Consider the following 57,671-nt stretch of genomic DNA (forward strand, 5'->3'; position numbering starts at 1 on the left):
TTTCAAATCACCAGATTTGAAAGTAATTCCCAGCCATTATATGCTTTGCTTGATGCGAATGGCGAGTTATTGGTTCCGACGAGTGGAGCTGTTTACGATATCGACAAATATGAAGCTTTCTTGCGCTCAGGATTAGAAAAATTTAAGTCAAAATAATCAAGTAATTAATATTAAATTAATAAAAAAAATAGCCTGATATTGATATATTTGTAACATATGGGTGAAATCAAAAATATAGCAGTTTTAACATCTGGTGGAGATGCCCCAGGAATGAATGCAGGTATACGTGCAGTAGTTCGTGCAGGTATATATCATGGATTAAATATGTTTGGTGTCAAAAGAGGTTACGATGGTCTTGTAAATGGAGACATTCTACCAATGGATGCTAAATCTGTTGCGAACATTATTCAACGTGGCGGAACAATCTTGAAAACAGCCCGTAGTGACGAATTTCGAACTTATGAAGGCCGCCAAAAAGCGTATGACAACATCAAAAAGCTGGGCATTGATGCTTTAGTTGTAATCGGTGGTGATGGAACTTTCACTGGAGCTTCTAAATTTATTGAAGAATTCGATATTCCAATTCTTGGAATGCCAGGAACTATTGATAATGATTTAGCTGGTACCGATTTTACTATCGGGTATGATACCGCCATTAATACGGTAGTGGATGCTGTAGATAAAATACGAGATACAGCTGAATCCCATGATAGATTATTTGTCATAGAAGTTATGGGACGTGACTCTGGTCTTATTGCGTTACGCTCGGGTATTAGCACTGGTGCAGAAGCTGTCTTAATTCCAGAACTTGAGGTAGACTATAATGCTATCATGAAGCGCTTGGACAGTACACGTAAAAACAAATCATCTCGCATCATTATTGTAGCAGAAGGTGATGATGAAGGCGGATTAGTTGTAGCCGATAAAATAAAAGAGAATTTCCCAAATTATGATGTTCGTGTCTCCATACTAGGTCACATTCAACGTGGAGGAAAACCATCTTGTATGGACCGCGTGCTAGCAAGTCGTTTAGGTGTAGCTGCTGTGGAAGGACTTATTGCTGGAAGACGAGGAGAAATGGCAGGATTGATTTGCGGAGAAATAACTTACACACCTTTCAGCAAAGCAATCAAACACATCGACAAAGTCAATACTAACTTAACACGAATAGTTGAAATACTTTCATTATAAAACAATAACGCCATTAAACTAATTTTAATGGCGTTTTTTAAATTAATTCACTTTACTTACGCTGTCACCAACTCAAATATAGTAATCTCCGGCACTATCCCTACACGTCCTGGGTAACCTAGAAATCCAAAACCAGTATTTACATATAATTGTTGATTTCCTTCTTGGTATAAGCCTGCCCATTCTTTGTATATAAACTTCGCTGGACTCCATTGGAAATGTTCACCACGCACACCAAATTGCATACCATGTGTATGACCTGCAAACATAGCATCAATATTGGTATCTAATACTTGTGCTCTCCAATGCGACGGGTCGTGAGAAAGTAGAAGTTTAGTTGATATTTCTTCGGTGCCTTGCAATGCTTTATTCAAATCTCCCTTTTTAGGAAAACGACCTGTACCCCAGTTCTGAACACCGACAATACTGATTTCCTCATTACCTACTTTGATAGAACGGTTTTCATCCATTAACAAATCCCAGCCCATCACTCGATGAACATCCAACATATCTTGATAATTCTTGCGTTTAGCAGGACTATCTTCTCGCCCATAATAGTAATCACCATAATCGTGATTACCCAAGACTGAATACACACCATAATCCGCTTGAAGCTTAGAAAAGATATTTTGGTAATTCGTCATTTCATTAGCTTGGTTATTCACCAAATCTCCGGTAAAAAAGACCGCATCAGGTTTTTCTCCCAATAACATTTCTACACCACCTAATACCGCTTTTTTATTATAAAATGAACCAGAATGCACATCCGATATTTGTGCTATTTTGAAACCGTGAAAAGCTTTCGGAAGATTCGGCAATACTAGTCTTTGTCTGCGGATTTGATAATCATAAGCGCCAGAAATAATTCCCCAAGACAACGGAAAAATAGGCAATGACGCCACCACAATACCCGACTTCAATAAAAACTCAGACCTTGAAATACCTTTAGTAGGAACTTCGGGCAAAGGCTGCTCTAATTCTTCAATACGCTTCTTAATATTTGGTACAGGCTTACGCCTAAACAACCGAGTCACCCAAATTCCACCACGTCTCAAATCATCTATCACCAAAATAAAAGCATAAATGAATTTACTGATAGCAGTCAAAAAGAAAGCCACCAAAATAATAGAACGATAAGCTAATGGGATATTATATTTGAAGGAAATAAATAAACCTATGAATAAGGCAATAGAATAACCCCACCACAAATAAGTAAACCACTTTTTTTTGGCAAAAGGTATCTTCGTAGACCTAAGCGCGAAAAAAATATAAAAATCTAATAAAAATAAAATTATTGCATTGATTATAAGCATCGGTATCTTGTTTAATTAGACAATACTAATCTCTTTAGAGATTGTATCCATTTGGGGTCATCATTTAAGCTTTCGACCATCACCACTTCATCCCCACCAAGCTCTTTAAATTCTTCAGCATATTCGACTTGAATTTCATCCAACGTTTCGATACAGTCGGCAACAAAAGCTGGGCTAAATACTAACAGTCTTTTAACTCCTTTGTTTGCCAAATCATGCAATGCATCCGAAGTATAAGGCTGAATCCATGGTGTTTTGCCCAATCGCGACTGAAAACATACCGTATATTTATCCTCCGTAATACCAAGCTTATTCGCAATCGCCCTTGACGTAGCGTAGCATTGAGATAAATAGCAGAATGAATTAGTTTCTTTCTTACAGGTATCACAACCCGTATCTGGGCACTTTAGTTCTCCTGTCGGGTCAACTTTACCTAACTGACGTACAGGAAGACCATGATAGCTAAACATAATATGGTCAAATGAATCAATATCATGACGTGTCCCATGTTCGGCGTACGTATCGATCATCAAATCATCTTCGCAATAGCTGCTCACAAAAGATACTTTTGGAATATATTGCCATGTACGCATGATTTCCATCACTTTGTCTATTACAGAACCAGATGTAGCAGATGCATATTGTGGGAACAATGGTATCACCTTAATGCTCTCCAGATACATCCCTTGCATTTTCTTCAATGTAGACTCTATGGAAGGATTCTGGTAGCGCATCGCTAACTCCACGTGGTATTCGTCACCTAATTCTTCTTGCAACATTTTTTGCTGAAGTACTGAATAATACATCAAGGGAGAACCATTAACCTCATCCCAAATCGTCGCATAAGTTTCAGCAGATTGCGCGGCACGCTTAGGAACAATCACTCCTTTCACTAGAAGATTTCTTCCTAGCAAAGGAATGTCCATTACGCGACCATCCATCAAAAACTCTGTTAAATACCTTCTCACTTCTGGAGTAGAAGGCGCATCAGGAGTACCTAATTGTACCAACAAAACACCTTTTTTACGCTGCTTATTCATTGATACAAAAATAACTAAAATTTATAGCTGACTTTCTTCAACTATCGAAAATGATAATAACATGACCAGCAATTAGAGTTGTTCTAACGCTTCTTTGACATCTTTCATCAGCCACATAGGCGTGGATGTCGCGCCACAGATACCGATAGTATCGCCGTCGTTGAAAATCGTAGAATCTAATTCTTCAATGCCTGATATAAAATAAGAATTTGGGTTGGCAGCTTTACACACATCGTATAATACTTTACCATTAGATGATTTTTTGCCAGAAACGAAGACTATTTTATCATATTGACGTGCAAAGTCATTCAAATCATCATAACGATTGGACACTTGACGACAAATAGTATCATTGGCTTTCACCTCGTAACCTCTTTTGATTAATTCTTCTTTTATCGCATAGAACTTGTCTACACTTTTAGTTGTCTGACTGTATAATGTAAACGAACTTGGCAGTTCTACATTATCCAATTCATCGATATCTTGAAAAACAAGGGCTTCATTATTCGTTTGTCCTTGCAAACCAATCACTTCTGCATGCCCATGTTTACCAAAAATCAGAATCTTCTCGTCCTCATCGTACGAAGTCTTGATTCTATTCTGCAGTTTCAAAACAACAGGACAAGACGCATCTATTAAAGTGATATTGTTTTCAAGTGCAAGCTTGTACGTTTCAGGCGCTTCTCCATGTGCACGGATTAACACTTTTTCATTCTGCAAAGTCGGTAACACATCGTGATTGATAATACGTAATCCTTTGGCTTTCAATCGTGCGACCTCTTCATCATTGTGCACAATATCACCCAAACAATACAAATAGCCATCTTGCTCTAATATTTCTTCTGCCATATCAATAGCATAGACTACTCCGAAGCAAAAGCCTGAATCTTTATCAATCGTAACTTGCAGATTTTTTGACATATCACAAAGTTAGCAATAAGATTTGGTACGTGAAATATGTATAAAAATTCATCTACAAAGAATGACTTTAATATTTCTTTATATTTTTTCCTTTTTCTGTACCTTTGCAAAAAATTTGATATAATAAGGTTATGGCAACTAACAGAACTTTCACGATGATTAAACCTGATGCAGTAGCAAATGGTCACATCGGAGCTATTTTAAACGACATTATTGCTGGCGGATTCAAAATCGTAGCAATGAAATATATCCAATTGACTGAAGAGTCTGCTGGAAACTTTTACGCAGTACACAAAGAAAGACCTTTCTACGGTGAATTAGTAAAATTCATGACTTCTGGTCCTATCGTAGCGGCTATCTTAGAAAAAGAAAATGCAGTAGAAGATTTCCGTACATTAATCGGTGCTACTAACCCTGCTGAAGCTGCTGAAGGTACTATCCGTAACAAATATGCTAAATCTATCGATGCAAATGCTGTTCACGGTTCAGATTCTGACGAGAATGCACAAATCGAAGGTAACTTCTTCTTCTCTCAATTCGAAAGATTTTAATCATAAAAAACTGAAAATAACAATAAAGGACAATCGAATTGATTGTCCTTTATTGTTATCTATTATTTTCAATTCATCTTATGATGCACAGAAAGCATCAGATGATTAGTTCCTGCATTTGACCCCACATGTTGACGCATATATCCCAATTGTAATCCTAGATTTTGCTGCAACTTATACCCCAATCCAGAATACGCTCGATTTCTGTCGAAAGCCTTAATGGATTCTTCATCAGAAATATTCAAGAAAATCTCATCATAAAGCGCCAAATAAAGGCCATTCTTATCAAATTGCTTTGCATTCAAAGGAATATCAGCAAATAAACAATACCTGAATCGCCCTCGAAAATCTTGATTTTCAATGAATCGCTCTTCCAATCTAATTCGGTGTCTAAGTTTTGAATTCAAGATACCATGTGAAAACATGCCTTCTTGGTAAATTCGATGTTCAGCAAATGGATTGTTTGGCGTCCCCTCAGCTTCTGTATGGATAAAACCATAACCTAAAGTTGCTTGAAAATAAGGTTTAAATTGATATTGACCGCCAATTCGAATTAATGTTTGATTGTGGTCGCCAATGATTTTATAATCACGAAGCTGCAATTCATGATGTAAACTAAATTTCGAGTCTTTGATTTGCGTATTGCCAAAATATATCAGCCAACCATTCAATGACTGCGCTTGTGAAGAAATACAAATAGATAAAGTAAATAATAGGAATAATGCTCTCATACTTCGAAAATAAGACCTAACTCCTATAATTTAAGTTCATTTGCTGTAACAATTTTGTATAAAAAAAGTGAACTAAATAGTTCACTTTAAATATCCCTTTAGAATGATCTTTTTTCTAAATGCTCGTTTTCTTTGGAAGTCATTAACTCTTTATCTTCCTTCTTTTTGTCATAATAACCGCACAAATGCAATACTCCATGAATAATCACACGGTGCAACTCATCTTTTTCAGTAACATTAAATTTCGCAGCATTCTCACGAATCCTTTCTATCGAAATGAAAATATCACCCGAAATCATATCTTCCTCTTCTGAAGAATCGAAAGTCACAATATCTGTATAAGTATCATGACTCAAATACTGTTTATTGATATCCAACAAATACTCGTCCGAACAGAACACAAAAGTTAATTCGCCAATACGCTTATAACCTTCTGCTTTGATAGTATCCCCTATCCAGTTTCTAACCTTTGCCTTATCCTTTAAGACAAAATCAATATCTTCCGAAAAAAATGAAATATCCTTTAATGCCATTTTATTAAAATCCTTTTGTATCCATATATGTTTGCAAAATTAGTGTTGCGGAAACTGTATCCACCAATCCTTTATTTTGCCTTTTATTCTTTTTCATTCCGGATTGTGCGATAGCCGAGGATGCCATCTTAGAGGTAAAACGTTCATCCACTTCTACTAAATTAATTGCGGGATATTCTTTCTTCAACTTACGCGTAAAACCCAGCACGTGTTGCGCAGACTCCGAATCCGTTCCATCCATTTGCAGAGGCTTACCTACGACAAATGTTTCCACTTGCTCCTGTTGCAAATAATCCTTTAAGAATGTCCATATTTCTTCAGGATGAACGGTAGTAAGGGACGTCGCAATAATCTGTAAGGGGTCAGTGACTGCGATTCCTATACGCTTAGTCCCATAATCAAATGCCATTATTCGCATACGCTCAAAAAATTTTAACAAAGGTACAATTCATTATTGAGGATAAAAATCTATAACTTTGGTAGTATATATTTACAATATGCGACTAATTTTATACATATTACTTTTGCTCGTTCCTTTTGGTATAAAAGCCCAGACATTTGAACAACAAATCGAAGCTTATAGATCAGAAATAAAGAATAAGTTCAGCAAGGATAAATTTGGTCCACTGAAAGAAGAAAACATTGCTTTTTTGTCTTATTACCGTGCGAACAAAGATTTTGTCATAAATGCGGATGTAGAGCCACTGTATGGGGAGAAATCATTTCGGATGCCTACTTATGACGGTACTAGCAATACATATAAGCGATATGCACTCGTACATTTTGAATTATATGGGCAACAACATACGCTTACGTTATATCAAAGTGAGGCTTTATTCCAAAATCCACAATTTAAGAATTATTTATTCTTACCTTATCTGGATAAAACGAATGGTGAAGAGACATATTCTGGTGGAAGGTATTTAGAACTAGACGCATCACATATTAAAAATGGAAAAATTGAATTAGATTTCAACAAATCTTACAATCCTTATTGCGCATACAGTTCGGGATATAGATGTCCACAACCACCCGCTGAAAATACACTAAATATAGCCATTACGGCAGGAGAAAAAAATTATAAAGGTCCCAAAAACGAAAGACAAGTCAATAAAGCTATGGCAAAGAATTTCACTGAAAAAGAAAAAGCCATTATCAACAGTGGTGATATAAACACAAAACTGCATGTATATCAGACTACAAATGACAATGAATTATCAGTTTTAAAAGCAACATCACAAGATATCAAACTTGATGACCCGCTATTACCTATTTTAGAAAAAAGAATGCTATTGACCGTTCAAGACCCTGAACATGCTGGTGTAGGAATTGCCGCTCCGCAGGTTGGCGTTAACAAAAATTTGATTTGGGTTCAACGCTTTGACAAAACGGGCGAGCCATTTGAATTTTTTATTAATCCAAAAATCATTTGGCGTTCAAAACTAACACGTCTTGGAACTGAGGGTTGCCTTTCGATACCCGATAGACGCGAAGAAGTACAACGAAACTATGCGATTCGATTGCAATATTGGGATAAGAACGGAAATATTATCGAAGAAAATATTGAAGGTTTTACTGCTGTTATTTTTCAGCATGAAGTGGACCATCTTTATGGCATACTCTATCCTGATCGTCTTGAGGAACAAACAAAAACCCAGAAAGTTGATTTGAAAGATAAGATCCAATTTTCTATCGAAGCAGGAAATGTGAGACCATAGCAAAGGCAGCTATTAGGCTGCCTTTTAATGTTATCTTTCTATAAGTTTAATCTCGTATAATTTAGGCCATAATTTACCTGTCACAAATAATCGTTTGCCCACAGAATCATATGCAATTCCATTCAATTCATTGTCATTTGCATTTCTTCCTTCAGAATACAACCCTATCAAATTGATTCTACCTTCTACTGCGCCAGTTTTAGGGTCAATAATAACTATAACATCTTTCCCGTAAATATTAGCATAGACTTTTCCATCTATATATTCAAGTTCATTCAATGAATCAACTTTGCCGTTCTCATCATAAACACTTATATATGACTCCTCCTGTCCAGTATCGGCATTAAGAAAATGTAATTTATTAGACCCATCGGATTTGATCAATTGTTTACCGTCATAAGTAACTCCCCACCCCTCTTGACTATTACCATAATTAAACTCGCCTATTTTCTTAAGTGTATTTTTATCTAAGAAAAATCCTTTTCTTTTTTCCCAAGTAAGAAAAACTATCCTATTTCCAACGATTGTCATACCTTCTCCGAAGAAACTTTCCTCAGGTTTCTCAATTTTCAAGATACTACCTGTTTTTAAATCAACCTTGCGTATTGAAGTCACAATTCCCTCTATGTCTGGCTGACCTGTAGTTTCGTACAATATTCCATCTGCAAATTGCAATCCTTGTGTATAAGCTTTCGTATCATGTGGAAATTCATTTACTACTTCAAAAGCGTAGTTTTTTGCATTCGGTGGAAGCACCAATATATTGCTGTAAGCGATATCTTCTTTACCTTGGGCGTATATCTTTGCAGATAAAGAACGATCACCGAAACCGTATTGTTTGGTATCAAAAACTACACTTCCTGTATCTGTTTTAGTAACAAAAGCTTGTCCGTCTATGGAATAAACTACTGAATCCAAGGATGTGTTCGGAAAATTGAGCTTCAATTTCACTTGCTCCCCAAAAGCGACACGTTGTCCCGATTCTGGTTGCACAAACTCAAACTTTCCTTGTTGAGATTTACAGCCTGCGATTGCTAATAAAATCGCTAATGATATACCTGAAAAAAACTTAATACGCATGTTATACTAGTTTAGTTGCTCCAAAAAGCATCTTTTATTAATTCCACTTTTTTTGTTTCTAAATATACTGAAACAATATCAAATCTTATTTCTCCCACGTACTTATTCAACTCGATGTAAGCTTCTGCAGCTTGTATTAGGTTTTGTTGTTTTTTGTTATCCACAAAATCACTCGGCACTCCATACAAGTCAGATTTTCGACTTTTGACCTCCACAAACACGAGGATATTTTCCTCCATGGCCACTATATCCACTTCCCAATATTTGAATCGCCAGTTTACAGCTAAAATATCGAAGCCTGCATTTTTTAAAAAATCAACAGCTAAATTTTCACCGTATTTTCCAGATTTCAAGTGATTAGCCATTGGTATAAATTTATTTTATAAGCTACTTTATAACAATATTCCCCAATAATTGCCCTAGCATCTTTTCTGCTTCCTTAAGCTTCTGATACTTATGCAATTCTATTTCCATATCCTCTGCAGAAAGATTCTTTTTCAATTCCTCTTGTACCTTATGCATTTCTCGAGAAAACTTACGTTTTTTTATCCGATAAATAGCCTGAATAACTAGCTCCTGCAAGTGTTCAATTTCTTGTGTGACATAAATCTTGCGCTTATCGTCATTCCAATTCGGACTGATCTCATATTTAGACGCAATACAATCCACTGCCAAAGCAGAAACATCCTTATCTTCCGAAGAAATAAAAAATTTCGCATCGGGCACCTCGAAATTCTCAGCTTGTTTTCTGAATTCAGCTATAATTTTAGCACAGATAGAGTCTTCAAATTCAATATCATCAAGACTTCCGAGAAGATAGGGTGCGACAGGAACATCCCCATCTCCTTCCCATGTAACCATCTCACGGCCGTAATTTAACAGAATACGTACAATCTCCCGTTCTTGAAGCAATTCTGATGTAATGATTTGTGCTGGACTCGAGGTAATCCCTGCTTCAGCTTTTTCTTGTTCTGTTAAGAAAAAATCCGCAGGTGGCATATCTGCAGGATAATCACTGCTAGGCGCTTGAGGACCAGATTGAGCTCTACTTTGCGAAGCTTTCCTATCTTGTGCTTTCGCTTTATTAAGCCTTATTTTATTAAGCTCTGTGAGCAATATTCGTTCTTCAATATCCAATAGAGAACTACATTGTCTAATGAAAACAGAAACTTTAATTTCATCTGGAATCAATGCAATACTTTCTACGACTTCACGAATAACTTCTGCTCTTTTGATAGGATCATCATTTGCATCCTTTAATAGGATATTGGTTTTATAGAAAATAAAATCTTCCTGATTTTTCTCAATATAATCCTTGAATGCTGTAGAACCAACTTGTTTGGCATAGGAGTCCGGATCGTTTCCATCTGGGAACAAAAGAACCTTAACATTGAGTCCTTCCTCGAGTAACATATCTGTACCGCGCAAAGAGGCTTTAATTCCCGCTGCATCGCCATCGTAAAGAATCACAACATTTCTTGTAAAACGAGATATGAGTTTGATTTGCCCTGAAGTCAGCGATGTTCCGGAAGATGAAACAACATTCTCTACCCCTGTTTGATGCATGGCGATTACATCTGCATAACCCTCTACTAAATAGCAGAGATCAGCATCCATAATTGCCTTTTTGGCGAAATTTAATCCATAAAGTACATCCGACTTATGGTAAATATCTGATTCAGGTGAATTAACATATTTTGGGACAGACTTTTCTGTTTTTAGTGTTCTTCCCCCAAAACCAATAACACGACCTGTGAGATTGTGAATTGGAAAAATAACTCTTCCTCTGAACCGATCATACAACGACTTGTCATCGCGTTCTATTGCTAAACCAATATCAGTTAGATAGCCTTCGTGAAATCCAGCCTTTTTTGCTTCATCAACTAACGCCGTCCATTGATCTGGCGAATATCCTAATTCAAACTTCTTTATAATATCTTCGCGATATCCACGTTCTTTGAAATAAGATAACCCAATTGATTTTCCAAAATCAGTTTCCCAAAGATTCTCTTTAAAAAACTTCCCTGCCCACTGGCTTAGTATATATAGACTCTCTCTTTTGTCTTGAGCTGCTAGTTGAGCTGGAGTACGCTCAATTTCTTCGATTTCGATACCATATTTATTACCCAAGTATCGGATAGCCTCTGGATAAGAAAATTTTTCCAACTCCATCACAAACTTGAGTGAATCCCCTCCAACTCCACACCCAAAGCATTTATAAATACCCTTAGCTACAGATACGTGAAAGGACGGTGTTTTCTCATTATGGAAAGGACAATTTCCTATCAGAGATGTTCCTCTCTTTTTTAAATCTACAAAATCCCCTACTACCTCCTCTATTCGAGCGGCATCTAAAACTTTCTGTATCGTTTCGTTTGCTATCAACTTTCCTTACCTTTCAACTTACATTCGATCTATTTCAAATTTAAAAATAATTAGTCAATCCCCCTATAAATAAAAAAAGGTGGAATAATAATTCCACCTTGCATTGTCCATATTTCAAAATATTATCCAGTTGCTATAGAAGCATCATCTTGACTTATATGATCTAATAATGTCGGGTTTAAAACATTGCAAGTTCTTAATAAATCACGAATAGGATATTTTGCTACCACATCTTGCAATGCTGCCAAATGCTTCTGATGATGCAAGTCGGTACCTACAAAATCATACATTCCTGATTTAAGCATTGTCAATGCAGCTACTTTTACTTCAGTACCATAATATCTACTGATAGAAAGTAAATTCAATTGCAATAAGCATCCAGCATCTTTAATCTGTTTGTACACATCAAAATTATAATGATAATAGTTATAACGCTCTGGATGTGCCAAAATAGGCTTATAACCTAAATTTTGAATATCTAATATTGTTTGAAATAATGCTTTGGATTCTGCCAAATAAGACATCTCAATCAATACATAGCCTCCAGGCATAACACATAGATTATCCTTAGCTATTAATCGATTTATTCCATCATCAATCATATGTTCAGCCGCAGCAAAAATTTTAGTTTTGCCACCTCTCTCATTTAGTGCTGAATTTAATAATTTGTAAGCATCGTTAATAGTCGTTTTATTATTCGGATGAACATCCTCCATGATATGTGGTGTACAGATATAACTTTGAAAGCCTAGACTGTTTAAACCTTTAATCAAATCTAAGGAATCTTCAACGGATGGGCTACCATCATCAATACCTGGAAGTAAATGATTATGCATATCCACTTCTAAGAAGGATAATTTACCCATGGATCTCACCTTATCACCTGAAACTTTCTTAGAACCGAATAAATTAGAAAAAAAACCCATAAATGCAATATAATACGTTAAAATTAGCTTAAAAATACCACCTTTTCAAACTAAATATTTTGTTGAATCACTATAAATAAGTAATTACAATTTCCATGCCATACAAATCTATATCAACGGTCATGTTGCACAAAAATAAGAATTGATTAATTATTTTATTTAATAATAAAACATTTAAAAAACTATCGTAGTTAATTGTCTACATACTTAAGAACCTATCTTTTCGTATATTTGCTCATATCTATAAATCTCTAAACAATTCTTATGGTTATAGCAGTTGACTTTGATGGAACAATAGTAGAACATAAATATCCGCAAATTGGTAAAATAATTCCATTTGCTTTTGACACGCTCAAACAGCTTCAAAACGAAAATCACACTTTAATCTTATGGACAGTAAGAGAGGGTGAACTACTACAAGAGGCTGTTAGATTTTGTGCGGATAATGGCCTTTATTTCTTTGCACACAATGCTAACTTTCCTGAAGAAGATCGGTCAACAGCACCACGTAAGCTTAAAGCAGACCTCTTTATAGATGATAGGAATTTCGGCGGACTTCCTAATTGGCATTTTATATATGAAGTAATTCAAGAAAAAAAAGCACTAAATTTGCAATTCGATTCAGAATTCACAGCACGCAGACAGAAGAAGAAAGGTTGGTTTATTTTTAAATAAAATAAGGTTAATGAAAGAAATAAGTTTTATATGCTTTGCAATTTGCATTCTATTATTTGGTTGTGGAAGAGACGTCAATAATTCTTCCTCTGAAAAACAAGTTGAAATAGACAAGGATTTTATTCCTCCATCTGCGCATATACAAACTATTGATGGAAGACTTTTACATTTTTGGGATGATTTTAATTTTCAAGATGAAAATAAAGCTACATCAGCAGAATATGGCGAACAACATTTAGTAGATTTCATAAGCCTATTTCCGCGAGCAAATTCGTCCACCATCGCGCAATCTACTTCTGAACTTATCCAAAAATCTAGCACAAACCCCACAATTAGACAATACTTTGAAGAGTTATTGCGTAGATATTTATACGATGTAAACTCACCTTTTTATAATGAAGATTATTATATAATTGTATTGCAAATACTTATAAATTCTGATGGAATCCCTTCTGCGAACAAAACAAAGTACCATACGTTATTAAAAATTGCAACCAAAAATCAAGTAGGTACCAAAGCCACTAGTTTTGAATTCCATACAAACGGAAAAACAATGAACTTGTATGACATCAAAAAAGAATATACGATTTTATTCTTTTATGAGCCCACATGCAATTCGTGTCGTGAAACAATTGAGCTTCTAAAGAGCAGCACACAGTTTAATTCCCTTTTGAAGGAAAAAGTCACAATGCTGGCTATGTATCCAGACGGGGACAAAGCTATTTGGGCTGAAAGCTTCCAGATTATTCCTTCTACATGGATTAACGGAATTGATTTAAGTAAAAAAGTCCTTCAAGAAGGACTATATGATCTTAAAGCCTCACCTACTATTTATTTACTTGATCAAGACAAAAAGGTCTTATTAAAAGACACTAGTACTGATCAATTACTCGATTACCTAAAGAATGTATAATAGTACTATCAAATGGCTATTATTAAGCGATATTTAATATCAACCACACCCTTAGTTGGTTAACAAAACACCCCTCAAGATGCATTTATTTAAATAATAGTATAATTAAAAATTATTGTTAAATTAGCTTAACAATTATTATTTGCCACTAGAGACAATATTAATCTATAAAAAACACATATTAAACTTCTACAAAAGTTTATGTATGGTATTAGAACGTAATCTCATCAAATAATAATTTAGATTAAAAAACTATCACTACCTTGAACTTAAATAAGTTGGCACAGTTTTTTCTTTGAGATTACTATTATTTAGTAAAAATTACTATTAAATAGAGTACCTAATAATGGCTATTTAATAAAAACTTAATGGTAATGAAATAAAATACTAATAAATTTGCAATTAACAAACTACTACCTGTTTAAAACAATATTATGAAACAATTTTTACTTTGTTTAACAATGCTTATTTGTTCTATCTTTATGTATGTGCTGATAACGGTATTGGAAGAAACAAACACATCTCATCCAGGAACAATAAAAGAGGAAGGCAATATTGCTGATTACGGCGTATATCAAAACTAAAGGAGCCAGAATTTGGCTCCTTTAGTTTATATTACTTCAATATTTTTATATTATCACTCGCTTCAATATCAGCTAGTCGTTGAGTAGGATCTATCGTAACTTTCGCAATTTCCTTTTCAGTTTGGAAAGTATATGTTGGTTTTGTCCAAAACCAATCTTCTAACACAGTACGTTTTACACCAGTATATATATCATAATTTTCAGCGGGCTTTTCACCACGCATTTCGCGCAGTGGGATATAGAATAATTCCTTTGCCCCATCAGTGTATTCTATCAAAATATCCAAAGGCATTGCTAAATCAGATTTGTTGCGAATGACAACACGCTTATTAGAAACATTTTCTATGGCATAATCAATCTTACGAGTAGTATTAATGAAGAGATTGAAATACCATTTCAAATTAATACCGGAAACTTCTTCCGATACACGTTTGAAATCATTTGGTGTAGGGTGCTTAAATTTCCATTGCTCATAGAATTGCAAAAATGTCTTTTCTAAGTTTTGTTGACCAATAATATACCCCAGTTGCTCTGCAAATACAGCCCCTTTATTATAAGCCTGATTCGAATATCCATAATTTGTATTATAGTAATCCGCCAACAAACTCATAGGTTCTTCTTTGCCTGATAAGGCTAAACGATAATATGCGCGGTAAGGCTCAATGACAGGATTAGAAGCTACAGCGCCTTTTTTCTCAAAAACATGTTGCATACCCAACTCTTCGATGTAGGAAGTAAAACCTTCATCAAACCACTCGTCAACAGTCTCGTTGATACCAAATAGATGTTGATACCAAGAGTGCGCTACTTCATGGAATATCACATTTACTAAGCTTTTCAAATTACGTCCTCCCGTTACTAACGTCATCGTTCCGTATTCCATACCGCCATCACCACCTTGTACGATAGTATACGATGACCATGGATATGCACCAAAGCGGGTCGATGTAAAGTCAAAAAACTCTTTAGCAAAACCTAATGCTTGTGTCCAGTTTTCAATTATTTCCTTATTCTTGGGAATAAAAACAGAGTATAACTTTACACCTCCTGCTGTAACAGTTGAATCAACCACAAACTTAGGATCGGCTCCCCAGGCGAAATCATGAATATTCTCTGCTTTGAAATGCCAAGAAGCTTTATTATTACCATTTGCTTTGACTTTAGCGTTTTTTACATAGCCTTTTACCTCTAAAGGATTTTGCAACATACCTGACGCACCAATTACATAATCTTTGTGCAAATGAATAGTCACATCAAAATCACCAAATGGTGCAATAAACTCGCGACCTACATATTCATCCAAATGCCAACCAAACTCATCAAAATGCGCCAACTTAGGGTACCATTGCGCCATAGAGAATGCTACGTCTTCTTTCGAATTACGTCCGCTGCGACGAATTTGCTCTGGAACTTGTGCCTGCCATTCCAATTCGAAAGTCGTCTTCGAACCATCTGCAATAGCTTGCGGAAGGATAACTTCTAAAATAGTACCATCTACTTTGAATGCTGCTTGAACACCGTTTACTTTGATAGAAGAAATCTTTTGGTAACCAATCTGCTCTGGCTTCAATTCGGAAATACGACTTTGGTACACCGGTTTTTCTTTTGTACCCAAATTTTTCACCATACGTGCATCCGGATCTGCTATTGACACTAGACGATTATCCATCATACTTCCTGGTTGAAATGCATTGAAGTATAAGTGAAAATAAACTTTCGACAAAGATTGTCCTGAATTGTTACCATATACCAATGTCATCTTCCCATCGTAACGAAAGTTTTTCTCATTGACATCAATATCCATTTTGTATTGAACATCTTGTTGCCAATACCCCTTTCGCTGTGCAAAAATGGATGTGGACAACAAAACACATAATAGAAGTGCAAAGTATTTCATAAATCGAAGTAATAGATAAAAAATAAAATTAGGGATTTATGTCCTGCGACGATAAATCCCTTCTACATTGTTACAAATAGCTGTCAAAAATAGTAATTAACCCTCTTTTTTGAGTAAAAAATATTTCTCTTGAAATTTAAATTGAGGTGTCATCCAATACATCAGTACTATCCTAGAATAACGGTAATTGAATGGCGCTAGCAAAATAGCTACAGCCACCGCAACAGAAAGATACAACCATGGAGACTCTAAATTGCCTGTCAATACATATGTAGCTACACATGCGGACACTAATTCTGCCACTACAAAAGCATAACTCACATACATCGCTACATAAAAATAGCCTGGTTCTTTCTCAAATTTCAAACCACAGTGCGGACAGTTCTCGTGCATCTTTTTAGATTTAAAGCTCAACAGTGGTGCCTTAAACATATTCCCCTTACGACATCTCGGACATTTGCCGTCCACCGCACTTTTTAATTCACTAGGTATTGTATATTCTGTAGACATAGTATTATGTATTTCTATTGTTATAAATGTTCTTTCTAAACTCTTCGGGCGTAAGTCCGACTACCTTTTTGAAAAACTTCGTAAAATAGGAATTATCGTTAAAATTCAGCTCATACGCAATTTCAGCAACGGAGTAGTCTTTTATTACCAATAGACGCTTTGCTTCCAAAATTACGCGGTCGCGAATTAACTCGCCAGCAGATTGCCCCAATAATTCTTTGCAAAGTGCATTCAAATGATTTGGCGTAATGTACAATAATGCTGCATATTCTTTGGGAAGACGCAAGGACGTAAAATTTGATTCTATCAGATTCAAAAAATTACGCAACAAAGTATGATTATACGCATTTGTATCTTGAGTCACAGATGGCACACGTCGGGCATTTAACAGATTGAAAAGATAATGCAGCGAGCTTGAGACAAAATTCTTTTGTGTAGTATCTTTTACAAGTCGTTCTAGAATTTCCAAAACTAAAGATCTGTCCTCATCATTCACGACAAACACTTCATCTCTGACCAATCCAGAGAAAAAAGATAATGTCGTCAAATAATCAGAACGTAACAGGACATTCTTAAATAAATCTTTATGAAAATTCACGACATAGCCCTGCATATCCCCTTCGAATTCCCAAGTGTGTATCTGTCCCGGCGACATAAAATAGATTTGCCAAGGTTCAATAGTGAACTTTTCAAAATCTATCGTATGAGATCCTTGTCCTGTTGTGAATAACACAAAATGGTAAAAATTATGGCGATGTGGGAATACAAGATTCGAATTTCGAACCAAATAATCCGATAGGCTCTCAATCATAATTTCTTGATTCAGCCCATCAGACACCACACATTGCGCTATAACAGGAACTTTTGCCATCGTATACAAAGATACTTTGAATACACCATTATATATGGTAATATTAATGCAATTAATGGTACTTTTTATATTTAAGTAAAAAGTACCACAGTTTATATGGCTCTTTCATTAAATACTCAGTATTAAAAAAGTTTATGCACATTCCACACAGGTACGAACAATGTCGCCTTAGTGGATTGGCAACAGCAAGAAGGGTGTGACATTGTGCCAATCCGGTAAAGCGACGAGGTTTTGGTTACTTTTTTCAATAAAAAAGTAATTGCCTTACCAGCAAGAGTGCTTATCAATAAACCTAAGAAATTCAACATTTCTTACTAACTTTAACCCAATGTCGTTACACAAAGATCCTGAACTCAAAGCAGCTGTTCTTAGCCTTCCTCCGAAGGAGAAGGACAAATTGTTGGTGCGCTTAATCAGCAAAGATAAAATGCTGATGAAACAACTGCACTTTCAGTTGCTGGAGGATGAAATTGATTTGGAAGAACGCATTAATACGTTGCGTGAACGACTTAATGAGTTGCTAGGGCCCAATCGTTCGGGAATAAAAAATGTTGCGATGTATTCCCATTACCGTGCATTGACTGTATTACTGCGACAAGCTAGCGGTATGATCAACGAACACGAAAAGGTGACGAAAGATAAATTTAGCGAAGCTGAATTTCGCTTGTTGATATTAGAACGTGCTTTCGAACATTATCCTGCCTTATTCCACAAAACTTATGTCTCTGCTGCTGACAAATTACAACGCTATGTAGCCGCACGCCTTAAGACAACTTTCAACAAATACGATAAACTTCACGAAGACCTTCAATTTGATCTTAAAGAGTCATACGAAAAGGTTCTTACTTTTGCTGAAGAGCAAGGGTTAATGATAAGCTAAAATCATTTTAGTCTAAAGCTCTCTCGCTGAGCACAGTTCTTATATAACATCTGTTCGGAATAAAAAAGTCAATAAAACTATTTCTTATAATCAAATTATTGCACTATTCTTTGTGGTGCATTAAATGTCGCCTTAGCGAGTTGCCATTTGTAAGGATGGTATAGCGATGTGGCAACTCGGTACAGCGACGAGCTTTGCCTACTTTTGCGATAAAAAGTAGGATGCCTGCCCGGCATAGAGGGCTATGAACACATAATCATTTAACAGCACCTCTTTCCCTCCTTCTAAATATTTTCACCGATTTCTATTCCATTTTCACCGAAAATCTGCCTCTACTGGTCGAAACAGCGTTTCGCACCCCACGTTACTGCTATACCTTTGTCCTAACAAAACACCAGAAATTAAAATATAAAAGTTATGAAAAGAAATATAAAAACAATCGCAGTAGCAGTTATCACATTAGTATCAACAGTTTTTTACGCTCACGCTGATAGCAAACCTTTCAAAGAATTGAACAGCAAGGAAGTTGTCATGAACTATGTAGGGGCAACTTTATTGGGAAGTACAGAATACACCAAAGAAATGTTTGCTAACAACTTCGAATACAGCAACACCGCTAACAACGACAAATTTGGCAAGAAAGAATACGTAAACTATTTGAAATCTGTCAAAGACTTAAAATATAACTCGACACAAACTATTGAAATCGTAGATCAGGTAGGTAGCACGACGATCAGCAAAGTGACTATGGACTTCGGTACGTTCAAAAGAGTAGACTACATTACATTGATCCAATCTGCTGAAGGCTGGAAAATTAATAAAGTGGTAACGACTTATCCATAGGTACTGGGTAATTTTTGTTTAGTATAAAAGTCTGCAGGAGTGCAGGCTTTTTTTTGTTTGTAGCATTCTTCCCAGATTTTGTTACAAAACATGTGCAAACCCAGTCCAAAAACACAAATGGACAACATTTGCATAAATTGTCTCAAAATGATACACATTTGGCAAGGTTTGGCACAGATTGTACTTTATTGACAATCCTAACTTTTCAGGTGTTTGTTCGGGTCTTGTTCGGATCTCCTTCGGGTCGGCTTCGGAAAATTAGCATTTTTTCCGAACAACTACCGAACAAAGCCCAAATAAAGCGCTAAGCAGATGTGAATTTGAGGAGACTTCCCTGCGATGCGCGATTTGGAAATTTCAGTATTATTTGTTTATTTTTAGGAGATTGAGGGTTGTGTATGTACTTTGCGGTTCATTTAAATCTATTTCTAAAATCACTAGTTAAATTCTATTTGTGTTGATAGCAATAGCCACCTCCAACAACACGTCTTTGGCATGATCCACCTTTTTTAGTTCTTGCACCACAAATAGAGGAAGTTGTTGATATAACGAAAGTGTTACTTCTAGTACCAGTAGTCGTAATTTTACTTGTTTTTGTTTTCGTAGTAGAAGATTCAACAGGTTTAGAATTTATAGAGACAGCTTTCTTACTGACAATTTTGTCAGAATTATCACTTTTAACAATATTATAAACATCATAAGTAGATTTTGTAGTTATATCCCAAGTACTATCAGAATAAAGGATATAATATTTTCCCGCATAATTTTTAATAACATCTACACAGACTTTATGTTGTGAGTAACTCGTACTATAGGAAAAGATCAATACTAATGTGAACAGTATTAGCTTCATAGGTGTCATTCGTTTGTTCACTAATATAAAAAAACTATAAATTATAATCGCATAAGATTGGACTAATGCCACTCCCATATTTTTACTAACTTTGGGGAAAACATTGGGAATTAAGTGAATATTCAGGAAATCTTAGCACAATACGGACAAACAACTCAAGTAACCTCACTTGTCAAAGCTATTCAAGGTAAAAATCCTAAAATCCAACTCAAAGGACTTATTGGGTCATCGGATGCGATGGTAGCGGCTTCGGCGTATCATCTGCACGAGCGACCTTATGTGTTTATCTTACCCACTCACGAAGATGCATCGTACTTTTTGAGTGATTTGGAAAGCATGTTTGACAAGCAGATATTGTTTTTCCCTGCTTCCTACCGCAAGGCTTTTGATTTCATGCAACTGGATAGTGCACACGTGTTGCAACGTGCCGAAACGCTGAGTTCGCTCAATCATACTTCCGAACTGCCGAAAATCGTGGTTACCTATCCCGAAGCCATCGCAGAGAAGGTTATCAATCGTCAAGATTTAGAGAAAAACACTTTACCAATAACACAAAACACCAAGTTGAGCATTGATTTTATCAATGAGTTCTTGTACGAATACGATTTTGAACGCGTAGATTTTGTGTATGAGCCAGGGCAATTTGCTATTCGAGGTGGTATTGTCGATATTTTCTCTTTTTCAAATGATTTGCCGTATCGTGTGGAGTTCTTTGGCGATGAAATTGAAAGCATTCGTACGTTTGATATCGAAAGTCAGCTTTCGGTGAGTAAGATTCACACTGTAACGATTGTTCCCAATGTACAAGCAAAGTTTTTAGCCAATAACCATATTTCCTTATTGGAATACATCGATAGGGATTCGGTGATTTGGATTAAAGACGTGCAGTTCACATTTGATATTATCCAAGAAGGCTATAAAAAAGCTTCCCAATTGTGGAAAGCCTTGTCCGAAGCCGATCTCAAAAATAATCCAGACTTAGTAGATCCGCGTTTCACGTTTACGGATGACAAGAACTTCGGTTCGATGTTATTTGATTTTCCAAATGTGGAGTTTGGCAAGCAGTTCTTCTTTAAGGCAGGTGAGGTTATCACTTTCGATACCCATCCGCAACCTTCGTTCAACAAGGATTTCAACTTGTTGATTCATAATTTCAAAGAAAACGAAAGCAAGAAGATAAAGAATCTTATATTTTCGGATTCCACAAAGCAAGTGGAGCGTATTTACGCTATTTTGGATGACATTGATAAGTCGGTGACTTTTACTCCAATTTATAAAGCTTTTCGCGAAGGCTTCCGTGATGATACGATTCAATTAGCTTGTTACACCGATCACCAAATCTTTGATAGATACTATAAATACAAGCGTATAAAGGCATACGAGCGTTCACAAGCGATTACCTTAAAAGATTTGCGTGACCTAAAACCTGGTGATTATATCACGCATATTGACCACGGTGTAGGTAAATATGCGGGTTTGGAAAAGGTCGATGTCAACGGCAAGACGCAAGAAATGATTCGTCTGATCTATGCTGACAATGACCTCTTGTACGTCAATATTAACTCGTTAAACCGTATTTCGAAGTATTCGGGCAAGGAAGGCACTATTCCCAAAATGAATAAGTTGGGTACGGATGCCTGGGACAAATTGAAGAAAACAACCAAGAAAAAGGTTAAAGATATCGCGCGTGACTTGATTAAACTGTATGCCCTGCGTAAAGCGCAAACGGGTAATGCCTTTAGTCCTGATACGTATTTGCAAAAAGAATTAGAAGCGTCCTTTATCTATGAGGACACGCCAGATCAAGAAAAAGCGACCAACGATGTGAAGCGTGACATGGAGTCACCACATCCGATGGATAGACTGGTCTGTGGGGACGTCGGTTTTGGTAAAACCGAAGTTGCTATACGTGCCGCTTTCAAAGCTGTTGCGGACAGCAAACAAGTGGCGGTTTTGGTACCGACGACTATTTTGGCATTGCAACATTACCGTACATTCTCTGAGCGATTAAAAGGTCTACCAGCTAACATTGATTACATCAATCGTTTCAAAACTTCAAAACAAATCAAAGAAACTCTTAAAAAACTCGAAGAGGGTAAAATAGATATTATCATCGGTACACATCGCCTAGTTAGCAAGGATGTGAAATTCAAAGACCTCGGTCTGATGATTATCGATGAGGAACAAAAGTTTGGAGTGTCGGTCAAAGAGAAGCTAAAAGTGATGCGAGCCAATGTAGATTCTTTGACATTAACCGCAACACCTATTCCTCGTACGCTACACTTCTCCTTGATGGGAGCGCGTGACTTGAGTATTATCTCAACACCACCGCCCAATAGACAGCCCGTACAAACCGAATTGCATGTATTTGGCGAGCAACTTATCCAAGAAGCCGTGTCATACGAGATTGATAGAGGTGGTCAGGTCTTCTTTATTCACAATCGTGTAGCAGACTTGAAACAGCTGGGCGCCATGATACAAAAACTAGTTCCTGGAGCGCGTGTCGGCGTAGCGCACGGACAGCTGGAAGGTGATGACCTAGAAGATGTGATGTTGAAATTTATCAACCATGACTTTGATGTACTCGTCGCAACAACGATTATCGAAGCTGGTCTCGATATCCCAAATGCCAACACCATTATCATTAACCATGCCCATATGTTTGGGTTGAGTGACTTGCACCAAATGCGTGGTCGCGTTGGACGATCTAACAAAAAAGCATTTTGTTATTTATTAAGTCCGCCATTATCAACATTAACTTCAGAAGCTTACAAACGTCTTTCAGCTATAGAGGAGTTCTCGGAGCTAGGTTCTGGATTCAATGTAGCGATGCGTGATTTGGATATCCGTGGTTCGGGTAACTTATTGGGTGCGGAGCAATCGGGCTTTATTGCGGAGATAGGTTTTGAGATGTACAACAAGATTTTGGATGAAGCCGTTCAAGAATTGAAAGATGATGAGTTTGGGGAATTATTTGCGGACGAACAAAACAGAAAATACGTTTCCTTTACGCAAATAGATACCGATTTGGAAGTGATGATTCCAGATGAGTATGTAACCAATATCGGCGAGCGATATAACTTATACAATGATATTGCGAAGCTCGAAAATGAACAACAGCTTCAAGCTTTTGAGAAAGAATTGGAAGACCGTTTTGGTCCTATTCCTTCACCTGTATTTGAGTTGTTCAACACCTTGCGTTTGCAATGGCTAGGCAAAGAAATTGGTTTTGAGAAGATTTCGTACAAAAAGCAAACATTGAAAGGTTTCTTTATCAACAATGCGAAATCTAGCTATTTCGAATCGGATCAGTTTGGAAAAGTGTTGGCTTTCGTAGGCTCGAACCCTTCAATAAGCAACTTAAAAGAAGTAAAAGGACAATTGCGTTTGGCGTTAAGCAATATTACAACAATAGATTATGCGTTGCATTTGCTGAAGCAGATGGTGTAAAAGTCCAGCTTCGCGCTGTCCTCTTGCCGGGCAGGCAGTTACTTTTTATCCGAAAAAAGTAACCAAAAACTCGTCGCTCAAATATTTTGGTTGTAAGTTATGTGCCTCCACCTGCTATTACCAAAACATTTAAAGGCGACATTTTAGAGAAACAACGTTTTCTGCGTTTTCTTTGAATATTATTTTTATTCTGACACAGTTGATAAGGTAAATCGAGAAATCTATACATCTAGCTTTTAGATATATAGATTTCTTTCTTTTGTCGCAATGACGTCTATAATATATTGGTTGTATGTTTTAATCAACTTGAAATACCGCATTTGCCATCACCAACTTACCAGCATCCCAAAAATTGCGGAATAACACATTATCAACTAGGTATACAATAGTTCCTGCTCCAACGGATTCTGTTCCAAAGACTAAACCATTCTTGATTTGCTTACTTAGATTTTGTCCTACAAAGCCACTTATTAAGGCATTTTCTTTGATATATCCCACATTCCACCCCGTGCCATCTTTGAAATATTGGTAAAGCGTACCGTTTTGGCGCAGGGTATAATATTCTTTATTGCCGAACATTAACGGATGTGTAGCATCGAAATCCACTTTATAAATCGCACCTGCTGTATATTCTTTTAAAGATTCGCGTTCACGATCTGCATACACTTTTAATGGATTCTCTTTGACCTTGATTGTTGTATCTTGTTTAATAGGTTTGAGTTTTACCCAAGATTGGGAAGACAATTGTGATACAGCACTTTCCAATGCTATAACTTTTCCTCCTCCACGCACCCAATTTACAAAATTTTCCGCTTGGGCTTTGTCTTGTAAAAATGGATAACTTCCGCCAGGCATAATAAACACGTCGATTTCGGACCATTTAACACGAGACAAATCCTTTGGATTCACTAATACAATTGGATATTTTAACTGTTGATCGAAATAATGCCATACCTCACCCACATTTAAAGCGCGCATGCCTTCTCCAGCCAACATCAAAACCTTTTGTGCCTTAATAGTTTTCACATCCGAACTACCAAAATCTTTAGCGCCTTCAATGATGCCCGAACTGATTGCATGTATTTTCACAGCGTGCTGGTCTCCTACTTCTTTCAAGGTCTGCTTGATATCCACCGCTTTATTGTTGCTGGACATTACCAACAACGAACCTCTGGGAAAATCTTCACCATTCAATTTAAAAGCATATTCCGAACGTTTAACTGTAATTTTCTTTTGTAAAAGTTCTGCTAGAACTCGTGCAGACGAAAATCCATTCCACTTAATCGCATAACCAAAGCTTTCCTCCAGACTATTACTTACTTTTTCTAAACTGTAAGGTTTTGTAGAAGTAATTTTATTTTGACTAGCTACCGCCGAAAGGCCATACACATAAGGCATCGACCAAGCTGTAATATCGTACGTCACGGAGTCCACCAGTTTAGCCTCCGGCTCAAACAACACACGTACCAAAGCCGCTTTTGGTTGATTACCAGGAATAACTAAATCTTTTTCTTTTGCTGTATAAGTAATATTCTTCTTTGTCGAGTAGTCAAAGCCTTTGAATGTCCCTTCGGCCGCATAATAGCGGATATTGTTTTTATCTAATAATTCCAGTAAAGAACGAATCGAAGATTCACGATTGGCGTCATATTTAAGCACATAACTTTGATAGCTTGCCAAATCCCCATTATTGGCTTGTTTAAAGAATTTTTGAAATTCATCGACCACTTTTTGAGCATTTTCTGATACAATTTCAACAAGATTCATTCCCGAGGCATGATGCTCAATGACTCTGCCCACCAAAGTCAAGGTATCTCTATTGTCCGTATACACCCCAATACCAGCAGAACTATTACCAGCCTTTTCATATGTCATCCCTATAGCTCCTGAATACATCGGATAAGTATCTCCATATGACGGATAGAATAAGTCAAAACGTTCTTTCGTGAAATACAACCAACCTTGTTTGTCAAAATACTTGGCATTGTGCTTACCAATGGTTGTTTGAAATTCGCGTTGCCAAGGTGTAATGACTTCGTGCAATGGTTCTGCAGCTGGCGGAAAATAATAAGGCGCATTAATTCCCATTTCATGGAAATCAATGTGAATATGTGGCAACCAAGCATTATAAATTTTCATACGTTGCTGACTTTCTAATTGTGTCTGCCAAGCCCAATCTCTATTTAAGTCAAAATAATAATGATTCACACGACCTCCTGGCCAAGGTTCATTATGCTCTCGAGCGTATAAATCAGGGTAATATGACGATCCTAAAATCCCATTTTGCCAATTATTATAGCGCTCAGTTCCATCAGGATTAAGGCAAGGATCAATAATCACCAAAGTATTTTCGAGCTGCTTTTTTGTAGCCTCATTCTTTGGATTCACCAGTTGGTAAAGTGTCATCATCGACGACTCCATAGATGAAGTTTCATTGCCATGCGCATTATTGCTCATCCAGATAATAGCTGGCATATCCTGCATTACCGTATTACCATATAATTCTCCTGCGATCTCCAGATTTTTCTTTCTGATATCTTCTAGACGTTGTATATTCTTCGGCGAAGAAATGAAAAACACATACATCGGTCTACCTTCAATCGACTCACCGTATTGTTGATATTTAACTTGTGTTGGCACCTGCTCAGCAATATATTTATAGTATTCTAGCACTTTCCAATGAGGAGTAATCTTTGAACCAATCTTTCTGCCAAAGTACTCTTCTGGAGATTTAAGTTGAGCTAATGCAATTGTACTTATGCTAAGAAGAAGAAAAAGCGTTAGTAATTTTTTCATAATGTAGTTTTATGAATGCAATATAAAAATATTTCCAAAACAAACGTTTTAATTTATCAATTGAAAAATACTCTATCAAATTTGTAGATATTTAGTTAGATTTGGATATTAACGAAATTAAAAAATCATGCAAACCGAAACTAATCTCATTCATATTGGCACTGAATTTAACAAAACTAAAGCAGTTGTCACACCCATATTTCAGACATCCACATACTTAGCCGACGAAGATCCTCAAGAATATATCACCGCAGCCACAGAGCCCAAACATCCTGAATTTTACCATAGGCACGGTAATCCAACTAACAGCCAAGTGGCAGCAATTGTGGCCAAACTAGAGAAAACAGAAGACGCTTTGGTATTAGCAACTGGCATGGCAGCAATTAGCACAGCCGTACTTGCTGTTGTCAATGCAGGTGATCATATTATCGCTCAAAATGCACATTACTCTGGTGCTACATTGTTCCTGAAAGAGTTTCTTTCAGACTATGGAGTTGAGGTTACTCATGTAGACCAAACGAATAATCAATCTTTCGTTGACGCTATTCAACCTAACACCAAATTAATTTATATAGAGACTCCATCTAACCCAAATCTAGATATAACCGATTTAGAATTTGTTGGTCAATTGGGTAAAGAAAGAGGAATATTGACCATAGTGGACAACACTTTTGCTTCACCAATCAATCAAGTTCCAGCGGATTTTGGTATAGATGTTATCTTACATAGTGCTACAAAGTATCTAGGTGGACATTCAGACCTCACGGCAGGAATCGTTTGTGGTAGTAAAGATTTTATTCAAAAAGTTTGGCGAAGAAGCATCATATTAGGCGCAAGTTTAAGCCCCTTCGACTCTTGGCTATTACTTCGAGGATTGAAAACCCTGTCATTAAGAGTTAATCAAATAAATTCCAATGCTTTGGCATTATCCGAATGGCTAGAAAAAAATCCAGCTATCAAGAAAGTGTCGTATACAGGTTTGAAATCACATCCTCAACATGGGTTAGCAAAAAAACAGCTAAAAGGTCATACAGGTATGTTGTGCATTGAAGTCGCTGGAAAAGACGAAACAGATGAATTTAAAAATGCGCAGACTATATTGAATAATCTTAAATTATTTGCGAATGCTGCAAGTTTGGGCGGTGTAGAATCATTAGTTGTTCATCCTGCGAGCATGTGGGGATCGCATCACTCCTCCTCTCAGAAGAAAGTATCAGGAATCACATTAGGAATGCTACGTATTTCGGTTGGCATTGAGCATATTGACGATATCATTGCAGATTGGGAGCAAGCTATCGAAAAGATATAAAACAGAAAGGTCTTGATTCGTGGATTCAAGACCTTCTTTTATTATTATGTGTAAAAATTAATTCAACACCTCAGCCAATTTAGCCTCAAGCGCCTCGCCTCTTAAATTCGATGCTACTATTTTACCATCTTTGTCTAATAAAAAGTTTTGAGGAATTCCTCTTACAGAATACAATTTAACAACATCAGATTTCCAACCTTTCAAGTCAGAAACATTTGTCCATTGACCCAATTGATCTTTTTCAATAGCCTCAACCCACGCATCCTTTTTACCAGGATTATCTAAAGAAACACCTAAGATTGTAAAACCTTTGTCTTTAAACTTATTATATGCCGCTACTACATGTGGATTCTCTTGACGGCAAGGACCACACCATGATGCCCAAAAATCAATTAATACATATTTACCTCTCAATGATGATAAAGCTACTTCTTGACCTTCAGGAGTTGGTAAAGTAAAGTCAGGAGCAACCGCACCGATAGCAACACTTCTTAGACTATTGATTTTCTCTGCTATAGCCTTTCCTTTAGCACTGTTTTGCAAGTCTAACGAGAAACCTTTAAGGTATCCCTCATACTCAACAACATTCGTTGCACTAAGATTCTGATCGAGGATATTTAACGCAATGATGCTTTTAGAAGTTGATAGATATTCTTGTTGTGACGATTCAAGCTTTTCATACAATGGCTCAATTTTTTCACGTAATCCATTCACAAAGTTTTCATCGTTTTTTTGATCCTCAGTCGAATTATAATATTCTTGATTTACAGTCTCAATCGCTTGTTCAGTCTCCTTAGTTAAATCTTTAAATTTCACATACTCCTCATTCACAGAATTTCCTGATAATTTAGCTGTTTTTAAGTTAGTGCCTTCGACATTAATTACACCTTTTGACAAATAAACTGTTCCAAAATCTGGATTATTTAATTCACGAATAGTTTTACCCTCAGCAGAAAGAATTAAATATGCTTCTACTGGAAAACCGACCGAGCCATGTAATGTAAATTGTCCATTTTTTACTTCTGCAGAATCTAATTTACGTGCTTCACCATCTACATATTGAAGATAAACTTTAGCGGGAGCATTGTGATTTCCTATTTTACCTTTTATCGTATAATCTTCTTGTGCAATAGAAAGTGCTGGAATGGCTACTAACATTGCAAATAGTCCTTTTTTCATTTCGTTTATATAAGTAATTGAGCAAATATATCTCTTCTAATCCAACAATATGGTTTGAAGTGTCAAGATTTAACACGTCTTAACAACTACCATCGGCCACTAGCGCCACCACCGCCGAAGCCGCCGCCGCCGAAGCCGCCGAAACCACCACCAGAGTCTCCGCCTCCAAATCCACCGCCACCACGAGAATTTCCTCCACCCATTCCATTCAAAAGCATCCACCAGAAAAGGTCATTTGAACCTTTTCCGTTTATCATTCTTCCACCTTTATTATTACCGCCGCCTTTTGATATCAACGCAAATATGATGACGATTACTATAATGACAAAGATACCACTAATGCCCCCCCCACCTTCTCCAGAACTTGAATTTCTGGCAGATGAATCCTTGTATTCACCTTTAGTGTAGGAGATTATAGAGTTTGTTGCATCATCTAATCCTCTATAGTAAGCTTGAGCACGAAAAGCGGGTTTAATATCATTCTCAATAATTCTATACGCTATGGCATCGGGCAATGCTCCTTCTACACCATATCCTGTCTGAATGGTAACTGCGCGGTCGCCTATAGCAGCTAGTAGCATAACTCCATTATTGTATTTAGCCTGCCCAACACCCCACTTTTGTGCTAAACGAACAGCATAATCCGCAACATCATAGCCATCAGTGGAATTGACCAATACAACAGCAATTTGCGTCGAAGTACTATCATTGAATGCTACAAGCTTACGTTCCAAAGCATCCTTTTCAGCAGGAGACAATGTATTCGTAAAATCCGTAACAATAGTACGAGAGACATCGGGCAAATTTTGTGCATTCGTATTCCCAATAAAGACACTAAACAAAAGTGTCAGTAAAAAGATTATTGAAAATTTATATTTAGAAATTGATAGCATATAGATGTAATTAATTACCAAAGTGAATCTCGTTTGGTAGTTCATTGATATCATCCTCTTTACGAGGAAAATAATGATGCAACTCTTCCCCAGCATCGTGGATTCCTGTCACCAAACCTGACACGAAATCTCCATTTCTGAAATGAGCAAGCATCTTTTCTTTTGTATTCTCCCAAAAATCATCTGGTACTTTGGCATTTATTCCTGCGTCTCCGATAATAGCAAACTGATGGTCTGCTACAGCCAAATACAATAAGACACCATTACGTAGTTGGGTTTTGTGCATATTTAATTGCTCAAAATATTTTCTTGCTTTATCAAAAGCAGTTAAGTTATCTCCCACCACATTTTCAACTACCACGCGGATTTCGCCAGAAGTCATATTTTCAGCCACACTCACTGCATGCACGACGCGCTCTTGTTCTTCTTCGTTTAAAATAGCCATCAGCTTACTTTAAAATTAAAAAAAGATGAACATAGTGACTTAATAGTTCCTATATCCATCTTTTTGCACTTAATTATCAAATTCTTAAAACGACACTTCTGGAGCTTTGTCCGAACCTGCCGCAGCTTGGAAAGTACCTTTAGCTTTGAATCCAAAAATACCAGCCATAATGTTGTTCGGGAAGCTACGAACTGTTGTATTGTAATCTTGTACAGCTTCATTATAAGCTCTACGCTCTACAGAAATACGATTTTCTGTTCCTTCTAACTGCGCTTGTAACTCTTGGAAATTAGAATTAGCTTTCAAATCTGGATAAGCTTCTACACTAACCAAAAGACGACCGATAGATTGCGATAAGGCATCCTGAGTTTGTTGGTACTGAGCAATAGCCTCTTCAGACAAATCATCAACATTAACATTTACTGATGTTGCTTTAGCACGCGCTTCTACTACCGCAGTCAATGTACCTTCTTCGTGTTGAGCAGCACCTTTGACAGTAGATACCAAATTAGGGATTAAGTCTGCACGTCTTTGGTATGCATTCTCTACTTGAGCCCATTTTCCTTTCACATTCTCATCTTTAGAAACCATGGTGTTATAACCACAAGAACTAAATGAAAGTGCTGTAAATAAACCTACTAAGGCAAACAATAATCTTTTCATGTGTAATAAATTCAAATCTGTTTTTTAAAAATACAAATAACTTTTTAAAAGTTAGCAAATCCTAGTCAAAGCAAGTGCCAATTTACAGTAAAAATAAAGTACAAATTTTAAATTTTGTAGCTTTGCATCTGATTTTGGGATAAATACCCAATAGAAATATTATGCAACAAGAGATTGAATTATCCATAAGTCCAGATTACATCTACAATGAGGACTATATTATCCAACAAGGGGTCAAAAAATTAAAAGTTTCTAGAGAAAAAATCAAAGGCATATATGTCCGCAAACGATCTATTGACGCGAGAAGCAGACAAGTTGTATATCGGATTCGTGTAGTTTTCTATATAAACGAAGAACCTATCATTGACTCCTTTACAAGTGAATTAAAATCAGTTCATGATGGTAAACCTGTTATCATAATAGGCGCAGGTCCTGCAGGTTTGTTTGCAGCTTACCGTTGTCTTGAAAGAGGATTAAAACCTATTGTTATTGAACGAGGCAAAGCTGTTCGAGATCGTCGTCGTGATTTGGCTAAAATTAATCGTGAAGGAATCGTCAATCCTGACTCAAACTATTGCCATGGTGAAGGGGGCGCAGGCACGTATTCGGACGGTAAATTATATACACGTTCGAACAAACGTGGTGATGTACACAAAGTGCTTTCCATATTTGTCGAACATGGTGCAGACCAAGATATTTTAATAGATGCTCGACCACATATTGGGACGAATAAATTGCCGCACATCATCGAAGATATGCGTAATCGCATTTTAGAAATGGGTGGTGAAGTTCATTTTGACACAAAAGTCATCGATATTCTCGAAAAATTTGGTCAAGTTACTGGCATAAAAACCGCAGATGGCAAATCATTTGACGCGGAACACATCATTGTGGCAACAGGTCACTCGGCACGCGATATTTACGAGTTATTCAGAGCAAAAAACTGGTTACTTGAGGCTAAGCCTTTTGCTTTGGGTGTTCGCATCGAACATCCGCAATCCATCATTGATCAAGCGCAATATCATTGCAGTACACGTCATGAAAACCTACCTCCTGCTTACTATAGTTTGGTCGAACAAGTAAATGACCGTGGCGTTTTTTCATTTTGTATGTGTCCTGGTGGAATTATAGCACCATGTGCAACAGAGCACAATGAAATAGTAGTAAATGGTTGGTCTCCATCTAAACGTAATAACCCACATGCAAACTCTGGAACAGTTATTCAAATCAATTTGGAGGACGTACCTGATGCGGCAACAAATTCTTTTGCCTTATTGGATTTTCAACGTCAGATTGAGCAACAAGCTTTTCAATTAGGCGGAGGCAATTTAGTTGCTCCTGCACAACGCATGGTAGACTTTGTGGAGAACAGAGTTTCACGTGACCTTCCTATTAATTCATACAAACCAGGCACGCGTTCTGTTGACTTGAATGAAGTTTTGCCAAATTTTGTAAATCAGGCATTGCGTGGAGCTTTACCAATTTTTGGAAAGAAAATGAAAGGCTATTATACCAATGAGGCTATTTTGGTGGGAGTTGAATCGCGCACCTCATCACCAATTCGTATTCCTCGCGACAAAGAAACCTTGCAACACCCTCAAGTCAAAGGCTTATATCCATGTGCTGAGGGCGCGGGATATGCAGGGGGGATTGTTTCTGCGGCTATTGACGGGATTAATTGTGTAGACGCTATAAAAATTTAAGTCATTAAAAATTAAGCTTCTTTATTGAAGAACTATATATTTTTCAAAATGGTCTTGACAGATGCTAAAAAAAGCTTTATTTTTGTATCACAAAACCAAGCGAAAGTAGCTCAGTTGGTAGAGCACAACCTTGCCAAGGTTGGGGTCGCGAGTTCGAATCTCGTCTTTCGCTCATAAGAAAAGCTTCTCAAATTGAGAAGCTTTTCTTATTTTTAAATATGCAAGTATTTCACCCTCAAAGAGATCTAAAACCAATTATATCTGCGTATAAGCTTGTATCACTATTACTAATCCCAATTTTTATCATCTTTTTTATTACCTACACAACATTATTGGAATGGAGTACATTCTTATTATTCACTTATTCGATAGTTGCGTTACTTTATTGGCTTGCGCAAAAACTTTATTTTCTTGCGCAAAAAACGACCAAATATTGGATTATGGAGGATGCACAATTTTATAAGGCTTTGTTTTTAAAAGGTAAAAATAAAATTAACTCTATTAGAAAGATAAGAAGTAAATGCTTCATATTGGCTTAATGGACAGCCCGCATCCAGTAATACTGGAGGAATTATAATTTATTCTGAAAAGTTTAATGAAACATTTGTAACTTCTGAAAAACAATGATGTATTAGTCAATGAATTATTAAATATAAACCCCTCCATTGAGGTTGTATACATTAAATAAGAAAATACACAATTTTCTGCGCTTCAAACACCCAAACTAATTGTTGAAATAAATTTATTTTAAAAGATAATTGCTATCTTGTGCAAAAATTTGTTATGAGAATAATATTGCTCTTAATGATTTGTATGAATAGTATGATTGGATATTCACAATTACAGTTCACTACATACCATGATAAAGAGGGTAAAGAAACTAAATCCCGAGAAAACGCGTACTATGTAAAAACGCTCACGATCAAGGACGATTCATCTGTTGATGTAAGAGAAGAATACTCCTCAACTAATTCTATCAAACTAATAGGGACATTTAAAGATTTTAAGAACAAATTTTATATAGGACCAAAATTAGAAGCCTATGAAAATGGCAAAATAAAATTAAAACAATTGTATAGTCATGATGGTGTTTTAATAGATACAGCATATTATTATCACAAGAATGGCAAATTGAAATTAGCTTTTTCTTATCCCTATAAAGTAAATAATGAAAAAACCACGGTTACTGACACTTTGATATTGGTTTATAGTGATTCTACTGGCAAAAGGCTTCTTTCAGATGGCAACGGCTTGGCGGAGATAGATATTAATTCTGATCTAGAAAGAGGACAATACAAAAATCATAAAAGAATAGGTATTTGGACGGGAGAATTTTTGGGTGGAAAATATACTTTTTCGGAAAACTATATCAATGGAAAATTAGAATCAGGTAAATCCATTGATTCTATAGGTCATGAGTACACTTACACAGAAAAGAACTTTATGACTCCGCCGGACTATCCGGGAGGAATACATGTGCTACGCAATTTCATTGGTCAAAATTACAAATATCCTAAAGAAGCGATTCTCAATCGTGTAAAAGGCACTGTTAGAACTTCTTTTGTTATAGACAGAGATGGAAAAATGACTGAGATAAAAGTAGTTGAAGATCTTGGATTCGGCACAGGCGAAGCTGCTATACAAGTGTTGAAAAGAGCTAAAAAATGGAGTCCAGGTATTATGCGAGGCGTGCCGGTTAGAGTAGCTTATGCCCTGCCTATTCGATTGGATTTAACAAGGTAGAAACAACCAAAAAAGCGTCTTAGATCTCTCTATAGACGCTTTTTAAAATATAAAACTACACTACTAATTATTTTCTATCTAGTCCTTTTGCAACTAAATCTTCTACGTAAGCTCGTACTACTTCATTCGAAAAACGAGAAGTCACGTCAAAAGCAAAAGCGTGCACCAATAAGATACGTGCAGACTCTTCGCCGATACCTCTTGCTCTCAAATAAAATAAAGCCTCATCGTCAAATTGCCCCATCGTACATCCGTGTGAACATTTCACATCGTCAGCAAAGATTTCCAACTGAGGTTTTGTGTAAACAGTAGATTTGTCACCAATCAACATATTGTTGTTTTGTTGGAAAGCATTTGTTTTCTGTGCATCCTCACGAACGAAAATTTTACCGTTAAATACCGCTGTTGCTTCGTCTTGAGGAATGTTTTTGTACCATTCGTACGATTCACAGTGCGGCTTCAAATGGTCTACTACCGTATGGTTGTCTACCAATTGTTTGTCAGCTAGCAAATTGATTCCATATAAATGTGATTCTACATTTTCTGCGTCCAAACGTACATTGATGTTATTACGTACAAAAGTTGCACCTGGGAAAGTACAGTTATAATTGTTGTACAAACTGTATTTTGCTTGGTAAACTTCTGTATGGTTGATATAGTTACTTACCGAATCAGCTACTTGAAGGTAATAGTGCTGAACTTTTGCATTTTCGTCCAATACAATCTCTGTAACCTTATTGTGCAAGTTTTTAGCTGTATTTTCTAATGTGATGAAAGATTCAATAATCTCCACCTCAGCATTAGCTTCTACAACGAATAAGTTTCTTGTTTGTGCAAAGAATTCTTCGCCACCAGTTGCCACGTGTACAATATGCAATGGTTTAGAAACTACTTTATTTTTGCCTACTGATAAATAAATACCTGAAGTGTATAAAGCCGTATTCAAATATACCAAAGAATTGTCCGCTTTGTCAGCATATTGTGCAAAGTGTTTTTGGAAGTTTGATTCTTCTACAGCTTCCTCGATTGGTTTTACTGTGATACCTACTTCATCTTCCAACGAAGAGAAAGCCAACACATATTGACCATTGATCAAGACAATACGGTGTGCATCCAATTCTGGAATATCCGCTTTGCTCAAATCCAAATTTGCAACATCCACATCTTCATTCAACAAATATGTTTTGTTGACTAAAGCATGAATGTTTGTATATTTCCATTCTTCATTCTTTACTGTTGGAAAATCAGCTTTCTCGAATTTTGCGAAAGCTTCTTGACGAATAGCTTTCAGCGAAGAAGGCTCATTAGTCACCTCCAATTCTTGGAAAGTTGACGTCAACTGTTCGAATAAAGAGTTTGCTATTGTTGTACTCATGTTATTTGTTATCAATCCGCTCATGACCTTTAATTTTTATCGGTGACCGATTAGATTAGGCATTTTGCGCATCTAAGTCTTTTAACCAATCGTAACCTTTTTCTTCTAATTCTAATGCCAATTCTTTAGTTCCAGTTTTTACAATGCGACCATTGTGCAATACGTGAACGAAATCTGGAACGATATAATCTAATAAGCGTTGGTAGTGTGTAATGACGATGAAAGCATTGTCTTTCGAACGCAATTGGTTCACACCATTTGCTACTACACGCAAAGCATCAATATCCAATCCTGAATCTGTCTCATCCAAAATAGCTAATTTTGGGTTCAACATCGCCAATTGGAAAATTTCGTTACGTTTTTTCTCACCACCAGAGAAACCTTCGTTCAATGAACGGTTAGCCAAATTAGCAGAAAAATCTACTAACTTTTGTTTCTCTTTTACCATCGCTAAGAATTCTTTCGCTTCTAATGGAGGAAGACCTTTATATTCACGGATATCACTTACAGCAGTTTTTAAGAAGTTGATGTTTGACACACCTGGAATTTCTACCGGATATTGGAACGCCAAAAACAAACCTTCACGTGCGCGATCTTCTGGAGATAAATCCAATAAATCGATACCATCCAACGTCACATCACCACCATTCACTTCGTACGAATCACGTCCAGCTAATACGTTACCCAATGTACTTTTACCAGCACCGTTAGGTCCCATGATTGCGTGAACTTCACCCGCTTTTACTTCTAAGTTTAATCCTTTTAATATTTGTTTGTCTTCAACAGACGCTTGCAAATTCTTTATTGATAACATTGCTTTTTTAGTATTGAGTATTGAGTTATGAGTATTGAGACTTTGCTCACTCACCTATTCAAATTATCTAATTTTCAAATTCTATTAACCTACTGAACCTTCTAACGAGATTGCTAATAATTTCTGCGCTTCTACCGCAAATTCCATTGGCAACTGATTAAGCACTTCTTTCGCGTAACCGTTTACGATTAATCCAACAGCTTTTTCTGAATCGATACCACGTTGATTTAAGTAGAACACTTGATCTTCACCTATTTTTGAGGTTGTTGCTTCGTGCTCTAGTTTAGCCGTTTTGTTTTTGTTCTCGATATAAGGGAAAGTATGCGCTCCACAACGGTCACCAATCAATAATGAATCACATTGTGTGAAGTTACGTGAGTTATCCGCATTAGGCCCTATTTTCACCAAACCTCTGTAGCTATTGTGAGATTTTCCAGCAGAAATACCTTTTGAAACAATCTTTGATTTCGTGTTTTTACCTAAGTGAATCATTTTAGTACCTGTATCCGCCACTTGCATATTACGCGTCATCGCTACAGAATAAAATTCTCCTACTGAATTATCACCTTTTAAGATAACGCCTGGATATTTCCAAGTAATCGCCGAACCTGTTTCTACTTGTGTCCAAGAGATTTTAGAATTATCACCTTTACAAATACCACGTTTAGTCACAAAGTTGAAAATACCACCTTTACCGTCTTTATCACCTGGATACCAGTTTTGAACCGTAGAGTATTTAATTTCCGCGTCTTTCATTGCCACCAATTCTACCACCGCAGCATGCAGTTGATTCTCATCGCGCATCGGAGCAGTACATCCTTCCAAATAAGAAACATATGAACCTTCGTCAGCAATGATTAATGTACGCTCGAATTGACCTGTATTTTGAGCATTAATACGGAAATATGTAGACAATTCCATCGGACAGTGAACGCCTTTTGGAATATATACAAACGAACCATCAGAGAAAACCGCTGAATTCAATGCCGCGTAAATATTATCTGTTTGCGGAACTACAGTTCCCAAATATTCTTTGACCAATTCAGGATGCTCTTGAACAGCTTCGCCGAAAGAACAGAAAATCACTCCTTTTTCTTTCAACTTTTCACGGAATGTAGTTTTTACAGACACCGAGTCAAACACCGCATCAACTGCTACTACACCTGCCAATATCTTTTGTTCATCCAAAGGAATACCCAACTTTTCAAATGTTGCCAATAATTCTGGGTCTACCTCATCCATGCTTTCCAATTGCTTTTTAGGCTTTGGCGCAGCATAGTAAGACAAATCTTGAAAATCCACTTCAGGATTATCAAAATTTTGCCATGTAGGCATATCCATAGAAAGGAAGTGGCGGAAAGCTTTTAATCTCCATTCCAACAACCATTCTGGTTCATTTTTTTTAGATGATATTAGGCGAATTGTATCTTCGTTCAATCCTTTGGGAGCAATATCCATCTCAATATCAGTCGTGAAACCGTATTTATATTCTTCTTGCTCCAGCTCTTTCAGTAATTCGTCGTCTTTGGTACTCATATTTAATGCTTCCCTTTTTACAAGTCAAACCATTATAGCAGACCTTTTTGGGATTACAAAGTTACGATATAAATACCAATAATATAGCATATTTTGGTCACTAGACTACCCAATAAGGTCAATTTTATGACAAAAGTCACTTCTTTGTGTGTTCAAGACGATTTTACCATATTTTTTTGACAAAAAAATGATTCGATATAAATATAAACTATATCATGAAAAAATATAAATAGTCAAAACCTATACTAAGATTGTATTTATGCATATGAATTAAGATTTATATTAATCTATACTATCTTAAGAAGGAATACTCATCTAATTCTAATAACCTAACAAAATTTTCTTAGAACCCCTCTTAACACACTGTTTTGTTTCTCATAAAGATATATTATTGTATAATATTTGCTATATTTACGATTCGAAGAAAGATATATCATGTCCTACCAACTTGACAAACTTGATTTAAAGATTTTACGCCTTTTGCAAGAAAATGGGCGTATCACGAATTTACAATTAGCGACCAATATTGGTCTTTCACCAGCTCCTACATTAGAGCGTGTACGTAAGCTAGAAAATTCGGGATTTATCAAAAGTTATCATGCATTTGTTGACGAAGAAAAATTAGGATTAGGAATTAAATCATTTATTCAGATATCTTTGGACTTCCATACGCACAATGCTATCCCTGAATTTGTGGAAGCAGTAAAAGCAATACCTGAAGTTACAGAATGTCATCACGTAACCGGCAATTGCGACTTCATATTGAAAGTGTATGTGAAAGATATTAAAGCGTATGAGGCTGTTATCATGGAAAAGATTTCAAAAATTCCTTTTGTAAAGACTTTCCAAACGATGATGATTATGTCCACTTCGAAAAAAGAACCAATTGTTCCGTTAGAATATTAGATGAACACTGAATATCGCGACTTTGCAATTATCTTGACCTGGCCAGACGCTACGATTCGTGGCGATGAGAAATGGATGATGTTTTTCAAAAAAATTGGTTTGGTCAAAAACCTTAATTTCAAAGTCGGGCACACAGGCATAGTCATTATCAATCATGAAAATGGCGAAATGCTATTCTATGATTTTGGACGATATATAGCACCAAGAGGCTATGGCAGAGCACGATCCAAATTTTCAGACCCACTTTTAGACATTTCGCTGAAAGCGGAAATCAAAGACAATAAGATTTCGAATCTAGAAGAAATCATACAACATTTTGAAGACCTCAAACCTGCCATGTACGGTGACGGAAAACTCTTTTTCTCTGTCGTACAAGGAATAAATTTCGAAATGGCAAAAGCTTATGGCGATGAATGTGTAGAAGAAGGAACATATCCATATGGTGCTGTCGCAAAAAACAATAATAACTGCTCTCGATTCATCACCCGAATGTTGATGAAATCATGTCCAAAATATCATTTTTGGCATTACATCAACCTTCCCGAAACTATAAAAAGTAGTCCTGTCAGCAACTTGGTTAATACAGCAGAAGACCGTGTAATTTATTCCTATCTTCCCGAGGAAGGGATCAAAAGCTTCCGAATGAATAGATTTCAATCTTTTGGTTATTTACTAAAACAACTGAGCGATAATATTTCTCGGAAAAAATCGGCTTCATTTCCAAATGACCTTATCATCGGAGGAATGAATTATAGTTCAAAACCCATTACTATACCAAAGGACGCTATGTATCTTGGCGGTGTAGGTGATGGCGCATGGTTTAAAATTACCTCCACGGAAACTGTCAATCAATTCATCATCAAAAGATTTACTACCTCAGGAAAATTGGAGTATGTGGTGCTTGGCGAGTCTGACGAACTTGTCGAGTTGAATTCAGATTGGAAAATAACTTACGACAGCCACTTATTATTTACACACATTGAACAAAACGGCAAAAAAATCCGAATTAATCATATTGAAAGATTAGAGAATGAGAAATACGACTTCGAGAACATCAAAGAGCGTTACGCTTAAATAACATAACTTTGGCGATTTTCTTCTATAAAGAAACGCAATAACCTTGCAAATCTCCAAGCATGTCACCTTGGAAAATTTTGGCAATAGCAGGAGGATGCAGATACCTCACAGCCAAAGTTTTCGAGTGACGAGTTTTGCATACTTTTGCGGTCAAAAGTATGATGCCCGTCCGGCAAAGAGGACAACAAATTAATTTTACAGATTACAATTTCCAATCAACAGGCTTTTTGCCATTTGCTTCCAAATATTTATTTGCTTTGGAAAAAGGTTTAGAACCATAGAATCCTCGATAAACAGAAAGCGGAGAAGGATGCACGGCTTTTAGAATCAAATGTTTTTTTTCATCAATTAGAACCGATTTCTTTTGTGCATAAGAACCCCAAAGCACGAAAACAACGTGCTGTAATTCAGATGAAATCATTTCGATTATTTGGTCTGTAAAAGTTTCCCATCCTTGCTTTTGGTGTGAAGCTGCTTGATGGGCACGCACAGTAAGAGTTGCATTGAGCAACAAGACGCCTTGCTTTGCCCATTTCGTCAAATCACCTGATTGCGGAATTTGAAATCCCTCAATATCTGTTACAAGCTCAGCAAAAATATTTTTTAACGAAGGCGGAAAAACTACTCCTTGCGGTACAGAGAATGACAATCCGTGAGCTTGACCAATATTATGATAAGGGTCTTGTCCCAAAATCACAACTTTAACATCTTGTAAAGTAGTAAGACGAAAAGCATTGAAAACCAAATGCTGCGGAGGACATACTTCAAATTGTCTCCGCTCTTGCTGAACAAAAGCAGACAATTTCTTCATGTATTCTTGTTGCATTAAAGGCTTTAAGATTGGCGCCCAACTTTCGTCGTACATATTTTCCATACGACAAAAGTACATTTTTCGCACCTAATCGGATAAACAAGTTTGCATAACTACTTAAATTAATGGATATTTGCGTTTTAAAAACTACAATAAGAAGAGATGTCAAATTTAGTGCGTATTATTATTAGCTGTTTACTTTTAGTGGGTACAGTTGTATTATTTTGGTTCGGATATTGGGGCTGGGGTATTTTAGGTATTCTAGTTACAATTTTGGCGTGGGTGACTGTTTTCTTTCACGAATATATGCTTATTACACAATGGTATTTTCGTAAACAAGACACTGTCAATGCGGAAAAATGGTTGAGTAAAATTACTAATTACGAAAAACAACTTATTCCTGCTCAACACGGATATTATCATTTGTTATTGGGTCTTATGGAATCTCAACGTGCGCCTTTGCAATCAGAGAAATTCTTCAAAAAAGCACTTTCTTTAGGATTGCACATGGACCACAATGTGGCTTTGGCAAAATTGAGTCTAGCAGGTGTCATGATGGCAAAACGCAATAAACGTGAGGCTGAGAAATATTTGCAAGAAGCAAAACGTGCTGACAAAAACAAATTGTTGGCTGACCAAATCAAAATGATGAAAGATCAAATGGGAATGATGGATAGACAACAGTTCCGTTATTCAAGATAAAACAAAACTGCCTCGAAAATTCGAGGCAGTTTTGTTTATAAATCAATTATAAATTCCAATATCTTTCCTTCTTCCTGAAAATCTTCAAAGGCTAACTTTATCTGTTTTGGTTTGCCCCATTGTTTTTTCCAACCTCCAGTTTTAACTGTATATACGACAGGTTCATTTCTGGTCAATAGGTAATGTAAATAATTCTGTCTATCGGCAAGACTTACACGCACCTTTCCCAATTGCATCGTATGATACCACATTGGTTTCGAATCTGCTCCTAAAAGTCCGCTCGCGAAAGTATTTAATTTAAATTCACGCGGATTTTTCAAATAAGATTGAAAATACAATTCCACTGTAGCCATATCGCCTTTGGCAGATACTTCTACACTTTTCGTCCAAACTTCGATTTCATTAATATTGATAGATTTTCGCTCTGTTTCCTCTTGGGCATTGGTCTTTCCATACCCAATTACAAGAATTAAAAGCGATAGAATTAGCTTTTTCATACTATTAACGTAACCTATCTGCAGACTTAATTAATTTCTCGTCATTGCGAATACCGCCTAATGCCATTGCTAAAAAGATAATCGCGATAGGCAATAAGAAAAATCCAACACCAATATTATTAGCGCCAAAGCTTTGAGAAATCAAGACCAATGTATTGCTTGAAGTAATGTACATCCAAACACCCAATAATGCGATTAATACAATAGAAACAAAGATTAGTTTAATTTGAAGTTTTCTGTTTTTGAACTGAAAAATAGTCGCTAAAGGAACTAACGCAACCACTATTGTAGCGATGGTTTGCAATAGAAAATTACTTTGTTTTACAGATTCATTATTTACGGCAGAATATTCACCAGTCACAAATAATTTTTTACCTAATCCCACCAAGTCAATATAATTGAGGTAAGGAAACATAAATAATCCTAAAATAACTACTGTTGCTAATAATAACCAAATGGTTTGAATACGTTGAATCATATCTATTTTTTAATCTTATGACAATACTACAAATATAATATAAACCACAGAAATATGACTTTGTTCTATTATATCGCTTATAGTATTTTTTTACCTTTGTCTTGTGAACGACAGTAAAAGATTTTTTTTAGAGATAGCCTATAATGGAACGGCCTACCACGGATGGCAACTACAGCCAAATGCTATCGCAGTACAAGAAAAATTAAATCATGCTTTACACACTTTTTTACGTGAAGAAGTAGAGACTTTAGGTGCAGGTCGTACAGACACAGGCGTACACGCGAAACAACTGTACGTGCATTTTGATAGCACGAATAAGGTCTTAATAAAAAATCCGAATCGTGCTTTGCAGGCTATCAATTCTTTATTGCCATACGATATTTCTGTGCAACGAATTATTCCTGTCGCTTCGGATGCACATGCGCGCTTTGATGCCACAGAACGTTCGTACGAATACCATATTCACAGCAAGAAAAATCCATTTTTGATTAATAAATCATGGCTTCTCCGCGATATCCCAGATATAGAAAAGATGAATGCAGCTGCGCAACTATTGTTAGGGACAAAGGATTTCGAATGTTTTAGCAAATCAAACACACAGGTTTTTACTAATATTTGTACGATAAAAGAAGCGCGTTGGGAACAAAACGGTGATCATTTTGTATTTCATATTACAGCAGACCGCTTTTTGCGAAATATGGTTAGGGCTATTGTGGGAACATTATTGGAGATTGGTGTAAAAGGAAAACCTATTTCGTATATTCAAGAAGTTTTGGAAAGCAAAAGTCGTTCGAAAGCAGGCGTGTCTGTTCCTGCGCATGGATTGTATTTGACACGTGTTATTTACCCGTATATTCAAGAAAAATAGAATTTGAAACAAGATAAAATATCAGGAAAAGCGTACGACAGCAAATTGTTGAGTCGTCTAGCCAAATATATGCGTCCGTACAGAACCATATTCTGGATATCTGTTGTGTTGACCATATTACTGGCGGCTGTGGCACCAGCGTTGCCAATGCTTATAGAATATACCCTAGATAATTATATCTTGAATGGACAATACGAAGGCTTAGACATGATGCTAATTATCATGATGCTTTTGTTGATTGCACAAACTATAGTGCGCTACTTCCACACACTAATGACCAATACATTGGGACAATCCGTCATTCGCGATATCCGTATTCAAGTGTTTGAACATATCACGAATTTACGTCTTAAATATTTTGACAATACACCAATAGGGCGATTAATCACACGTACAATTTCCGATTTAGAGACGATAGCCAATATTTTTTCCGAAGGTTTGATTCAGATTATCGGAGACTTATTGCAATTAGTTGTGATTTTGGGTGTGATGTTTTACACAGATTGGCGATTGACCTTGATCATACTTGTTCCTATGCCGTTGATGCTTTGGGCAACGTATATTTTCAAAGAAGCGATGAAATCGGCATTTCAAGATGTGCGTCTTTGGGTGTCAAATCTAAACACATTCTTGCAAGAGCATATTTCTGGAATGGCTGTTATTCAATATTTTGCTCGTGAGGAGCAAGAAATGAAAAAATTTGAGGCTATCAATAAAGAACACCGCAATGCACATGTTCGCGCAAACTGGTATTTCTCTATATTCTTTCCTGTATTGGAGATTATCATTGCTATCGCAACGGGTTTATTGGTTTGGTACGGTTCGAAACAAGTATTAGCCGATGTTATTTCACCGGGTGTTGTTGTAGCATTTTTGATGTATATCAATATGATTTTCCGCCCTATTCGCGAGTTAATTGATAAATTCAACACCCTGCAAATGGGTATGGTATCTGCAGAACGAATTTTTGACGTCTTGGATACGAACGAATTTACCCCAAACTCAGGAACACATAAGCCTGCGCAAATTCGTGGAGAAATCGAATTTAAGAATGTTTGGTTTGCATACAACGACGAAAAATGGGTTTTGAAAGATGTAAGTTTCAAAGTTAAACCTGGCGAAACATTAGCATTGGTCGGTGCCACAGGCGCAGGAAAATCTTCTACTATTAATATTCTAAGTCGTTTTTACGAAATTCAAAAAGGTCAAATTCTTTTGGACGGCGTGGATATTCGCGATTACGAATTGACTTTCTTACGCAAGAACATTTCTACGGTTTTGCAAGATGTATTTTTGTTCTCCGATACTGTAAAAAACAATATAACACTGCAAAATCCAGCTATAACCGATGAGGAAATCATCAATGCAGCTAAACGTGTCGGCGCGTACGATTTCATTATGCGATTACCTGAAGGTTTGGATTATAAAGTGCAAGAGCGTGGCGCTACGCTATCTGCAGGACAAGCTCAATTGGTATCATTTATTCGCGCCTTGGTGCACGACCCGAGCATTTTGATTTTGGATGAAGCAACTTCTTCGATTGACACCGAAACGGAATTGATGATTCAATCTGCAATTGACAACTTGATGGAAGGACGTACGGCCATTGTGATTGCACACAGACTTTCGACCATTCAAAAAGCCGATAAAATCATTGTCTTAGAAAAAGGCGAAATCAAAGAAATTGGTTCGCATCAAGAGTTGTTAGCGATGGATGGCTATTATAAGCGACTTTACGATTTACAATTCGATTCTGCGGGAATATAGAAATCCGCTCTAGTTCAGTTAGAATAAGTTTACTAAATTTAGATAAATATTGGTCACAAAGTGACTTTACTATTATTTCCAATTTTTATAAACTTATTTAGATTTATGGCTCGAAATGTCGCACTTCTTTTATCATTAATAATATTCCATTTAAGCTGTTTTGCGCAAAAAAAGAGCTTTACTGTTTTTCAACTTAATATCTGGCACGAAGGCAATTCTGTTCCCAAAGGATACGATGCTATTGTAGATGAACTTGCTGATAAGAATGCAGATGTTGTTTTACTTTGTGAAGTAAATAATAAAGATGGAGTCGATTTTGTCTCCAAATTAATTAAGGATTTAAGACAAAGAGGAATTACCTACAATGGAATTCCCAACGAGCATTCACTAGATGTAGCAACGCTATCTAAATTCCCCATTCTAGAGCAAAAGCCATTATACGAGAGAGAAAGCAGACAGGGACAAGTGCTGAAAACAACGATAAACGCTCACAACCATCCGATTATTTTTTATTCACTACATCTTGACTATACCAATTATGCCTGCTATTTGCCGCGAGGATATGATGGCGTGACCTGGCAAAAGATGGATAAGCCGATTACTGATGTACAAGAAATACTAACCGCTAACCGTAAAGGGAAGCGTGATGAAGCCATACGCGATGTGATTGCTGACGCAGCAAAAGAACCAAAAAAACACAGTATTATCATTGCTGGAGACCTAAACGAACCATCGCATTTAGACTGGGTAGAAGAGAATAAACACTTATACGACCGTCGTGGCGCCGTAGTTCCTTGGGATTGTTCGGTGATGTTGTACGACGCAGGCTATCAGGATGCATTTCGTGTTATTTACCCAAATCCTGTGACGCATCCTGGTTTTACCTATCCAAGCTATAATCCTGATGTACCCATCAAAAAATTAGCCTGGATACCAGAAGCCGATGACCGTGACCGCATCGATTATATTTATTATAAATCATCAAACAAAAAGCTCAAGCTAAAAGACATAAAAATAGTAGGTCCAGAGGCAACTGTGCGGTACGCGCAAAAACAAGAAAAGGATAGTGAAGATGATTTTTTATTACCCAAAAGTGTTTGGCCAACTGACCACAAAGGTCTATTAGCGACTTTCACGATTAAATAAATTACGATGACTAATCGCTTCACAGACCAAAACAAGAGACTCACCGACTTTCAAACCACAGTTTGGGTTGAATGTCCTTCTTGTACCAAAAAAGCTATCGCAAAAGTTGATTACGAAACTGCAAAGGCAATCTTATTTTGTGAAAGTTGCGGATACAATAAACAAAAAAACACAGAGTCAACAGTATTTGGAGTTAAAGGAAATTGGAATCTGGATGCGCATAGTTATTTTGATGCAGAATTGTGGCTCAAACATCCATTTAAGAATGAAGTATTTTTTGCGTTTAATGGCGAACATTTAGAATACCTAGAACAATATATTGCTGCAGACTTGCGCGAGCACAAAGAGAGGACAGGTTTTACATTGTTGGAGAAGTTACCTAAATTTTACCACGAAGCTAAGAATAGAAAAGCATTACTCGCTATTATTCAAAAATTGAAGAAAAAGTAAGAGAGATTTATACTCTTCAAAAGTTCACTAACAGACTTCTCCTCTCGTCGAAGTGACGTATAAACTGTCCGTCATATCGACCGAATGGGAGATATCTAACTTAGTAACCTTTTAAATTTACCGAAAATCAATGCAGAATTACAACGATAATAAAATTATTGATCAAACATTGTTAAACGAAAATATGTCGCCTTAGTGAGTTGCAAATCGCACGAATATCGAGAAGTTGTGGCAACTCGGTACAGCGACGAGTTTTTGGTGACTTTTTGCGGAAAAAAGTCACTGCCTGCCTGGCATGAAGGCATTCAGACATTAAAAATTAATATTAACAAAGAATGCTCATTCCAAATCGGAATGAGCATTCTTTTATAAGTTATAACAAGGACTAATTTAATCCTCTTTTCTTCATTAAGTGAACAGGGTCAGGTTCTTGTCCACGGAAAGCTTTGTACAAATCCGCAGGATTTGCCGTTCCACCTTTTTCTAAAATATTTTTACGGAAAGAGTCTGCTGTCACTTGGTCAAACAAACCTTTCTCTTTGAACGCTGCGAAAGCATCTGAATCCAATACTTCAGCCCAGATATACGCATAGTAACCCGCTGAATAGCCTCCAGAGAAGATATGTTGGAAATATGAACTTCTATAACGAGGTATAATGGCATCAATCAAACCAGCTTTGTCCATTGCTTTCTTCTCGAACACATTTACATCACCCGAAATAGGAGATTGTGTAGCATGGTAATCTAAATCTAATAAAGAAGCAGCTAAATATTCTGTCGTTGCAAAACCTTGGTCAAATGTACCTGCATTTTCCATTTTCGTGATTAAAGAATCTGGAATAGCTTCACCAGTTTTGTAATGCTTCGCATATGTTTTCAACACTTCAGCGTCTGAAGCCCAGTTTTCCATGATTTGCGAAGGTAATTCTACAAAATCACGAGATACTGATGTTCCAGATAAAGATTTGTATTTCACATTAGACAACAAACCGTGTAAAGCATGACCAAATTCGTGGAATAATGTACTTGCTTCATCGAAAGTCAATAAAGCCGGTTGGTCGCCAACTGGTTTTGTGAAATTACATACGATAGAGATAACTGGAGCTACACGCTTACCATCTTTTGTAGATTGCTTGCGGTATGAAGTCATCCATGCACCACCACGTTTTGATTCACGTGGAAAGAAATCTGCATACATCAAACCTAAGTGCGAACCGTCTTTGTCTTTTACTTCGTATACTTCTACTTCTTCGTGGTATGTAGGTACATTATTTAAAGCTACAAATGAGATTCCCCACAATTTTTTAGCTGTTTCGAAAGCACCTTCACGTACTGATGCCAAGCTGAAATATGGTTTTATTTCTTCTTCATTCAACGCAAAACGTTTCACACGAATTTTCTCTGCATAATATCTCCAATCGTAAGGTGCTACTTTGAATGTATCTTGTGCCGCATCGATTTCTTTTTGAATATCCGCAGCTTCTACTTTCGCTTTATTAAGCGCTGGCGTCCATAATTTATTTAATAATTGATAGACATTTGCTGGATTAGCAGCCATCGCCTCTTCCAATACATAAGCCGCATGAGAATTGTATCCTAATAATTTAGCTTTCTCCAAACGAAGATTTGCAATTTTTACTAAGATTTCTTTATTATCATTCTCATTGTCGTTGTTACCTCTTTTTTGGTACGCATCCCAAATATTTTTACGCAATTCGCGGTTGTCCGCATATTGCAAAAATGGCATAACCGAAGGATTTGATAAGGTGAAAACCCATTTACCTTCTTTACCTTTTGCTTTAGCCACATCTGCTGCTGCAGAAACTAACCCTGCTGGCAAGCCTGATAACTCTTCTTTGTTTTCAACTACAAGCTCGTAAGCATTTGTTTCAGCTAATAGATTTTGACCAAATTCTGTCGTCAATACAGAAAGTTCTGCGTTGATTTTTTTCAATTTTTCTTTATCCGCATCAGACAAGTTAGTGCCTGAACGCACAAAACCTTTGTACGTTTCTTCTAACAATTTCAAGTCTTCTGCGTCTAACGCAAACTTATCTTTATTCGTATATACTGTTTTTACGCGCGCGAACAATTTAGCATTCAAGTTAATCTCGTCACTGTGTGCAGAGATTTGTGGAGCTAATTCTTTTGCTAAGGCTTGAATACTGTCATTCGTATTAGCCGAATTCAAATTGTAGAAAACTGTAGATACATTGGACAACAATGAACCTGCATTTTCTAATGCTACAATCGTATTATCGAACGTCGCTTCGTCCGCGTTGTTTACGATAGAATCAATTTCTAAATTGTGTTGTTTTAATGCTTCTTCAAAAGCTGGTTTGAAGTGTTCGTCTTTAATTTTGTCAAAAGGAGGGACATTAAATGGCGTTTCGTACGCTGCTAAAAGTGGATTGTCTGACTGCAATTTGTTTTCGCTACCGCATCCGACGAACATGGACGCAACAACCAAAAATGGAATGAAACTCTTTTTATTCATTACAATTTATTTAGTGTTTTTATATATGTGTGCAAAAGTAAACAATATTTCATGCAAATGGGAAATACCGCAACAAGCAAAGCTGACAAGATAAAAATATTACAGCGAACTATCAAACTTAAAGGTCAAACTCATTTCACCGACATTTACCGTGCTTTAACCGAAAATTAAATCCAACATAACTTGAGATAATTATCTTTGACTATTCTTACAATCTGAATAACAAAGAGATGAACAATATTAAAAATTTCTTTTGGTGGTGCGCTGGCGTCCATAAAGAAACACTAAACAAATATCCAGAAGAGCATAACAAATATATCAGTATAGGTGCGACCATATTTTTCACAGGTTTATTCGCTGCGTTGGCGGGTGGCTACGCCCTCTATTTTGTCTTCAGTGGCAATGATTTCGATGTGTTTTATTCGATTATTTTTGGTTTAATCTGGGGTTTGGCCATTTTCAATTTAGACAGATACATCGTATTAAGTATTGACAAGACAAAAGGTACATTTAAGCAAGTTCTGCAAGCCTTGCCTCGTATTTTGCTTGCTGTATTGATTGGTCTGGTTATCTCCCGTCCATTGGAACTGAAAATATTTGATAAAGAAATCAAACGGCAATTGCGTGAGGATTATCTCCGTCAGCAACAAGCTACTATTGACACCCTCAATAGCACGTTTGAAAACAAGTATGCAAATGAATACGCACAACTCAACGGTCTGAAAGCACAAGCCGATTCGTTGGAATCAAGCATCAAAACGGATAGACAAAAGCTCAATCACGAAATATTTGGAACCAAAACAGATGAAACCTCGGGGGTAACAGGATATGGTCCATATGCAAAAATGAAAGAAGCTAATCTCAATAAACAGGAAGTTTATCTGGACACATTGCGGTCGCGTAATCAAGTCAAAGAGAGTTTGCTCTCGCAACGAAAAGTAAAGGAAGGCATCATGGATGAAAAAATCCTAACGGATAAAAGTCTAGATAGCGCAATCAATGTCGCTGGTTTTGCTGACCGCAATGCTGCGCTGAGTAATTTGCACAAAAAGCCTGACGGTTCCATAGAAAAATCTACGGAATATGCCGTTATCTTTATCACGCTGCTGTTTGTATTCTTCGAATGCTTGCCTGTATTTGTAAAACTAATGAGCCAAAAAGACGCTTACGACATAGCCATTGCTAATCAAAATATAGTACATAATTTTGAATCGGCATCCAATGTCGATGTAGAGAAAAATGCACTTAATCATCTTGTACCGCATCGTACAGATGTCGCTATTCAGCGTAGAATGGATAGACTTAGCCAAGAATACGAAAGCCAAAAGTAGTTTGCTTCGGCAGCTGATTTCTTATAAAATTACATAGCGAATTTTTAATAAATTTATACATTATTCTTGGTAGATTTATTAAGAATGCGCTATTTACTTCGATTATATAATAGCCTAATAGACAATTTCATACAAACATTTTTATACTTGTAAGAAAACAGCTTATATTGTGTATATAATGATGTTATGGGCAAGCGTAGGGCGATCGTGCAAATATCTACGTTACTGAAGACAACAAATTACCGAAGTACGAGACTATAAAATATTAAATTAGTACGCTACTATAAAAATAATGTTAAATGCAACTACACTACCTAGTATTCAACGAATGCCGTAATTACAAACAATAATTTTTTTATATAAAAAATAAAATAACTTACATTTAGTGTAAATTAAAAATATAAATAATACCTTTGCAGTGGACATAAAATTTGACGATAAGAAATTAAGGAAATTAGCCAACGACCCGCGAAAGTGTAAGCAGGAAATGGGCGCAAGAAGAGCCACGCTCTTTTTAAAAAGGTTGACTGATTTACGTGATGCCGAAACGCTGGAAGATGTAAGACACTTACCCGGTAGGTATCACGAGCTTAAGGAAACACGCAAAGGTCAATGGGCTTGTGACTTAGACCATCCCTATCGCCTTATTTTTATACCGCAAGAAAACCCTATACCCACTAATGAAGACGGTCAATACATTTGGTTTGAAATTGTAGGTGTAGAGATTATCGAAATAGTAGATTACCATTAAAAAAACAGCAATTATGGCAACTGTAAACGAATTTTATACAGACATAGCATTCCATCCGGGCGAAACCCTGGCAGAGAAATTGGAGGAGCTGAAAATGGGACCCAAAGAGTTTGCTATCCGTACCGGCAAACCTGAGAAGACGATTATTGCCATTCTTAAAGGCGATAGTTCCATCACACCCGAAATGGCGGTTCTCTTTGAAAGTGTATTAAAAATCCCTGCTGACTTTTGGTTAAAAAAACAATACAGATTTGACGAATACAAAGCGCGAGAAAAAAGAACATTGGCTATTGAAGAAGCCAAAGATTGGGCAAAGTGTTTCCCTTTTACCGATATGGTAAAGTGCGGATGGCTGAACGCTAGAACAAAAGCAGAAGAAAAAGTAGCAGAATTATTTCATTTTTTTGGAGTTAGCTCACCCGATGCTTGGAAAGATTATTTTTTTAACCAACAACTGAAAGTAGCTTTCCGTATTTCGTTGGCACATACTAGAGAACCCTATGCAATTTCTGCTTGGATAAGGCAAGGTGAAATACAGGCCAGCCAATTATATTGTGGAGAATATTCAGAAGCGAAGTTCAAAAAAGCATTAAAAGAAATTAAAACCTTAATGTCCACACAGCCTGATGATTTTTTCGAACAACTGCAACAACTATGTCTGGCTTGTGGCGTAAAGGTGGTTTATACGCCTTGTATCAAAAAAGCACCTTTAAGTGGAGCAACCCGTTGGATAGACGACAATCCGTTGATACAATTAACAGGCAGATACAAACAGAATGACCGCTTTTGGTTTACTTTCTTTCACGAAGCAGGACATATAATTCTGCACGGGAAAAAGGATATTTTCTTAGAAGATATTGAATATTCGGAAGCAGATTTACAAAAAGAAGCCGAGGCAAACGACTTTGCTGTGGAATGGACGTTTTCAAATGAGCAGGAAGAAGAAGTATTAGATTCTGTTCCATTAACAATTGAAAGCATTCAAGAATTTGCCAAAAAATTCAATACGCATCCTGCAATGATTATTGGTCGTTTCCATAAAAAAAAATTATTGCATTATGCTCAAGGTAGAGACTTTTTTGTGAAACTTGAATTTTTAGATAATTGACTATAAGCTATCGGATTACAGATAATGAGAAAGATACAATACCAGCCTGTAACATCGTATTCCCAAAAGCGTGGCTGAATGGCTTCGATTGTAAGTTATTGAAAAGCTTAACAAAAGTAATTATAATGAACTTTAGTGCTATAATCCCCCTCCTTCGGCAATACCCAAACCGTTGCCTGCAATCCGAAAAAATGCGCCAATGAAAGTTTACGAAGAAAATAAAACGGAAATTGTATTTAGATATTTACTTGTTGGAAACATAATAGATGAACATTTTTACGGAGAAAATAAGGATATTAAAAGCGGAACAAAACATTTTCGAGCTGGAGCAAAAGTTTATTTAATTCCTGAATATGGAGGAATGGGACACGAAAAGATTCCAGTCATTGGATTACCTAGAAAAAACCGGAAAAAAATTGAAGTTTTAATTGACTCTAAAATGATTAAAAATGTTAGAGTAAAAAAAACTTATAACAGTAAATTGATTGAAAAAATAAAAGAAAATCATTTTTATTCGTATTTCAATAAACATGAAAATGAACTTGAAATACTTAACGATTTTGCTATATCAATAAACGAAAACAATAAAGAAATTCTGAAAAATATTGTTTAAAAATATAAGTAAAAAATCACACTATAGCTAACATCGGTAACTGTTGCACAACTCCCTAAAAAGTAAAAGATATAATATTTATTCTTCAAATCTTTTAAAATATAGTTTTCCCTTCTTAAGTTCTTTTAGTATTTTCAAGACGTTTTAAAACGAACTATGAAAATACTTACCTATGCTTTGTGCTTGGCTATTGGCTGCAGCACATTTTTGGATTCAAAAACCTTTGCACAAGAAAAAAGAAGTCGTGCCCGCGAATTGGGTATCACAACAGGTATACTCCCTACTGGAAAGTGGAATGCCATTACGGATGTTCCGGGTGTAAAAGTTGGCCATACCACCGTTATTCAGGCTGATAATGTCCGCACAGGTGTAACAGCTATTATCCCGCACGAAGGGAATATTTTTCAAGATAAAGTAGCTGCTGCGGTATATGTTGGTAACGGTTTCGGAAAGATGATGGGTATTTCGCAGATCCAAGAATTGGGAAATATTGAAACCCCTATCCTATTGACCAATACGCTCAATGCACCTAAAGTTGCGGATGCACTTATAGATTACATGATCAAACTTCCGGGAAACGAGCGTGTGCGTTCTGTTAATTCTGTTATCGGTGAAACGAATGATGGCGGACTTAATGATATTCGTGGTCGTCATGTACAAGCTGAACATGTATTACAAAGTTTGACTAAAGCCACTTCAGGTCCTGTAGCCGAAGGAAATGTCGGAGCTGGTGTTGGTACGGAAACATTAGGATTCAAAGGCGGGATCGGGACAGCATCACGCAAGTTACCTGCTTCCAAAGGTGGCTATACCGTTGGTGTGTTGGTGCAATCCAATTTCGGAGGCGTATTGCAAATCAATGGTGCACCTGTCGGAAGGGAGCTTCAAAACTTCTATATGATGGAGAAAAAAGAGCCCTACAAAGCCGACGGCTCGTGCATGATTATCATAGCTACTGACGCGCCTCTGTCTTCGCGCAATCTCGAAAGACTTGCCAAGCGTTCATACATTTCCTTTGGTAATGTTGGCGGATTTTCTTCTAATGGTTCTGGCGATTATTCTATTGCTTTCTCTACAAATCCAGCAGTTCGCGTGCCTTACAACAACAAAAATCAAATTGAAATGGACGTGAAGGATGTGCATAATGACGAGCTCTCCGCATTATTTATGGCGGTTTGGGAAGCCACGGAAGAAGCCTTGTTGAATTCGATGTTTATGGCAGAAGATATGACAGGAATAAACAACCGTACAGTGAAAGCATTGCCTATCAAAGAGACTTTGGAAATTTTGAAGAAATACAACGCATTGAATCATGATAAATTGCCAAAAGCTATTTCGAAGTAATTTTCTTGTTTTGCTGTTTATCTTAGGCAGCATTAATGTCACTAAAGCGCAATCCAAAGAAGACAGGCTTAGAGAAATTTCTAAAGAAGTCGGAATTCCGGGAATGCAGATTGCTTACGCCAAGGGGAGTAAGATGCAGGTGTATACACATGGTACAAAGAGGTTTGATACAGCTGATGCGGTAGACAAGCACACGAGGTTTCAAGCCGCATCATTAACAAAAGTTGTCGCTGCTTATACATTTTTTCGCTTACTCGATAAAGGTGTTATTGAATTAGACAAGCCTTTATTAAGCTATTACAGCTACGATAGATTAACCAACACTACTGGAGCCGAAAAAATAACAGCTCGAATGGTGCTCACACATCGCACAGGATTGCTGAATTGGGAAGGAGATGTCCCTTCTGCGACATGGCGCGCAACACCATTGACTTTACAGTTTGAACCTGGAACAGATTATATGTATTCGGGTGAAGGATTTTATTTTCTGCAAGAGACTTTAGAACATATCACCAAAAAATCTTTTCAAGCTCTGGTAGAGGAAGAAGTATTACAACCCTTGGGTTTAAAATACAGTAATATAGTCTGGAATGATACTCTAGAATCGAATGCTGCCTATGGTCACTATTCATTAGAAAAACCACGAAGATTGGGCAAATACGCTAAAACAAATGCGGCTTATACACTTTACACCACAGCGGAAGATTACACAAAATTTGTGCAGAAAGTCTTTTTTGAAGGATTTGGATTAAAAAAATCCACACACAACTTATTATTGGAGAGATCCGCAGAAGCCAAAAAAGGCAAAGAGATTGACCCGACGGACAAGCATGTTCCATGTGCATTGATCTCCAGAATGCAAATCAACGAAAAAGGTACAGCCTATTGGCATACAGGCTCTAACCCAGGCTTTCGCTGTTTTTTTATTACCTACCCAGCCACCAAAGAAACGTTAGTTGCGTTTATGAATACAGACGAAGGCTTTCCTGCGATGAAGAAGATAATGCAGTTGCTTTTGGACAACAAGCAGACGTTCTGGGCTTACGATTGGCGATTAGGTGAATTAGATTAATTAGAAAATAATGATAGGAATTGTAGGAGGTGTTGGTCCGTTAGCAGGATTAGATATATTTAAAAAAATCATTGAAGAAACGATTGCAACGAAAGATCAGGAACACCTTCCTGTTATCCTCTCGTCTCAACCGCATCACATTGCAGACAGAACAGCATTTTTACTCAAAAAGTCGAATGAAAACCCTGGATATGCCTTATCGAAAATCATTCACGAATTAGAGGATGCAGGTGCGGAAGTTGCTGCCATTCCGTGCAATACAGCACATGCTCCCGCTATTTTTGATGTTATCACCAAACAAATCGAAAATTCAAACATAAAGATTAAGCTTCTACATATTGTAGAAGAGACTGCAAAATTTATCAAAGCAAATTATCCCGACCAAATGGTGGGTGTATTGAGTACGACAGGAACTCGAGACACGCGATTGTACACCGATATTTTATCGAATTTTGGCATAGCGAATATTGCACCTGATGATGAACTCCAACCGCTTGTCCATGAGGCGATATATAACGAGCAATATGGCATCAAAGCATGTTCCTCACCCGTGACTGCCAAAGCAACAGAAAACTTAAATCAGGCAATTTCGGTTCTGCAAAAACAAGGTGCACAAGTAATTGTTTTAGCTTGTACTGAACTACCTTTAGCTTTGACGGAAAAATCTTATTTTGGAATACCGACAGTTGATCCAAACAGAATTTTGGCCAGAGCATTGATAGAATATATAGCTCCTGAAAAGCTAAAATCACTTGAATAATAGATATGGAGGATAGAAAATTTGACTTCTTAGATGAAATATACAGAACACAAGTTGCATTTAAAGATCATGCAAAGAATATATCAATTGATGAAAGAGTCAATTTACTCAAAAGGCTCAAGTCTCTAATTCTAAATAAAGAAGATCAAATCAAGGAAGCTATTTACAAAGATTTCCGAAAATCCTTTATAGAAACAGAAACTACAGAAATCTTAGCCAGCATTCTAGAAATAAATCATCTTATCAAGAATCTAAGAAAGTGGGCTAGACCAAAGTCTGTAGGATCCTCTCTAATATTCGCCACGACTTCCGCTAAGTTGATTTACGAACCCAAAGGAAATACGTTGATCATTACGCCATGGAATTATCCTTTTCAGCTTCCGATTGTGCATTTGGTCGCAAGTGTAGCCGCTGGAAACACCACTATTTTAAAGCTTTCCGAATTTACACCGCACATCAATCAAGTGATTAAGGATATTCTTTCGGACATATTTGAACCAAATCACGTGGCAGTCATCGATGGAGCGGTGGAAGAAACCACACATTTGCTCAATCAAAAATTCGACCATATCCATTTTACAGGTTCTCCGACTGTGGGTAAGATTATTATGAAGGCTGCAGCAAAACATCTTACCGATATTACTTTAGAATTAGGTGGTAAAAGTCCTGTTTTTATTGATAAAAACATCAATATTAAGGAAGTTGTACGCAATCTCATCTGGGCAAAATTTATCAATATGGGACAAACTTGCATTGCGCCAGATTATTTGCTTGTAGATAAAGCTATTGAAAAAGAATTTGATGCAGCATTAAAAGAAGAAATTAAAAATGCTTTTGGGGATAAGGCTATAGAGAGTAAAGATCTGGCACGTATCATTAATCAAAAGCAATATGATAGGTTATTGGGATATTTTGATGAGCTTGAAAATACGCAGACAGAATGGGTGGTGAAAGGTGAGCATGATAAAAGCACTTTATTTATTCATCCTACGGTTCTAAAAAACTTTCCTCAGAATGCGAAGATTATGCAAGATGAAATCTTCGGCCCCATTCTCCCAATTATTTATTACACAGATGTAAACGAAGCTTTAAAATTTGTAGCAGAGAAGGAAAAACCTTTGGCGCTATATGTCTTTAGCAAGCAAAGGGAATACGTTGATTATATATTGAAT

Annotated in this window: 52 protein-coding genes and 1 tRNA gene (1 of these 53 running past the window's edge); 27 read left to right on the forward strand and 26 right to left on the reverse strand. The window is 36.7% G+C overall.

Annotated features, from left to right (window positions below; translation table 11 throughout):
* Positions 1-216: 216 nt before the first annotated feature.
* Positions 217-1,191: a 6-phosphofructokinase gene (gene pfkA / locus GOQ17_RS06505; protein WP_159636462.1), complete on the forward strand. Its 975-nt coding sequence runs from the start codon at positions 217-219 to the stop codon at positions 1,189-1,191.
* A 56-nt stretch (positions 1,192-1,247) separates the two neighbouring features.
* On the opposite strand, the gene GOQ17_RS06510 is transcribed toward pfkA, so the two are convergent.
* From GOQ17_RS06510 to GOQ17_RS06520, 3 genes are all read right to left on the reverse strand, one after another.
* Positions 1,248-2,504, reverse strand: a complete 1,257-nt coding sequence (locus GOQ17_RS06510; RefSeq protein ID WP_159636464.1) for a metallophosphoesterase — start codon at positions 2,502-2,504, stop codon at positions 1,248-1,250.
* Positions 2,505-2,515: 11 nt separating this feature from the next.
* Complete coding sequence (gene hemH / locus GOQ17_RS06515) at positions 2,516-3,544, reverse strand: ferrochelatase (RefSeq protein ID WP_159636466.1); 1,029 nt, start codon at positions 3,542-3,544, stop codon at positions 2,516-2,518.
* A 72-nt stretch (positions 3,545-3,616) separates the two neighbouring features.
* Complete coding sequence (locus GOQ17_RS06520) at positions 3,617-4,465, reverse strand: 4-hydroxy-3-methylbut-2-enyl diphosphate reductase (RefSeq protein ID WP_159636468.1); 849 nt, start codon at positions 4,463-4,465, stop codon at positions 3,617-3,619.
* 131 nt (positions 4,466-4,596) lie between these two features.
* Between GOQ17_RS06520 and GOQ17_RS06525 the strand changes: the two genes are divergently transcribed.
* Positions 4,597-5,016, forward strand: a complete 420-nt coding sequence (locus GOQ17_RS06525) for a nucleoside-diphosphate kinase (RefSeq protein WP_159636470.1) — start codon at positions 4,597-4,599, stop codon at positions 5,014-5,016.
* 68 nt (positions 5,017-5,084) lie between these two features.
* Here GOQ17_RS06525 and GOQ17_RS06530 read toward each other — a convergent pair whose 3' ends face one another.
* From GOQ17_RS06530 to ruvX, 3 genes are all read right to left on the reverse strand, one after another.
* Positions 5,085-5,747 carry a DUF2490 domain-containing protein gene (locus tag GOQ17_RS06530; protein ID WP_159636472.1) on the reverse strand — a complete coding sequence of 221 codons (663 nt, stop codon included), beginning with the start codon at positions 5,745-5,747 and terminating at the stop codon, positions 5,085-5,087.
* 98 nt (positions 5,748-5,845) lie between these two features.
* Complete coding sequence (ybeY, locus tag GOQ17_RS06535) at positions 5,846-6,280, reverse strand: rRNA maturation RNase YbeY (RefSeq protein ID WP_159636474.1); 435 nt, start codon at positions 6,278-6,280, stop codon at positions 5,846-5,848.
* A 4-nt stretch (positions 6,281-6,284) separates the two neighbouring features.
* On the reverse strand, positions 6,285-6,698 hold the full coding sequence (gene ruvX / locus GOQ17_RS06540; protein WP_159636624.1) for a Holliday junction resolvase RuvX: 414 nt from the start codon (positions 6,696-6,698) through the stop codon (positions 6,285-6,287).
* Between the two features lie 79 nt (positions 6,699-6,777).
* Here ruvX and def point away from each other — a divergent pair, with 79 nt between their 5' ends.
* Positions 6,778-7,998 carry a peptide deformylase gene (def, locus tag GOQ17_RS06545; protein ID WP_159636476.1) on the forward strand — a complete coding sequence of 407 codons (1,221 nt, stop codon included), beginning with the start codon at positions 6,778-6,780 and terminating at the stop codon, positions 7,996-7,998.
* Between the two features lie 30 nt (positions 7,999-8,028).
* Here def and GOQ17_RS06550 read toward each other — a convergent pair whose 3' ends face one another.
* The 4 genes from GOQ17_RS06550 to GOQ17_RS06565 all read right to left on the reverse strand — a co-directional run bounded on the left by GOQ17_RS06550 (position 8,029) and on the right by GOQ17_RS06565 (position 12,389).
* Entirely contained in the window at positions 8,029-9,078 is a 1,050-nt protein-coding gene (locus GOQ17_RS06550; RefSeq protein ID WP_159636478.1) for a glutaminyl-peptide cyclotransferase, read from the reverse strand.
* A gap of 11 nt (positions 9,079-9,089) precedes the next feature.
* Positions 9,090-9,443, reverse strand: coding sequence for a YraN family protein (locus tag GOQ17_RS06555; RefSeq protein WP_159636480.1), 354 nt, complete (start codon positions 9,441-9,443; stop codon positions 9,090-9,092).
* Between the two features lie 22 nt (positions 9,444-9,465).
* Positions 9,466-11,463 (reverse strand): DNA primase, encoded by a 1,998-nt coding sequence (gene dnaG, locus GOQ17_RS06560; RefSeq protein WP_159636481.1) that lies wholly within the window; start codon positions 11,461-11,463, stop codon positions 9,466-9,468.
* A gap of 122 nt (positions 11,464-11,585) precedes the next feature.
* Positions 11,586-12,389 carry a tyrosine-protein phosphatase gene (locus GOQ17_RS06565; RefSeq protein WP_236537082.1) on the reverse strand — a complete coding sequence of 268 codons (804 nt, stop codon included), beginning with the start codon at positions 12,387-12,389 and terminating at the stop codon, positions 11,586-11,588.
* A gap of 264 nt (positions 12,390-12,653) precedes the next feature.
* On the opposite strand from GOQ17_RS06565, the gene GOQ17_RS06570 reads away from it, so the two are divergent.
* Both GOQ17_RS06570 and GOQ17_RS06575 read left to right on the forward strand, forming a co-directional pair.
* Positions 12,654-13,064 carry a BT0820 family HAD-type phosphatase gene (locus GOQ17_RS06570; RefSeq protein ID WP_159636483.1) on the forward strand — a complete coding sequence of 137 codons (411 nt, stop codon included), beginning with the start codon at positions 12,654-12,656 and terminating at the stop codon, positions 13,062-13,064.
* 10 nt (positions 13,065-13,074) lie between these two features.
* Positions 13,075-13,977, forward strand: a complete 903-nt coding sequence (locus GOQ17_RS06575) for a DUF5106 domain-containing protein (protein WP_159636484.1) — start codon at positions 13,075-13,077, stop codon at positions 13,975-13,977.
* Positions 13,978-14,592: 615 nt separating this feature from the next.
* Here GOQ17_RS06575 and GOQ17_RS06580 read toward each other — a convergent pair.
* From GOQ17_RS06580 to GOQ17_RS06590, 3 genes are all read right to left on the reverse strand, one after another.
* The gene (locus tag GOQ17_RS06580) at positions 14,593-16,458 is read right to left on the reverse strand and encodes a M1 family metallopeptidase (protein ID WP_159636485.1); all 1,866 of its coding nucleotides are present in this window, start codon (positions 16,456-16,458) and stop codon (positions 14,593-14,595) included.
* 96 nt (positions 16,459-16,554) lie between these two features.
* Positions 16,555-16,968, reverse strand: coding sequence for a DUF983 domain-containing protein (locus GOQ17_RS06585; protein ID WP_159636487.1), 414 nt, complete (start codon positions 16,966-16,968; stop codon positions 16,555-16,557).
* 4 nt (positions 16,969-16,972) lie between these two features.
* Positions 16,973-17,839: a helix-turn-helix domain-containing protein gene (locus GOQ17_RS06590; protein WP_159636488.1), complete on the reverse strand. Its 867-nt coding sequence runs from the start codon at positions 17,837-17,839 to the stop codon at positions 16,973-16,975.
* 328 nt (positions 17,840-18,167) lie between these two features.
* On the opposite strand from GOQ17_RS06590, the gene GOQ17_RS06595 reads away from it, so the two are divergent.
* Positions 18,168-18,719 (forward strand): hypothetical protein, encoded by a 552-nt coding sequence (locus tag GOQ17_RS06595; RefSeq protein WP_159636489.1) that lies wholly within the window; start codon positions 18,168-18,170, stop codon positions 18,717-18,719.
* A gap of 417 nt (positions 18,720-19,136) precedes the next feature.
* Positions 19,137-19,562, forward strand: coding sequence for a nuclear transport factor 2 family protein (locus GOQ17_RS06600; RefSeq protein WP_159636490.1), 426 nt, complete (start codon positions 19,137-19,139; stop codon positions 19,560-19,562).
* Positions 19,563-20,010: 448 nt separating this feature from the next.
* Here GOQ17_RS06600 and GOQ17_RS06605 read toward each other — a convergent pair whose 3' ends face one another.
* The gene (locus GOQ17_RS06605; protein ID WP_159636492.1) at positions 20,011-20,415 is read right to left on the reverse strand and encodes a hypothetical protein; all 405 of its coding nucleotides are present in this window, start codon (positions 20,413-20,415) and stop codon (positions 20,011-20,013) included.
* Positions 20,416-20,529: 114 nt separating this feature from the next.
* Here GOQ17_RS06605 and mfd point away from each other — a divergent pair, with 114 nt between their 5' ends.
* Complete coding sequence (mfd, locus tag GOQ17_RS06610; protein ID WP_159636493.1) at positions 20,530-23,865, forward strand: transcription-repair coupling factor; 3,336 nt, start codon at positions 20,530-20,532, stop codon at positions 23,863-23,865.
* 297 nt (positions 23,866-24,162) lie between these two features.
* Here the strand turns inward: mfd and GOQ17_RS06615 are convergent, their stop codons facing one another.
* Entirely contained in the window at positions 24,163-26,661 is a 2,499-nt protein-coding gene (locus GOQ17_RS06615; protein WP_159636494.1) for a M14 metallopeptidase family protein, read from the reverse strand.
* A gap of 127 nt (positions 26,662-26,788) precedes the next feature.
* On the opposite strand from GOQ17_RS06615, the gene GOQ17_RS06620 reads away from it, so the two are divergent.
* A complete protein-coding gene (locus GOQ17_RS06620; protein ID WP_159636495.1) occupies positions 26,789-27,970 on the forward strand; it encodes a trans-sulfuration enzyme family protein in 1,182 nt (393 codons plus the stop codon).
* A gap of 57 nt (positions 27,971-28,027) precedes the next feature.
* Here GOQ17_RS06620 and GOQ17_RS06625 read toward each other — a convergent pair whose 3' ends face one another.
* The 4 genes from GOQ17_RS06625 to GOQ17_RS06640 all read right to left on the reverse strand — a co-directional run bounded on the left by GOQ17_RS06625 (position 28,028) and on the right by GOQ17_RS06640 (position 31,150).
* Positions 28,028-29,149, reverse strand: a complete 1,122-nt coding sequence (locus tag GOQ17_RS06625) for a TlpA disulfide reductase family protein (RefSeq protein ID WP_159636496.1) — start codon at positions 29,147-29,149, stop codon at positions 28,028-28,030.
* An 86-nt stretch (positions 29,150-29,235) separates the two neighbouring features.
* Positions 29,236-30,042: a TPM domain-containing protein gene (locus GOQ17_RS06630; protein ID WP_159636498.1), complete on the reverse strand. Its 807-nt coding sequence runs from the start codon at positions 30,040-30,042 to the stop codon at positions 29,236-29,238.
* A gap of 10 nt (positions 30,043-30,052) precedes the next feature.
* The gene (locus GOQ17_RS06635; protein ID WP_159636499.1) at positions 30,053-30,487 is read right to left on the reverse strand and encodes a TPM domain-containing protein; all 435 of its coding nucleotides are present in this window, start codon (positions 30,485-30,487) and stop codon (positions 30,053-30,055) included.
* A gap of 84 nt (positions 30,488-30,571) precedes the next feature.
* Positions 30,572-31,150 (reverse strand): LemA family protein, encoded by a 579-nt coding sequence (locus GOQ17_RS06640; protein ID WP_159636500.1) that lies wholly within the window; start codon positions 31,148-31,150, stop codon positions 30,572-30,574.
* 161 nt (positions 31,151-31,311) lie between these two features.
* Between GOQ17_RS06640 and GOQ17_RS06645 the strand changes: the two genes are divergently transcribed.
* The 3 genes from GOQ17_RS06645 to GOQ17_RS16370 all read left to right on the forward strand — a co-directional run bounded on the left by GOQ17_RS06645 (position 31,312) and on the right by GOQ17_RS16370 (position 34,596).
* Positions 31,312-32,853, forward strand: coding sequence for an NAD(P)/FAD-dependent oxidoreductase (locus GOQ17_RS06645; protein WP_159636501.1), 1,542 nt, complete (start codon positions 31,312-31,314; stop codon positions 32,851-32,853).
* A gap of 99 nt (positions 32,854-32,952) precedes the next feature.
* A tRNA-Gly gene (locus GOQ17_RS06650) sits at positions 32,953-33,025 on the forward strand.
* A 641-nt stretch (positions 33,026-33,666) separates the two neighbouring features.
* Positions 33,667-34,596, forward strand: coding sequence for an energy transducer TonB (locus GOQ17_RS16370; protein WP_236537083.1), 930 nt, complete (start codon positions 33,667-33,669; stop codon positions 34,594-34,596).
* Between the two features lie 67 nt (positions 34,597-34,663).
* Here GOQ17_RS16370 and sufD read toward each other — a convergent pair whose 3' ends face one another.
* From sufD to sufB, 3 genes are all read right to left on the reverse strand, one after another.
* A complete protein-coding gene (gene sufD, locus GOQ17_RS06660) occupies positions 34,664-35,971 on the reverse strand; it encodes a Fe-S cluster assembly protein SufD (RefSeq protein WP_159636503.1) in 1,308 nt (435 codons plus the stop codon).
* A 55-nt stretch (positions 35,972-36,026) separates the two neighbouring features.
* Positions 36,027-36,785: a Fe-S cluster assembly ATPase SufC gene (gene sufC / locus GOQ17_RS06665; RefSeq protein WP_159636504.1), complete on the reverse strand. Its 759-nt coding sequence runs from the start codon at positions 36,783-36,785 to the stop codon at positions 36,027-36,029.
* A gap of 84 nt (positions 36,786-36,869) precedes the next feature.
* On the reverse strand, positions 36,870-38,321 hold the full coding sequence (gene sufB / locus GOQ17_RS06670) for a Fe-S cluster assembly protein SufB (protein WP_159636505.1): 1,452 nt from the start codon (positions 38,319-38,321) through the stop codon (positions 36,870-36,872).
* 435 nt (positions 38,322-38,756) lie between these two features.
* Between sufB and GOQ17_RS06675 the strand changes: the two genes are divergently transcribed.
* Both GOQ17_RS06675 and GOQ17_RS06680 read left to right on the forward strand, forming a co-directional pair.
* Entirely contained in the window at positions 38,757-39,227 is a 471-nt protein-coding gene (locus tag GOQ17_RS06675) for an Lrp/AsnC family transcriptional regulator (RefSeq protein WP_132777368.1), read from the forward strand.
* Complete coding sequence (locus GOQ17_RS06680; protein WP_159636506.1) at positions 39,228-40,301, forward strand: DUF6695 family protein; 1,074 nt, start codon at positions 39,228-39,230, stop codon at positions 40,299-40,301.
* 205 nt (positions 40,302-40,506) lie between these two features.
* Here GOQ17_RS06680 and ung read toward each other — a convergent pair whose 3' ends face one another.
* Positions 40,507-41,178, reverse strand: coding sequence for a uracil-DNA glycosylase (gene ung, locus GOQ17_RS06685; protein WP_159636507.1), 672 nt, complete (start codon positions 41,176-41,178; stop codon positions 40,507-40,509).
* Positions 41,179-41,277: 99 nt separating this feature from the next.
* Between ung and GOQ17_RS06690 the strand changes: the two genes are divergently transcribed.
* Positions 41,278-41,817, forward strand: a complete 540-nt coding sequence (locus GOQ17_RS06690; protein ID WP_159636508.1) for a tetratricopeptide repeat protein — start codon at positions 41,278-41,280, stop codon at positions 41,815-41,817.
* Between the two features lie 35 nt (positions 41,818-41,852).
* On the opposite strand, the gene GOQ17_RS06695 is transcribed toward GOQ17_RS06690, so the two are convergent.
* Together GOQ17_RS06695 and GOQ17_RS06700 are read right to left on the reverse strand one after the other, a co-directional pair.
* Entirely contained in the window at positions 41,853-42,314 is a 462-nt protein-coding gene (locus GOQ17_RS06695) for a hypothetical protein (protein WP_159636509.1), read from the reverse strand.
* A 4-nt stretch (positions 42,315-42,318) separates the two neighbouring features.
* On the reverse strand, positions 42,319-42,792 hold the full coding sequence (locus tag GOQ17_RS06700) for a DUF4293 domain-containing protein (protein WP_159636510.1): 474 nt from the start codon (positions 42,790-42,792) through the stop codon (positions 42,319-42,321).
* A gap of 103 nt (positions 42,793-42,895) precedes the next feature.
* Here GOQ17_RS06700 and truA point away from each other — a divergent pair, with 103 nt between their 5' ends.
* The 4 genes from truA (at position 42,896) to GOQ17_RS06720 (ending at position 47,023) form a co-directional block, all read left to right on the forward strand.
* Complete coding sequence (truA, locus tag GOQ17_RS06705) at positions 42,896-43,660, forward strand: tRNA pseudouridine(38-40) synthase TruA (RefSeq protein WP_159636511.1); 765 nt, start codon at positions 42,896-42,898, stop codon at positions 43,658-43,660.
* A gap of 69 nt (positions 43,661-43,729) precedes the next feature.
* Positions 43,730-45,427, forward strand: coding sequence for an ABC transporter ATP-binding protein (locus tag GOQ17_RS06710; protein WP_394350601.1), 1,698 nt, complete (start codon positions 43,730-43,732; stop codon positions 45,425-45,427).
* Between the two features lie 105 nt (positions 45,428-45,532).
* A complete protein-coding gene (locus GOQ17_RS06715) occupies positions 45,533-46,573 on the forward strand; it encodes an endonuclease/exonuclease/phosphatase family protein (RefSeq protein ID WP_159636513.1) in 1,041 nt (346 codons plus the stop codon).
* Positions 46,574-46,579: 6 nt separating this feature from the next.
* A complete protein-coding gene (locus GOQ17_RS06720; protein ID WP_159636514.1) occupies positions 46,580-47,023 on the forward strand; it encodes a hypothetical protein in 444 nt (147 codons plus the stop codon).
* Between the two features lie 385 nt (positions 47,024-47,408).
* Here the strand turns inward: GOQ17_RS06720 and GOQ17_RS06725 are convergent, their stop codons facing one another.
* The gene (locus GOQ17_RS06725) at positions 47,409-49,520 is read right to left on the reverse strand and encodes a M3 family metallopeptidase (protein WP_159636515.1); all 2,112 of its coding nucleotides are present in this window, start codon (positions 49,518-49,520) and stop codon (positions 47,409-47,411) included.
* Positions 49,521-49,750: 230 nt separating this feature from the next.
* On the opposite strand from GOQ17_RS06725, the gene GOQ17_RS06730 reads away from it, so the two are divergent.
* The 8 genes from GOQ17_RS06730 to GOQ17_RS06765 form a co-directional block, all read left to right on the forward strand.
* Entirely contained in the window at positions 49,751-50,851 is a 1,101-nt protein-coding gene (locus tag GOQ17_RS06730) for a DUF4407 domain-containing protein (protein ID WP_159636516.1), read from the forward strand.
* A gap of 487 nt (positions 50,852-51,338) precedes the next feature.
* Positions 51,339-51,602 (forward strand): type II toxin-antitoxin system RelE/ParE family toxin, encoded by a 264-nt coding sequence (locus GOQ17_RS06735; RefSeq protein WP_236537084.1) that lies wholly within the window; start codon positions 51,339-51,341, stop codon positions 51,600-51,602.
* A 13-nt stretch (positions 51,603-51,615) separates the two neighbouring features.
* Positions 51,616-52,710, forward strand: a complete 1,095-nt coding sequence (locus tag GOQ17_RS06740) for an ImmA/IrrE family metallo-endopeptidase (protein WP_159636518.1) — start codon at positions 51,616-51,618, stop codon at positions 52,708-52,710.
* Between the two features lie 199 nt (positions 52,711-52,909).
* Positions 52,910-53,323, forward strand: coding sequence for a hypothetical protein (locus GOQ17_RS06745; protein ID WP_159636519.1), 414 nt, complete (start codon positions 52,910-52,912; stop codon positions 53,321-53,323).
* Between the two features lie 156 nt (positions 53,324-53,479).
* The gene (locus tag GOQ17_RS06750) at positions 53,480-54,667 is read left to right on the forward strand and encodes a DmpA family aminopeptidase (protein WP_159636521.1); all 1,188 of its coding nucleotides are present in this window, start codon (positions 53,480-53,482) and stop codon (positions 54,665-54,667) included.
* Positions 54,636-55,739 (forward strand): serine hydrolase domain-containing protein, encoded by a 1,104-nt coding sequence (locus GOQ17_RS06755; protein WP_159636522.1) that lies wholly within the window; start codon positions 54,636-54,638, stop codon positions 55,737-55,739. The genes GOQ17_RS06750 and GOQ17_RS06755 overlap by 32 nt, the downstream gene beginning before the upstream one ends.
* Before the next feature lie 10 nt (positions 55,740-55,749).
* Positions 55,750-56,499 (forward strand): aspartate/glutamate racemase family protein, encoded by a 750-nt coding sequence (locus tag GOQ17_RS06760; RefSeq protein ID WP_159636523.1) that lies wholly within the window; start codon positions 55,750-55,752, stop codon positions 56,497-56,499.
* Between the two features lie 5 nt (positions 56,500-56,504).
* Positions 56,505-57,671: the 5' portion of an aldehyde dehydrogenase family protein gene (locus GOQ17_RS06765; RefSeq protein ID WP_159636524.1), read on the forward strand. It continues 243 nt past the right edge of the window; 1,167 of the gene's 1,410 nt are visible here — the first part of the coding sequence; it begins with the start codon at positions 56,505-56,507; the stop codon falls past the right edge of the window.

This window comes from Sphingobacterium composti (assembly GCF_009829075.1).
Lineage (GTDB): Bacteria > Bacteroidota > Bacteroidia > Sphingobacteriales > Sphingobacteriaceae > Sphingobacterium > Sphingobacterium composti.

Coding starts and splice junctions, on each gene's coding strand:
- GOQ17_RS06550 (WP_159636478.1), bottom strand. CDS start 9,078: ATGCGTATTAAGTTTTTTTCAGGTATATCATTAGCGATTTTATTAGCA.
- ung (WP_159636507.1), bottom strand. CDS start 41,178: ATGGAAAATATGTACGACGAAAGTTGGGCGCCAATCTTAAAGCCTTTA.
- GOQ17_RS06695 (WP_159636509.1), bottom strand. CDS start 42,314: ATGAAAAAGCTAATTCTATCGCTTTTAATTCTTGTAATTGGGTATGGA.
- GOQ17_RS06745 (WP_159636519.1), top strand. CDS start 52,910: ATGAAAGTTTACGAAGAAAATAAAACGGAAATTGTATTTAGATATTTA.
- GOQ17_RS06605 (WP_159636492.1), bottom strand. CDS start 20,415: ATGAAGCTAATACTGTTCACATTAGTATTGATCTTTTCCTATAGTACG.
- hemH (WP_159636466.1), bottom strand. CDS start 3,544: ATGAATAAGCAGCGTAAAAAAGGTGTTTTGTTGGTACAATTAGGTACT.
- GOQ17_RS06600 (WP_159636490.1), top strand. CDS start 19,137: ATGAAAAGAAATATAAAAACAATCGCAGTAGCAGTTATCACATTAGTA.
- GOQ17_RS06760 (WP_159636523.1), top strand. CDS start 55,750: ATGATAGGAATTGTAGGAGGTGTTGGTCCGTTAGCAGGATTAGATATA.
- GOQ17_RS06735 (WP_236537084.1), top strand. CDS start 51,339: ATGGGCGCAAGAAGAGCCACGCTCTTTTTAAAAAGGTTGACTGATTTA.
- GOQ17_RS16370 (WP_236537083.1), top strand. CDS start 33,667: ATGAATAGTATGATTGGATATTCACAATTACAGTTCACTACATACCAT.
- GOQ17_RS06640 (WP_159636500.1), bottom strand. CDS start 31,150: ATGAAAAGATTATTGTTTGCCTTAGTAGGTTTATTTACAGCACTTTCA.
- GOQ17_RS06530 (WP_159636472.1), bottom strand. CDS start 5,747: ATGAGAGCATTATTCCTATTATTTACTTTATCTATTTGTATTTCTTCA.
- GOQ17_RS06700 (WP_159636510.1), bottom strand. CDS start 42,792: ATGATTCAACGTATTCAAACCATTTGGTTATTATTAGCAACAGTAGTT.
- GOQ17_RS06590 (WP_159636488.1), bottom strand. CDS start 17,839: ATGGCAAAAGTTCCTGTTATAGCGCAATGTGTGGTGTCTGATGGGCTG.
- GOQ17_RS06750 (WP_159636521.1), top strand. CDS start 53,480: ATGAAAATACTTACCTATGCTTTGTGCTTGGCTATTGGCTGCAGCACA.
- def (WP_159636476.1), top strand. CDS start 6,778: ATGCGACTAATTTTATACATATTACTTTTGCTCGTTCCTTTTGGTATA.
- GOQ17_RS06725 (WP_159636515.1), bottom strand. CDS start 49,520: ATGAATAAAAAGAGTTTCATTCCATTTTTGGTTGTTGCGTCCATGTTC.
- GOQ17_RS06585 (WP_159636487.1), bottom strand. CDS start 16,968: ATGTCTACAGAATATACAATACCTAGTGAATTAAAAAGTGCGGTGGAC.
- GOQ17_RS06635 (WP_159636499.1), bottom strand. CDS start 30,487: ATGGCTATTTTAAACGAAGAAGAACAAGAGCGCGTCGTGCATGCAGTG.
- GOQ17_RS06625 (WP_159636496.1), bottom strand. CDS start 29,149: ATGAAAAAAGGACTATTTGCAATGTTAGTAGCCATTCCAGCACTTTCT.
- GOQ17_RS06565 (WP_236537082.1), bottom strand. CDS start 12,389: ATGGGTTTTTTTTCTAATTTATTCGGTTCTAAGAAAGTTTCAGGTGAT.
- sufD (WP_159636503.1), bottom strand. CDS start 35,971: ATGAGTACAACAATAGCAAACTCTTTATTCGAACAGTTGACGTCAACT.
- GOQ17_RS06675 (WP_132777368.1), top strand. CDS start 38,757: ATGTCCTACCAACTTGACAAACTTGATTTAAAGATTTTACGCCTTTTG.
- GOQ17_RS06510 (WP_159636464.1), bottom strand. CDS start 2,504: ATGCTTATAATCAATGCAATAATTTTATTTTTATTAGATTTTTATATT.
- GOQ17_RS06580 (WP_159636485.1), bottom strand. CDS start 16,458: ATGAAATACTTTGCACTTCTATTATGTGTTTTGTTGTCCACATCCATT.
- sufB (WP_159636505.1), bottom strand. CDS start 38,321: ATGAGTACCAAAGACGACGAATTACTGAAAGAGCTGGAGCAAGAAGAA.
- GOQ17_RS06520 (WP_159636468.1), bottom strand. CDS start 4,465: ATGTCAAAAAATCTGCAAGTTACGATTGATAAAGATTCAGGCTTTTGC.
- GOQ17_RS06645 (WP_159636501.1), top strand. CDS start 31,312: ATGCAACAAGAGATTGAATTATCCATAAGTCCAGATTACATCTACAAT.
- GOQ17_RS06740 (WP_159636518.1), top strand. CDS start 51,616: ATGGCAACTGTAAACGAATTTTATACAGACATAGCATTCCATCCGGGC.
- GOQ17_RS06575 (WP_159636484.1), top strand. CDS start 13,075: ATGAAAGAAATAAGTTTTATATGCTTTGCAATTTGCATTCTATTATTT.
- GOQ17_RS06720 (WP_159636514.1), top strand. CDS start 46,580: ATGACTAATCGCTTCACAGACCAAAACAAGAGACTCACCGACTTTCAA.
- GOQ17_RS06715 (WP_159636513.1), top strand. CDS start 45,533: ATGGCTCGAAATGTCGCACTTCTTTTATCATTAATAATATTCCATTTA.
- ybeY (WP_159636474.1), bottom strand. CDS start 6,280: ATGGCATTAAAGGATATTTCATTTTTTTCGGAAGATATTGATTTTGTC.
- GOQ17_RS06690 (WP_159636508.1), top strand. CDS start 41,278: ATGTCAAATTTAGTGCGTATTATTATTAGCTGTTTACTTTTAGTGGGT.
- sufC (WP_159636504.1), bottom strand. CDS start 36,785: ATGTTATCAATAAAGAATTTGCAAGCGTCTGTTGAAGACAAACAAATA.
- GOQ17_RS06615 (WP_159636494.1), bottom strand. CDS start 26,661: ATGAAAAAATTACTAACGCTTTTTCTTCTTCTTAGCATAAGTACAATT.
- GOQ17_RS06620 (WP_159636495.1), top strand. CDS start 26,789: ATGCAAACCGAAACTAATCTCATTCATATTGGCACTGAATTTAACAAA.
- GOQ17_RS06525 (WP_159636470.1), top strand. CDS start 4,597: ATGGCAACTAACAGAACTTTCACGATGATTAAACCTGATGCAGTAGCA.
- GOQ17_RS06755 (WP_159636522.1), top strand. CDS start 54,636: ATGATAAATTGCCAAAAGCTATTTCGAAGTAATTTTCTTGTTTTGCTG.
- GOQ17_RS06710 (WP_394350601.1), top strand. CDS start 43,730: ATGCGTCCGTACAGAACCATATTCTGGATATCTGTTGTGTTGACCATA.
- GOQ17_RS06570 (WP_159636483.1), top strand. CDS start 12,654: ATGGTTATAGCAGTTGACTTTGATGGAACAATAGTAGAACATAAATAT.
- GOQ17_RS06630 (WP_159636498.1), bottom strand. CDS start 30,042: ATGCTATCAATTTCTAAATATAAATTTTCAATAATCTTTTTACTGACA.
- GOQ17_RS06730 (WP_159636516.1), top strand. CDS start 49,751: ATGAACAATATTAAAAATTTCTTTTGGTGGTGCGCTGGCGTCCATAAA.
- GOQ17_RS06595 (WP_159636489.1), top strand. CDS start 18,168: ATGTCGTTACACAAAGATCCTGAACTCAAAGCAGCTGTTCTTAGCCTT.
- GOQ17_RS06680 (WP_159636506.1), top strand. CDS start 39,228: ATGAACACTGAATATCGCGACTTTGCAATTATCTTGACCTGGCCAGAC.
- pfkA (WP_159636462.1), top strand. CDS start 217: ATGGGTGAAATCAAAAATATAGCAGTTTTAACATCTGGTGGAGATGCC.
- ruvX (WP_159636624.1), bottom strand. CDS start 6,698: ATGCGAATAATGGCATTTGATTATGGGACTAAGCGTATAGGAATCGCA.
- GOQ17_RS06555 (WP_159636480.1), bottom strand. CDS start 9,443: ATGGCTAATCACTTGAAATCTGGAAAATACGGTGAAAATTTAGCTGTT.